The organism is Stenotrophomonas maltophilia (genome assembly GCF_039555535.1).
In the GTDB taxonomy this organism is placed as follows: domain Bacteria; phylum Pseudomonadota; class Gammaproteobacteria; order Xanthomonadales; family Xanthomonadaceae; genus Stenotrophomonas; species Stenotrophomonas maltophilia_Q.
On sequence record NZ_CP154630.1, the window covers coordinates 2,926,230 to 2,983,737 of the forward strand.

At 66.8% G+C, this 57,508-nt stretch carries 46 protein-coding genes (2 of these 46 only partly in view); 22 read left to right on the forward strand and 24 right to left on the reverse strand.

Going from position 1 to position 57,508, the window contains the following annotated elements:
• On the reverse strand, positions 1-1,121 hold the 5' portion of the coding sequence (rpsA, locus tag AASM09_RS13475; protein WP_005409285.1) for a 30S ribosomal protein S1. It extends 565 nt beyond the left edge of the window; only the first 1,121 of its 1,686 coding nucleotides appear in the window; the start codon lies at positions 1,119-1,121; its stop codon lies off the left edge, out of view.
• 198 nt (positions 1,122-1,319) lie between these two features.
• Positions 1,320-1,997 (reverse strand): (d)CMP kinase, encoded by a 678-nt coding sequence (cmk, locus tag AASM09_RS13480; RefSeq protein WP_005409284.1) that lies wholly within the window; start codon positions 1,995-1,997, stop codon positions 1,320-1,322.
• Between the two features lie 197 nt (positions 1,998-2,194).
• Here cmk and ykgO point away from each other — a divergent pair, with 197 nt between their 5' ends.
• The 6 genes from ykgO (at position 2,195) to AASM09_RS13510 (ending at position 6,753) form a co-directional block, all read left to right on the forward strand.
• Entirely contained in the window at positions 2,195-2,320 is a 126-nt protein-coding gene (gene ykgO / locus AASM09_RS13485; RefSeq protein ID WP_005409283.1) for a type B 50S ribosomal protein L36, read from the forward strand.
• Positions 2,321-2,496: 176 nt separating this feature from the next.
• A complete protein-coding gene (locus tag AASM09_RS13490; RefSeq protein WP_226053522.1) occupies positions 2,497-2,796 on the forward strand; it encodes a hypothetical protein in 300 nt (99 codons plus the stop codon).
• Positions 2,797-2,835: 39 nt separating this feature from the next.
• Positions 2,836-3,873, forward strand: a complete 1,038-nt coding sequence (locus AASM09_RS13495) for an agmatine deiminase family protein (protein WP_049429012.1) — start codon at positions 2,836-2,838, stop codon at positions 3,871-3,873.
• Positions 3,874-4,096: 223 nt separating this feature from the next.
• On the forward strand, positions 4,097-4,984 hold the full coding sequence (locus tag AASM09_RS13500) for a carbon-nitrogen hydrolase (RefSeq protein WP_049429013.1): 888 nt from the start codon (positions 4,097-4,099) through the stop codon (positions 4,982-4,984).
• A 13-nt stretch (positions 4,985-4,997) separates the two neighbouring features.
• A complete protein-coding gene (locus tag AASM09_RS13505; protein ID WP_049429014.1) occupies positions 4,998-5,528 on the forward strand; it encodes a GNAT family N-acetyltransferase in 531 nt (176 codons plus the stop codon).
• Between the two features lie 4 nt (positions 5,529-5,532).
• Positions 5,533-6,753 (forward strand): TraB/GumN family protein, encoded by a 1,221-nt coding sequence (locus AASM09_RS13510; protein WP_005409278.1) that lies wholly within the window; start codon positions 5,533-5,535, stop codon positions 6,751-6,753.
• An 886-nt stretch (positions 6,754-7,639) separates the two neighbouring features.
• Here AASM09_RS13510 and AASM09_RS13515 read toward each other — a convergent pair.
• The 3 genes from AASM09_RS13515 to AASM09_RS13525 are packed head-to-tail and all read right to left on the reverse strand — an operon-like array spanning position 7,640 to position 15,398.
• Positions 7,640-10,720 carry an efflux RND transporter permease subunit gene (locus tag AASM09_RS13515; RefSeq protein ID WP_049429541.1) on the reverse strand — a complete coding sequence of 1,027 codons (3,081 nt, stop codon included), beginning with the start codon at positions 10,718-10,720 and terminating at the stop codon, positions 7,640-7,642.
• The gene (locus AASM09_RS13520) at positions 10,717-14,250 is read right to left on the reverse strand and encodes an efflux RND transporter permease subunit (protein ID WP_049429542.1); all 3,534 of its coding nucleotides are present in this window, start codon (positions 14,248-14,250) and stop codon (positions 10,717-10,719) included. The genes AASM09_RS13515 and AASM09_RS13520 overlap by 4 nt, the downstream gene beginning before the upstream one ends.
• Positions 14,247-15,398 (reverse strand): efflux RND transporter periplasmic adaptor subunit, encoded by a 1,152-nt coding sequence (locus AASM09_RS13525; protein WP_049429543.1) that lies wholly within the window; start codon positions 15,396-15,398, stop codon positions 14,247-14,249. The genes AASM09_RS13520 and AASM09_RS13525 overlap by 4 nt, the downstream gene beginning before the upstream one ends.
• 205 nt (positions 15,399-15,603) lie before the next feature.
• Between AASM09_RS13525 and AASM09_RS13530 the strand changes: the two genes are divergently transcribed.
• A complete protein-coding gene (locus AASM09_RS13530; protein WP_005413034.1) occupies positions 15,604-15,993 on the forward strand; it encodes a c-type cytochrome in 390 nt (129 codons plus the stop codon).
• Between the two features lie 9 nt (positions 15,994-16,002).
• The gene (locus AASM09_RS13535; protein WP_049427707.1) at positions 16,003-16,464 is read left to right on the forward strand and encodes a c-type cytochrome; all 462 of its coding nucleotides are present in this window, start codon (positions 16,003-16,005) and stop codon (positions 16,462-16,464) included.
• Between the two features lie 227 nt (positions 16,465-16,691).
• Here the strand turns inward: AASM09_RS13535 and AASM09_RS13540 are convergent, their stop codons facing one another.
• The gene (locus tag AASM09_RS13540) at positions 16,692-18,575 is read right to left on the reverse strand and encodes an ATP-binding cassette domain-containing protein (protein WP_049427705.1); all 1,884 of its coding nucleotides are present in this window, start codon (positions 18,573-18,575) and stop codon (positions 16,692-16,694) included.
• Between the two features lie 389 nt (positions 18,576-18,964).
• Positions 18,965-19,840, reverse strand: coding sequence for a LysR family transcriptional regulator (locus AASM09_RS13545; protein ID WP_049431524.1), 876 nt, complete (start codon positions 19,838-19,840; stop codon positions 18,965-18,967).
• 101 nt (positions 19,841-19,941) lie between these two features.
• Between AASM09_RS13545 and AASM09_RS13550 the strand changes: the two genes are divergently transcribed.
• Both AASM09_RS13550 and dbpA read left to right on the forward strand, forming a co-directional pair.
• Positions 19,942-21,021 (forward strand): YeiH family protein, encoded by a 1,080-nt coding sequence (locus AASM09_RS13550; protein ID WP_049431521.1) that lies wholly within the window; start codon positions 19,942-19,944, stop codon positions 21,019-21,021.
• A 113-nt stretch (positions 21,022-21,134) separates the two neighbouring features.
• Positions 21,135-22,511 carry an ATP-dependent RNA helicase DbpA gene (gene dbpA, locus AASM09_RS13555; RefSeq protein WP_049431518.1) on the forward strand — a complete coding sequence of 459 codons (1,377 nt, stop codon included), beginning with the start codon at positions 21,135-21,137 and terminating at the stop codon, positions 22,509-22,511.
• A gap of 92 nt (positions 22,512-22,603) precedes the next feature.
• Here dbpA and AASM09_RS13560 read toward each other — a convergent pair whose 3' ends face one another.
• The 4 genes from AASM09_RS13560 to AASM09_RS13575 form a co-directional block, all read right to left on the reverse strand.
• Positions 22,604-23,140 (reverse strand): adenine phosphoribosyltransferase, encoded by a 537-nt coding sequence (locus AASM09_RS13560; protein ID WP_049431515.1) that lies wholly within the window; start codon positions 23,138-23,140, stop codon positions 22,604-22,606.
• 495 nt (positions 23,141-23,635) lie between these two features.
• The gene (locus AASM09_RS13565) at positions 23,636-25,201 is read right to left on the reverse strand and encodes a protein adenylyltransferase SelO (RefSeq protein WP_100443608.1); all 1,566 of its coding nucleotides are present in this window, start codon (positions 25,199-25,201) and stop codon (positions 23,636-23,638) included.
• Positions 25,202-25,233: 32 nt separating this feature from the next.
• Complete coding sequence (locus AASM09_RS13570; RefSeq protein WP_049428208.1) at positions 25,234-25,923, reverse strand: glutathione S-transferase family protein; 690 nt, start codon at positions 25,921-25,923, stop codon at positions 25,234-25,236.
• A 184-nt stretch (positions 25,924-26,107) separates the two neighbouring features.
• Positions 26,108-26,317: a cold-shock protein gene (locus tag AASM09_RS13575; protein WP_004153307.1), complete on the reverse strand. Its 210-nt coding sequence runs from the start codon at positions 26,315-26,317 to the stop codon at positions 26,108-26,110.
• A 302-nt stretch (positions 26,318-26,619) separates the two neighbouring features.
• Here AASM09_RS13575 and AASM09_RS13580 point away from each other — a divergent pair, with 302 nt between their 5' ends.
• Entirely contained in the window at positions 26,620-27,108 is a 489-nt protein-coding gene (locus AASM09_RS13580) for a YaiI/YqxD family protein (protein ID WP_049428204.1), read from the forward strand.
• Between the two features lie 6 nt (positions 27,109-27,114).
• Here AASM09_RS13580 and AASM09_RS13585 read toward each other — a convergent pair whose 3' ends face one another.
• Positions 27,115-27,993, reverse strand: a complete 879-nt coding sequence (locus tag AASM09_RS13585; protein WP_049428202.1) for a pseudouridine synthase — start codon at positions 27,991-27,993, stop codon at positions 27,115-27,117.
• 123 nt (positions 27,994-28,116) lie between these two features.
• On the opposite strand from AASM09_RS13585, the gene AASM09_RS13590 reads away from it, so the two are divergent.
• From AASM09_RS13590 to AASM09_RS13600, 3 genes are all read left to right on the forward strand, one after another.
• Positions 28,117-28,665, forward strand: coding sequence for a YaeQ family protein (locus AASM09_RS13590; RefSeq protein WP_049428197.1), 549 nt, complete (start codon positions 28,117-28,119; stop codon positions 28,663-28,665).
• Positions 28,662-29,846 (forward strand): NAD(P)/FAD-dependent oxidoreductase, encoded by a 1,185-nt coding sequence (locus AASM09_RS13595; protein WP_049428195.1) that lies wholly within the window; start codon positions 28,662-28,664, stop codon positions 29,844-29,846. Before AASM09_RS13590 ends, AASM09_RS13595 begins: the two co-directional genes overlap by 4 nt.
• A gap of 91 nt (positions 29,847-29,937) precedes the next feature.
• Positions 29,938-32,007, forward strand: a complete 2,070-nt coding sequence (locus tag AASM09_RS13600) for an EAL domain-containing response regulator (RefSeq protein WP_100443690.1) — start codon at positions 29,938-29,940, stop codon at positions 32,005-32,007.
• A 114-nt stretch (positions 32,008-32,121) separates the two neighbouring features.
• Here AASM09_RS13600 and fabV read toward each other — a convergent pair whose 3' ends face one another.
• The 6 genes from fabV to queA all read right to left on the reverse strand — a co-directional run bounded on the left by fabV (position 32,122) and on the right by queA (position 39,852).
• On the reverse strand, positions 32,122-33,381 hold the full coding sequence (gene fabV, locus AASM09_RS13605) for an enoyl-ACP reductase FabV (protein ID WP_049429920.1): 1,260 nt from the start codon (positions 33,379-33,381) through the stop codon (positions 32,122-32,124).
• 702 nt (positions 33,382-34,083) lie between these two features.
• A complete protein-coding gene (gene secF, locus AASM09_RS13610; protein ID WP_049428521.1) occupies positions 34,084-35,064 on the reverse strand; it encodes a protein translocase subunit SecF in 981 nt (326 codons plus the stop codon).
• A 16-nt stretch (positions 35,065-35,080) separates the two neighbouring features.
• A complete protein-coding gene (gene secD, locus AASM09_RS13615; RefSeq protein ID WP_049428520.1) occupies positions 35,081-36,937 on the reverse strand; it encodes a protein translocase subunit SecD in 1,857 nt (618 codons plus the stop codon).
• Positions 36,938-36,998: 61 nt separating this feature from the next.
• Positions 36,999-37,343 (reverse strand): preprotein translocase subunit YajC, encoded by a 345-nt coding sequence (yajC, locus tag AASM09_RS13620; protein WP_006434333.1) that lies wholly within the window; start codon positions 37,341-37,343, stop codon positions 36,999-37,001.
• A gap of 134 nt (positions 37,344-37,477) precedes the next feature.
• On the reverse strand, positions 37,478-38,608 hold the full coding sequence (gene tgt / locus AASM09_RS13625) for a tRNA guanosine(34) transglycosylase Tgt (protein WP_100443611.1): 1,131 nt from the start codon (positions 38,606-38,608) through the stop codon (positions 37,478-37,480).
• Positions 38,609-38,784: 176 nt separating this feature from the next.
• Positions 38,785-39,852 (reverse strand): tRNA preQ1(34) S-adenosylmethionine ribosyltransferase-isomerase QueA, encoded by a 1,068-nt coding sequence (gene queA / locus AASM09_RS13630; protein WP_049428518.1) that lies wholly within the window; start codon positions 39,850-39,852, stop codon positions 38,785-38,787.
• Between the two features lie 210 nt (positions 39,853-40,062).
• Between queA and AASM09_RS13635 the strand changes: the two genes are divergently transcribed.
• Positions 40,063-41,559, forward strand: coding sequence for an aminotransferase class III-fold pyridoxal phosphate-dependent enzyme (locus tag AASM09_RS13635; RefSeq protein WP_049428517.1), 1,497 nt, complete (start codon positions 40,063-40,065; stop codon positions 41,557-41,559).
• 197 nt (positions 41,560-41,756) lie between these two features.
• On the forward strand, positions 41,757-42,350 hold the full coding sequence (locus AASM09_RS13640; RefSeq protein WP_049428514.1) for a TIGR00730 family Rossman fold protein: 594 nt from the start codon (positions 41,757-41,759) through the stop codon (positions 42,348-42,350).
• Between the two features lie 19 nt (positions 42,351-42,369).
• Here the strand turns inward: AASM09_RS13640 and AASM09_RS13645 are convergent, their stop codons facing one another.
• Complete coding sequence (locus AASM09_RS13645; RefSeq protein WP_049428513.1) at positions 42,370-45,213, reverse strand: bifunctional diguanylate cyclase/phosphodiesterase; 2,844 nt, start codon at positions 45,211-45,213, stop codon at positions 42,370-42,372.
• A 247-nt stretch (positions 45,214-45,460) separates the two neighbouring features.
• On the opposite strand from AASM09_RS13645, the gene AASM09_RS13650 reads away from it, so the two are divergent.
• The 5 genes from AASM09_RS13650 (at position 45,461) to AASM09_RS13670 (ending at position 49,662) form a co-directional block, all read left to right on the forward strand.
• A complete protein-coding gene (locus AASM09_RS13650) occupies positions 45,461-45,979 on the forward strand; it encodes an RNA polymerase sigma factor (protein WP_238378638.1) in 519 nt (172 codons plus the stop codon).
• A complete protein-coding gene (locus AASM09_RS13655; RefSeq protein WP_343368473.1) occupies positions 45,976-46,995 on the forward strand; it encodes a hypothetical protein in 1,020 nt (339 codons plus the stop codon). The genes AASM09_RS13650 and AASM09_RS13655 overlap by 4 nt, the downstream gene beginning before the upstream one ends.
• A gap of 40 nt (positions 46,996-47,035) precedes the next feature.
• A complete protein-coding gene (locus AASM09_RS13660; protein WP_049428511.1) occupies positions 47,036-47,632 on the forward strand; it encodes an IMPACT family protein in 597 nt (198 codons plus the stop codon).
• On the forward strand, positions 47,625-49,397 hold the full coding sequence (locus AASM09_RS13665) for an ABC transporter transmembrane domain-containing protein (protein ID WP_049428509.1): 1,773 nt from the start codon (positions 47,625-47,627) through the stop codon (positions 49,395-49,397). Before AASM09_RS13660 ends, AASM09_RS13665 begins: the two co-directional genes overlap by 8 nt.
• Positions 49,398-49,467: 70 nt before the next feature.
• Entirely contained in the window at positions 49,468-49,662 is a 195-nt protein-coding gene (locus tag AASM09_RS13670; protein WP_049428506.1) for a hypothetical protein, read from the forward strand.
• Between the two features lie 222 nt (positions 49,663-49,884).
• Here AASM09_RS13670 and AASM09_RS13675 read toward each other — a convergent pair whose 3' ends face one another.
• The 3 genes from AASM09_RS13675 to AASM09_RS13685 all read right to left on the reverse strand — a co-directional run bounded on the left by AASM09_RS13675 (position 49,885) and on the right by AASM09_RS13685 (position 53,676).
• A complete protein-coding gene (locus AASM09_RS13675; RefSeq protein WP_049428504.1) occupies positions 49,885-51,009 on the reverse strand; it encodes a prephenate dehydrogenase in 1,125 nt (374 codons plus the stop codon).
• Positions 51,006-51,914, reverse strand: coding sequence for a pyridoxal kinase (gene pdxY, locus AASM09_RS13680; protein ID WP_049428502.1), 909 nt, complete (start codon positions 51,912-51,914; stop codon positions 51,006-51,008). Before pdxY ends, AASM09_RS13675 begins: the two co-directional genes overlap by 4 nt.
• A 562-nt stretch (positions 51,915-52,476) precedes the next feature.
• Positions 52,477-53,676 carry an MFS transporter gene (locus AASM09_RS13685; protein WP_049429551.1) on the reverse strand — a complete coding sequence of 400 codons (1,200 nt, stop codon included), beginning with the start codon at positions 53,674-53,676 and terminating at the stop codon, positions 52,477-52,479.
• A 72-nt stretch (positions 53,677-53,748) separates the two neighbouring features.
• On the opposite strand from AASM09_RS13685, the gene AASM09_RS13690 reads away from it, so the two are divergent.
• Positions 53,749-54,546 carry an AraC family transcriptional regulator gene (locus AASM09_RS13690; RefSeq protein WP_049429552.1) on the forward strand — a complete coding sequence of 266 codons (798 nt, stop codon included), beginning with the start codon at positions 53,749-53,751 and terminating at the stop codon, positions 54,544-54,546.
• A 121-nt stretch (positions 54,547-54,667) separates the two neighbouring features.
• Here AASM09_RS13690 and dnaJ read toward each other — a convergent pair whose 3' ends face one another.
• Both dnaJ and dnaK read right to left on the reverse strand, forming a co-directional pair.
• Positions 54,668-55,792, reverse strand: a complete 1,125-nt coding sequence (dnaJ, locus tag AASM09_RS13695; RefSeq protein WP_014036853.1) for a molecular chaperone DnaJ — start codon at positions 55,790-55,792, stop codon at positions 54,668-54,670.
• A gap of 154 nt (positions 55,793-55,946) precedes the next feature.
• On the reverse strand, positions 55,947-57,508 hold the 3' portion of the coding sequence (gene dnaK, locus AASM09_RS13700) for a molecular chaperone DnaK (RefSeq protein ID WP_343368474.1). 361 nt of this gene lie beyond the right edge of the window; only the last 1,562 of its 1,923 coding nucleotides appear in the window; its start codon lies beyond the right edge, outside the window; its stop codon occupies positions 55,947-55,949.

The following is a 57,508-nucleotide window of genomic DNA, read 5'->3' on the forward strand; positions in this document are numbered from 1 at the left end:
GACTTGATCTGGCCCGACACCTTGTCACCCTTCTTGTGGGTGGCAGCGAAGGTTTCCCACGGATTGGCGGCAACCTGCTTCATGCCCAGCGAGATACGGCGACGCTCTTCATCGACGTCCAGCACCATCACTTCGACTTCATCACCAACCTGGACAACCTTGGACGGGTTGACGTTCTTGTTGGTCCAATCCATCTCGGAGACGTGCACCAGGCCTTCGACGCCCGGCTCGATCTCAACGAATGCACCGTAATCGGTGACGTTGGAGACCTTGCCGAAGACGCGGCTGTTGGCCGGGTAACGACGGCCGATGTTGTCCCACGGATCCTCGCCCAGCTGCTTCAGGCCCAGCGAAACGCGGTTGCGCTCGCGGTCGAACTTCAGCACGCGGACGTCCAGCTCGTCGCCGACGTTCACGACTTCCGACGGGTGACGCACGCGCTTCCACGCCATGTCGGTGATGTGCAGCAGGCCGTCGATACCGCCCAGGTCCACGAACGCGCCGTAATCGGTCAGGTTCTTGACGACACCCTTCAGGATCGCGCCTTCCTGCAGCTTGTCCATCAGCTGCTCGCGCTCTTCTGAGTGCTCGCTTTCGACGACAGCGCGGCGCGAGACCACGACGTTGTTACGCTTGCGGTCCAGCTTGATGAGCTTGAACTCGAGTTCCTTGCCTTCCAGGTAGGCCGGATCGCGCACCGGGCGCACATCGACCAGGGAACCCGGCAGGAAGGCGCGGACATCCTTGATGTCCACGGTGAAACCACCCTTGACCTTGCCGCTGATGCGGCCGGTGATGGTTTCGTTCTTTTCCAACGCTTCTTCCAGCTCGTCCCACACCATCGCGCGCTTGGCCTTCTCGCGCGACAGGACGGTTTCGCCGAAGCCGTTCTCGATCGAGTCGAGGGCGACCTTGACGATGTCGCCTTCGGCGACGTCGATTTCGCCAGCGTCGTTACGGAACTGTTCGATCGGCACGATGCCTTCGGACTTCAGGCCAGCGTTGATCACCACGACGTCGCCGCGGACTTCAACAACGGTACCGCTGACGATGGCGCCCGGCTTCAGCTTGGCCAGGTTGGCCTGGCTGGCTTCAAACAGTTCGGCAAATGATTCGGTCATTAGATTTACTCTGTTGGACACATGGGTCGGTGGCGTCCCCTTCAGGGGAATGGCGACCGCCCGCCTGTTGGTCGACCCCGGAAACGCAGGTCGTGTGTAGTAGGAAAACCGCCACGCATCATTGCGCGACGGAGCTGGTACAGCACTGCTTTGCGCGACCACCACCGATGCTGCTGGCAGTGCTCCTGCGCGAACGGATCAGGCAGCCGGAACCGGAAGCAGATCCATCACTCGGGCAACGACATCATCGATGCCGATGCCTGTGGTGTCGATGAGGACAGCATCGTCTGCCGGCTTCAGGGGCGCCACGGTACGCTGAGCATCACGGGCGTCGCGGGCCATGATCTCGCGCAGGAGGTCATCAAAGTTAACAGAAACCCCCTTGTCTTTCAACTGCTTATGCCGGCGCTCGGCGCGCTCCTCGGCACTGGCGGTCAGGAAGACCTTGTAGGGGGCGTCCTTGAAGATCACTGTGCCCATGTCACGGCCGTCGGCGACCAGGCCCGGCAGCTCCCTGAATGCGCGCTGGCGCTCCTTCAGGGCAGCCCGGACCTCGGGAATGGCGGCAATGGCGGAGGCCAGGGCGCCGGTGGTCTCCAGGCGCAGCTCGTCGGTGGCATCGGTGCCGTTGACCATGACCCGCATCGACTCGCCCTGTTCAACAAACTGAACATGGGTGTCGAAGGTGCACCGCACCAGCGCCGAGGCGTCAGAAGTGTCGATGTCGGCCCAGCTCGCGGCCACGCCCACCGCGCGGTACAGCGCGCCCGAATCCAGGTAGTGCCAGCCCATCCGGCGCGCGATGATGCGGCTGATGGTACCCTTGCCGGCCCCGGAAGGGCCGTCGATGGTCAGGACGGGAGCGAGTGGATTCATGGGGTTCCCAGAGCGTGTGAAGGGGTCATTCTAGCCCCTGCCCGGGGCCCCGCGCGGCGACTTTCGTGCAACCACTTGAAACATCGACAAAAAGCCCGGTAGAATGGCGGGCTTGAACGAGCGTCAACTGCCGATTGTCTTTCGCATATCGCGGCCACGCTCCACCCGAACAACTACTGTTTACGCCGAGGTATGCCATGAAAGTCCTGTCCTCCCTGAAGTCGGCGAAGGCCCGTCACCGCGACTGCAAGGTCGTCCGTCGTCGCGGCAAGATCTTCGTCATCTGCAAGTCGAACCCGCGTTTCAAGGCGCGTCAGCGCTAAGCCCAACAGCCCTCGCGGCTGCGGCTGGCCCTACGCGGGGCCGACCCGATGCAAGAAACCGCCTTCGGGCGGTTTTTTGTTTATGCGGCTTTTTCCTGCCGTTTTTGCTGTAATCGCCTTTCTTGACCACTGGGGAGTAGATCGAGATGAAGCGTTACCTGTCCGCCCTGGCCGTGATGGCCACCCTGGCTGCCGCCACGCCGGCGATGGCCGATACGCTGCTTGTCGACCGCGCCCGCGAGAAGCCGGCCGGCGCCCTGCCCGTTCGCGGCCAGAGCATGCAGCAGGTGCAGGCGCAGTTCGGCGCGCCGAGCGAACAACTGCAGCCGCGTGGCGGGCAGAAGCGGCAATGGCCAACCATCAACCGCTGGGTGTACCCGCAGTTCACCGTCTACTTCGAGAAGCAGAAGGTGATCGACGTGGTGGCCAACCAGGCGGACCCGAACGAAATCGGCCCGAAACCGCCGATCCGTTGATCCCTTTACCCGCCGTGGGCGGGCCTGTGTAGCGAGACCATGAACCAGACCCTTCGTTTTCCTGCCGAGTGGGAAGCCCAGAGCGGCGTCCTGATTGCCTGGCCCACCGCCGACACCGACTGGGCCGACCGCCTGGGCCAGGTGGAAGAGACCTACATCGCCCTGGTCGCGGCCATCACCCGCTTCCAGCCGGTGCTGATCTGCGTGGCCGACGACGATGTGGAGACCTATGCCGAAATGCGGCTGCGCTCCAACCGCATCGACATGGACAAGGTCCACTTCACCACGGCCGCCTACGACGATACCTGGCTGCGTGATTCGGGCCCGATCACCCTGCGCCGCGCCGATGGCAGCTTTCAGCTGCTGGACTTCCGCTTCACCGGCTGGGGCGGCAAGTTCGATGCCACCCTCGATGACCAGCTGGTGGGCGTGCTCGACCAGGCCGGGGTGTTCAACAACGCGGCGGTGCGCAGCATTCCGTTCGCGCTGGAAGGCGGCGGCATCGAGACCGATGGCGAAGGCACCCTGCTGACCACCTGGAAGTGCCTGCACGAGCGCCACCCGGACCGCGACCGGGCAAGCCTGAGCGCCGACCTGACCGACTGGCTGCAGCAGGACCGCGTGCTGTGGCTGGACCACGGCTACCTGGAAGGCGACGACACCGACGCGCACATCGACACCCTCGCCCGCTTCGCCTCGCCGGACAGCATCGTCTACCAGGCCTGCGACGATGAGAGCGACTCGCACTACGCCGAACTGCAGGCGATGGGCAATGAGCTGGCCGCGCTGCGCACCAAGGATGGCAAGCCGTACCGCCTGTTCCCGCTGCCGTGGGCACAGCCGGTGATCGACGAAGGCCGCCGCCTGGCTGCGTCGTACGCCAACTACCTGATCATCAATGGCGCGGTGCTGATGCCGGCCTATGGCGACCCGGCCGATGACCTGGCCCGCGACGTGCTGGCACAGGCGCACCCGGGCCGCGAGATCGTGCAGGTGCCCTGCCGCTCGCTGATCTGGCAGAACGGCAGCCTGCACTGCATCACCATGCAGCTGCCGGCAGGGCTGTTGAAGGCGTAACGGTAGTGCCGGGCCTCGCCCGGCACCGCTTTTGTAGAGTCGAGCCATGCTCGACTGGCTTCTTGTAGAGCCGAGCCCACGCTCGGCTGGCCGCTCGCGCGATCGAAGCGGAACGCAGCCGAGCATGGGCTCGGCTCTACAACACCGGCCCATTCAGCGCACGACACGCCGTCGCCGCCCATCCGCGCTAACATGCAGGTTTTCCCCCGCAGGAACGCCCCGCATGAACTCGCGCAGCCCCCTTACCGTCGCCCTGATCCAGGAGCGCAACCACGGTGATGCCGCCGCCAACCTGGCGGTGATCGAAGCACGCGTGGCCGAGGCGGCTGCGCAGGGTGCCAAGCTGGTGCTGCTGCAGGAACTGCACAACGGCCCGTATTTCTGCCAGCACGAATCGGTGGACGAATTCGACCTGGCCGAGCCGATTCCGGGCCCGAGCACCGAGCGCCTGGGCGCACTGGCGAAGAAGCATGGCGTGGTGCTGGTCGGCTCGCTGTTCGAGCGCCGCGCTGCCGGCCTGTACCACAACACCGCCGTGGTGTTCGAGAAGGACGGTACCGTGCTCGGCAAGTACCGCAAGATGCATATCCCGGATGATCCGGGCTTCTACGAGAAGTTCTACTTCACCCCGGGCGACATCGGCTTCAAGCCGATCGATACCTCGGTGGGCCGCCTTGGCGTGCTGGTGTGCTGGGACCAGTGGTACCCGGAAGCGGCGCGCCTGATGGCGCTGGCCGGCGCCGAACTTCTGCTGTACCCGACCGCGATCGGCTGGGACCCGGACGATGTGCAGGACGAGAAAACCCGCCAGCGCGACGCCTGGGTGCTGAGCCACCGTGGCCACGCCGTGGCCAACGGCCTGCCGGTGCTGAGCTGCAACCGCGTCGGCCACGAGGCGTCGCCGCTGGGCGCGTCGGGCATCCAGTTCTGGGGCAACAGCCACGTGCTCGGCCCGCAGGGCGAGTTCCTGGCCGAAGCCGGCACCGATGCCACGGTTCTGCTGTGCGATGTCGACCTGCAGCGCAGCGAGCACGTGCGCCGCATCTGGCCGTTCCTGCGCGACCGTCGCATCGACGCGTACGGTGACCTGCTCAAGCGCTACATCGACTGAGCCGGAGCCGCGCATGGCCGTCCTCATCCGTGATGCCGGCCCGGCCGACATCGACGCGATCACCGCGATCTATGCGGTGGAAGTGACCGACTTCGTCAACACCTACGAGTACGACATCCCGGACGCGACCGAGATGCTGCGCCGCATGCGCGACATCATCGATCGTGGTTTCCCCTACCTGGTCGCCGAGATCGACGGCCAGGTGGCCGGCTATGCCTACGCCAACACTTACCGCACCCGCGTCGCCTACCAGTGGACCGTGGAAAACTCGGTCTACGTCGATGCCCGCTTCCAGGGCAAGGGCGTCGGCACCGGCCTGCTGCAGGCCCTGATCGACGCCTGCGTGGCGCGTGGCTACCGGCAGATGGTGGCGGTGATCGGCGAACCGACCAATACCGCTTCCATCAAGCTGCACGAACGCTTCGGCTTCGAACTGGTGGGCGTGTTCCGTGGCCTCGGCCGCAAGCACGGCCGCTGGCTGGATACCGTGCAGATGCAGCGCGCGCTGGGCGATGGCGCCGACACCGCACCTTCCAATGAATGAACCCATGACCGAAACCCTTCCCGAGACCGGCGACGATCTGTTCGCCGGCCAGCCGGTGCGCGTCGTCGAACGCGACGGCGTGCGCTACACCCTGCTGGGCACTGCCCACGTTTCGCGCGCCAGCGTTGAAGCCGTGGAGAAAGCCATCGACAGTGGCCGCTTCGATGCGGTGGCGGTCGAGCTGGACCCGCAGCGCCTGCAGGCGCTGAGCGACCCGGACACGCTGGCCAAGCTCGACCTGGTCGAGGTAATCCGCAAGGGTCGCGTCGCCCTGTTCGCCGCCAACCTGGCCCTGTCCGCCTACCAGCGCCGCCTGGCCGAACAGCTCGACATCGAACCGGGCGCCGAACTGAAGCGCGCAGTGGAACTGGCCCGCGAACGCGACCTGCCGGTGCACCTGATCGACCGCGAGGTCGGCCTGACCTTCCGCCGCGCCTCGCAGCGGCTGGGCTTCTTCGGCAAGCTGAAGCTGGTCGCCGGCCTCGGCGCCGGCCTGTTCTCGTCCGAGGAAGTGGGCGAGAACGAGATCGAGAAGCTCAAGCAGGGCGACATGCTGGAATCGAGCTTCGGCGAGTTCGCCAGCGAGAGCCCGGCGCTGTACGAGACCATCATCGGCGAACGCGACCGCTACATGGCCACGCGCCTGCGCGAGGAACACAACCCGCAACAGCGTGAAGTACTGGCGGTTGTCGGTGCGGGCCATCTTGCAGGCCTGGCGCGCTACCTGGAAACCGACACCGAAGCACCGGCACCGCTGCGTGCCGAGCTGGAAGCAGTACCGAAGAAGCGCAACATCCCGTGGTTCACGCTGGGCATCCTGGCGATCGTGGCGACCGGCATCGGCGTTGGCTTCTACCGCGGCGGCCTCGGCGTGGGTACCGAACTGCTGGCGACCTGGGCGATGTATACCGGCGGCCTGGCGGGCCTGGGCTGCCTGCTGGCCGGCGGGCATCCGCTGAGCATCCTCACCGCGATCGCGGTGGCCCCGTTCAAGCCGTTCCGCCTGAGCATTCCCACCGGCGCGTTCTCGGCGCTGGTGGAAGCGCGACTGCGCAAGCCGGCGTACGAGGACTTCCTCAAGCTGCGCGACGATGCGCAGAGCCTGAAGGGCTGGTACCGCAACCGCGTCACCCGCGTGGTGCTGACTTTCATGCTGACCAACATCGGCAGCATGCTCGGTCTGTGGCTCACCACGTTCAAGGTATGGGGCAAGGTCGCGGGGTAGGCCTCAACCGGCCACAGAATCTGTAGCGCCCGAGCCCATGCCCGGGCGACGCCGCGACGCGGCGAACAGCAGCCGAGCATCGGCTCGGCTCTACATGGGCACGGAATCTGTAGCGCCCGAGCCCATGCTCGGGCGACGCCGCAACACGGCGAACAGCAGCCGAACACCGGCTCGGCTCTACATGGGCACGGAATCTGTAGCGCCCTTAGCCCACGCTCGGGCGACGCCGCGACGCGGCGAACAGCAGCCGAGCATCGGCTCGGCTCTACATGGGCACGGAATCTGTAGCGCCCGAGCCCATGCTCGGGCGACGCCGCGACGCGGCGAACAGCAGCCGAGCATCGGCTCGGCTCTACATGGGCACGGAATCTGTAGCGCCCGAGCCCATGCCCGGGCGGCGCCCGCGAAGCGGCGAAGTGCAGCCGAGCATGGCTCGGCTCTACATGGGCACGGAATCTGTAGCGCCCAAGCCCATGCTCGGGCGGCGCCCGCGAAGCGGCGAAGTGCAGCCGAGCATGGCTCGGCTCTACATGGGCACGGAATCTGTAGCGCCCGAGCCCATGCTCGGGCGGCGCCCGCGACGCGGCGAAGTGCAGCCGAGCATGGCTCGGCTCTACATGGGCACGGAATCTGTAGCGCCCGAGCCCATGCTCGGGCGACGGCGCGACGCGGCGAACAGCAGCCGAGCATGGCTATGCCGGCCGTCCTGGCCGACACCCTCCGGGCCGTCGCAAGCGACGTTGGCAGCGGCTCCTGCCGCTGCCTTCGGCTCTACAGAGGCAAACAGACGCGGCGAGCAAAAAAAAGGGGGAGGCCGCCCCACTACGACCGGCCTCCCCCACACCACAACACGTTGATGTGCATTACGGTCGAGCAAGCTCGACCACTACACCGGGGTACCCGCCACGACCTCCAGGCCACGCGCGCGGCGGATCAGCCGCGTCACGGCATTGCGCAGGTCATCGAGCACCGCATAGATCGTCGGCAGGAACAGCAGGCTGACCACGGTCGAGAACGCCAGGCCGCCGGCAATCGCGCGCGCCATCGGTGCGTACTCCGGGCCGTTGCCGAACATCTGCGTGTTGGTCAGCGAGATCGGCACCATCGCCAGGATTGCCGTGCCCATGGTCATCATGATCGGGCGCAGGCGCTCGCGGGAGCCTTCCACCAGTGCCTGCGTCCGGCCCATGCCGCCGCGCCGCAGGTTGTTGATGTGCTCGATCATCACGATGCCGTTGTTCACCACCACGCCCATCAGCACCAGGATGCCGATGAAGGACATGATTCCGAACGAGGTGCCAGTGATCCAGAACAGCCAGAACACGCCGAAGATCGAGAACAGCACGCCGCTCATGATCGCCGCCGGGAACAGCAGCGACTCGAACACTGCCGCCATCACCACGTAGATCATCACCAGCGCGATCAGCAGGTTGAACACCATCTGCTGCATGGCCTCGTCATCGTTGCCGTAGTCGCCACCATCGAAGGTGAAGCCATAGCCTGCCGGGAAGTTCATCGGCTTGAGCACCGACTCCATCGCCTTGCGGCCATCCGGCGCGGTGACTTTCTCGGCCAGGTTGGCCTTGATGGTCAGCGTAGTCTGGCGGTTGGTGCGGCCGATCTGGGTGGCTGACGAACCGACGTCGACGGTGACCAGGCTCAGCAGCGGCACGCTGCGGCCGTCGCCGGTACGCACGCTGAAACCGGCCAGGTCTTCCGGGCTGCTCTGCTCGGCACCCGCGAAACGCACCCACACCGGCACTTCGTTGTCGCCACGGCGGAACTCGCGCATCGGTGCACCGCGCAGCGCCAGGCCGACGAAGCTGGCGACCTGTTCGGCGTTGAAGCCGAACGCCGCCGCACGCTCGCGGTCGACACGCACCTTCAGTTCGCCGCCCTTCTCGCCATTGTCGATGCGCACGTCGCGCAGCTCGGCACGCTGGGCCAGCAGCGGCACCACTTCCTGGCCGATCTCCTGCAGCATCGAACTGGAATCGCCGACCAGCTGCACCTGCACGCCCTGGTTGCCGCCACCGCCGCCATCACCGCCCTGGTTGCCGACGAAGTAGTCGGTACGCGCCGACTTCGGCAGCCCCTTGCGCAGTTCTTCCTGCAGCGCCTTGATGTCCTTGGCGTAATTCTCGTCCAGGGTGACCACGGTCGAGCTGCCTTCCTGCTCGCTGTACCAGGAGTACACCTGCTTGACGTGCAGGCGCTCGCGGTTGGCGTCGATCCAGTTCTCCACCCGCGCCACTTCCTCTGACATCTGCCGGTAGGTGTAGGCGCCCTTCCACATGTAGCCGATGAAGATGTCCTTGCCGCCGTCACCACCGAACATGTCGATCTTGGTCAGCTTCATCGGCACCAGGCTGACCAGCACCACCAGCAGAATGCCAAGCAGGCTCCAGCCGCGGTGGCGCAGCGACCAGTCCAGCAGCCTGGCGTAGCGGCGTTGCAGGCGCGCGATCAGGCCGGTCTGCGAGTGCACCAGCTTGGGCGTGGCCATGCGTGCGGACAACATCGGGATCAGGCTGACCGCGACCAGCCACGAGGCCAGCAGCGAGACCGAGATGGTGATCGCGATCTGCGCCATGAAGATGCTGATGTTGTTGGTCTCGCCGAACAGGTTCGGCACGAACACGATGCAGTGGCACAGCGTGCCGGCGCTGAGCGCGATGGCCACGTTGCGGGTGCCGATGATCGAGGCCAGCCGCGGCTGCCCCGGCAGGCGCTCGCGCTCCTGGTAGATGCTCTCCACCACCACCACGGCGTTGTCGACCAGCATGCCCACCGCCAGCAGCAGGCCCATCATGGTCAGGATGTTCAGCGTCACCCCGACGAAGTACATGAAGCCCAGGGTGATGGTGAAGCAGATTGGAATGGCCAGGGTCACCATCAGCGTCGATGGCCAGTGCCGCAGGAAGAAGAACAGCACCGTCACCGACAGGATCAGGCCGACCGCACCGGCCTCGGCCAACTCCAGCAGCGAGGAGGTCACCGCCTTGCCCTGGTTGTCGATCACCTTGATCTGGACGTCGCGCATCGAAGCTTCGGCACGGATCGCTTCAACCTCCGCCAGCGCCGCGCGCGACACCTCCACCAGGTTGGCGCTACGCTCCTTGAAGATGTCCAGGCCAACCGCCGGGTTGCCGTCCAGGCGGCGCCCGTAGTTCATCCGCGCCGGCTTCAGGCGCACGTCGGCGATGTCGCCCAGGCGCAGGCCCTTGGCGTTGATCACCAGGTCGCGCATTTCCTGCAGGTCGGTGATCTCGCCCACCGGCTGCACGCGCACGCGCTGCCCGTTGTCATCGATCTGCCCGGCCGAGATCGAGAAGTTCAGCGTGCGCAGGCGCTCGCTGAGCTCATTGATGCTCAGGCCATGCGCGTTGAGCCGGTTCGGGTCGATGGCAATCTCGACTTCGTTCGGCGGCGCACCGGTGATGTCGACGCGGGCCACGCCGGGAATGCGCTCGATGCGCCGCTTGAATTCGCGGTCAAGCATGTCGTACGCGGTGGTCAGGTCGGTGGTGCTGGCCAGGCGCACCTTCAGCACCGGCTGGTCGCTGCTGGACCACTTGAACACGTTGTAGCGCTGCAGGTCATCGGGCAGGTCGCTGCGGATCGCATCGATGCGCTCGCGGGCATCGGACGCGGCGATGGCGATGTCGCGGTCCCAGTCGCTGAACTCGATGAAGATCAGCGCCGCTTCGGAGGTAGCCGACGAACGCATGCGCTTGATGCCGGTCATCGTCGCCAGCGATTCCTCCACCGGGCGGATGATGGTCCGCTCCACTTCTTCCGGGGTTGAACCGGTATACGGAATCTGTACGAACAGGAACGGCGCGGAGATGTCCGGCAGCGCTTCCAGCGGCAGCCGGAACGAGGCGATCAGGCCGATCACCACCAGTGACACGAAACACATGATGGTGGTGACCGGGCGGCGGATGGAGAACTCGGCAACACTCATGCCGGTTCCTCCGCGCCCGCCTCACTGCCCGCCTCACTGCCCGCCGCACCCGGCTCGATCTCACCGGCGTGCTTGCGGCCACGCTCGCGGTAATAGGCATCACCGCGGCGATCCATCAGGTCGTACACCACCGGGATCACCAGCAGGGTCAGCAGGGTCGACACCAGCAGGCCACCGATCACGGTGATCGCCATCGGCGCGCGCACTTCGGCGCCCTCGCCCATCGCCACCGCCAGCGGCAGGAAGCCGAACAGCGTGCACAGCGTGGTCATGATGATCGGCCGCAAGCGCGAGCGCGCACCTTCCACCAGCGCTTCATGCTTGGCCACGCCGGCCTCGCGCAGCTGGTTGACCTTGTCGATCAGGATGATCGCGTTCTTGGTGACCAGGCCGACCAGCAGGATCAGGCCGATGAACACCACCACCGAGATGGGCTTGCCGGTCAGCATCAGCGCCAGGATCGCGCCGACCAGCGCCAGCGGGATGGTGAACAGGATCACGAACGGATGCAGCAGCGACTCGAACTGCGAGGCCATCACCAGATAGACCAGGAAAATCGCCAGGCCGAAGGCGAAGATCAGCGATTTCGCCGCCTGCGCCAGCTCCTCGCCCTGGCCGCCGATGTGCAGGCCAACGCCCGCACCCAGTGGCTGTTCGGCCACCATCTGCTGCACTTCGCGCATGGCAGCGCCCAGATCGATGTCACGCAGGTTGGCCGAGACCACGGCGACGCGGGTCTGGTCGGCGCGATGGATCTCGCTGGGGCCGGTGGTGGCGACCACGTCGGCTACTGCGTCCAATGTGACCGGACGGGTGCTGCCCGGATTGACGATCAGCCGGCGGATGCTCTCCACGCTGGCACGGTCGCCCTCCTGCGCACGCACCAGCACGTCGATCTTGCGATCGCGGAAGCTGTAGCGGGTGGCCACGTCGCCGCGCACCTTCTTCACCACCACATCGGCGATCTGTCGGGTGGTCAGGCCCAGTGCACCGGCACGCTCCTGGTCGAAGCGGATCTGGATTTCCGGGAAGCCCTCTTCCACCGTCGACTTCACGTCGGCGTAGTGTGCATTGCCACGCAGCATCGCCGCCAGACGCTGGCCAGCCACTTCCAGCGTCGCCATGTCCTGCCCGCGCAGCTCGATTTCCAGCGGCGTGGAGAAGCTGAACAGCGCCGGCCGCGCGAAGTCGACCTGTGCACCTGGATGCTGGCCCATGGTGTCACGCAGGCGCTCGGTGATCTCCGCTTCGGTTCGCGCGTTGCCACCGCCTTCCATCACCACGGTCAGCTTGCCGATGTTCTCGCCGCTCTCGGTCGGGCTGGCATCCAGGCGGGTGCCACTGCCACTGACGCCGTACAGCGACGCCACGCCCTCGCCGTTGCCGTGGGCCAGCTGCAGCTCGCGCACCAGCGCATCAGTCTGCTTCAGCGGCGTGCCGGCCGGCAGCTTCACCGTCATTTCGAAACGGTCCTGTGCCAGCTGCGGGATCAGGTCGGCACCGAGCATCGGCACCAGCGCCATGGTCGCCACGAAGATGATCGTGGCCACGCCCAGCACCTTGCCCGGATGGGCCAGCGCGCTCGGCAGCAGCCGCAGGTAGCCGCGCTCGGCACCGGCATAGGGCTTCATTGCCAGGTCGCTGGCCTTGCGCATCACCGGGCCGACCACCGCCACCACGCCACGCCATGCACGCACCACCAGCCAGGCCAGCGCGTAGAAGCTCCAGCGCGCGGTTGCGACGGCGCCACGACGGCCCAGTGCGACCGGCTTCTGCCAGCGGTTCTGCGGCTGCCACGGCTCGTTCGGTGCTTCTTCCGGGAACGCCAGCGGTGGCCGTCCCTTCAGCGAGCTCAGCATCGGAATCAGGGTCATCGACACCAGCAGCGAGATCGCAATGGCGATCGCCACGGTCAGTGCCTGGTCGCGGAACAGCTGGCCGGCGATGCCGTCGACGAACACCAGCGGCAGGAATACCGCGATGGTGGTCAGGGTCGAGGCGACCACCGCCATGCTCACTTCGCGGGTACCGACGATGGCCGCCTGCAGGATGCCCAGGCCACGCTCGCGGGCCTTGGCGATGCTCTCCAGCACCACGATCGAGTCGTCCACCACCAGGCCGGTGGCCAGCGCGAGGCCGCCCAGCGACATCACGTTCAGGCTCAGGCCCATCTGGCCCATGAAGAAGAACGTGGCGATGATCGAGACCGGCAGCGACAGGCTGATCACGAACGTGCTCCAGCCATCACGCAGGAACAGGAAGATGATCAGGATCGCCAGCAGGCCGCCGATCACTGCATCCTTCTTGACGTCGGCGATGGCGTGCTCGATGAAGCGCGACTGGTCCTCGATGGTGGTCATCTCGACATCGGAGGGGAACGTGCCCTTGATCTGCTCCAGGCGCTTGCGCAGCGCTTCGGCGGTGGACACGGTGTTGGCATCGCCTTCCTTGTAGATGGCCAGTTCAACCGATTCCTTGCCGCCCAGGCGGATCACCGCTTCGCGTTCCTTGTAGCCCTGGCGCACGGTGGCCACATCCTTCAGCCGCACCGGCACACCATTGGCGACCACGCTGGAGCCACCGCCGGACGATGCGCTCTGCGCCGCCGAGGCCGCCGCGATGGCGGCCGCCGAACCGGTCGACGCGGCGATGTTGAACATCTGCTGCAGCGCCGAGTCGGCCGCGCTGCCGTTCGACGCCTGGGTGGTGACCAGCAGGTTGCGGATCTCCTCCAGGTCGGCGAACTGGTTGACGGTACGCACCAGGAAGCGCTGCGAGCCCTCCTCCAGGCGGCCACCGGAGATGTTGATGTTCTCGTCCTTCAGGCGCTTGATGACGGTGTCGATCGGCAGGTTCAGCTGCGCCAGCTTCTGCTGGTCGATGTCGACCTGGATCTCGTCTTCCAGGCCACCGCCCACCTTCACTGCTGCCACGCCGGTGACCGGCTCCAGCTTCTTCTTCAGGTCTTCATCGGCATAGCGGCGCAGGCCGGTCAGCTCGCGGATCGCATCGGCATCGGTGGCCGGCGCGGTCTTGCTGGACAGCACCAGGCGCATGATCGGCTCGGTGGACGGATTGAAGCGCAGCAGCACCGGAGCCTTGGCCTCCAGTGGCAGGTTCAGCGCTTCCATCTTGTCGCGCACCTCCAGGCTGGCCTGGTCCATGTTGGTGCCCCAGGCGAACTCCAGCACCACATCGCTCTGGCCGGTGCGCGAGACCGACTTCAGCTTGCGCAGGTTCTTGACCACGCCGACCGCTTCTTCGACCGGCTGGGTGATCAGGGTTTCGATTTCGGTCGGCGCCGCACCGGTGTACTCGGTGCGCACGGTCAGCGTCGGGTAGCTCAGGTCAGGCAGCAGGTTGACCTTGAGGTTGCCCAGCGCGATCAGCCCGAACAGCAGCAGGGTGACCGTGCACATGGCGATGGTCACGCGGCGGCGGGTGGCGAATTCCACCAGGCCGCCGCGCATGCCGGCGGCGGCGCCGTCGCTCGCCGGCGAGGCACCGTGGTCGTGGCCCGGGGCGGTCATTGCTTGCTCCCGGCCTTGTCTGCCGGCTTGGCGGCCGCTGCGACCGTCTTCGCCTTTGCCTTCGGATCGGCGATCACCTGCACCGCGGTACCGTCGCGCAGCGCGACCTTGCCGGCGGTGACCACCTGATCACCGGCCGCCAGGCCATCACGGATCTCCACCCACGGGCCCTCGGCGTAACCCAGCTTGACCGGAACGCGTGCGACCTTGCCTTCGCGCACCCGGAACACCGCCGGCTCACCGTCGTCGAGCAGCGCCAGGCGCGGCACCACAAGCGCATCGGCACGCTGGTCGTAATCGATGCGGATGCGCCCGAACATGCCGGGCTGCAGCGCATGGGCGGCGCCGTCGAAGGCACTGACCACGCGAAACGTCCCGCTGCCCGAATCCACCACCGGCGCGATGCGATCGACGGTGCCGGTGAAGCTCTGGCCCGGCAGCGCATCGGCGGCCAACGTTACCGGCTGGCCGGCACGCAGCGTGGCCAGTTCGCGCTCGGGCACGTTGAGGGTGGCTTCCAGGCGCGAGTTGTCGACGATGCGGAAGATCGGCGTGTTGATCTGAACGAAGTTGCCGGTCTTGATCGAGCGCGAGGCGATCACGCCGGAGATCGGTGCCACCACCGTGGTGTAGGACAGCTCCAGCGTGGCCAGGCGGTACTGTGCGCGGACGTTCTCGAGGTCGAAGCGCAGCTGGTCGACACTGGCCGCACTGACCAGCTGCTGGACGACCAGCTTCTGTGCACGCTGATAGTCGTTTTCCAGCTTGCGCATCTGCGCTTCGCTCTGGGCAACGGCCAGGCGTGCGCGGTCCGGGTCCAGGCGCACCAGCGGCTGGCCAGCGGTCACCCGCTGGCCTTCCTCGACCAGCACCGCCAGCGCCACGCCGGAGGTCTTGGCGACCACCTGCGATTCGGCGCGCGGCTCCAGCGCAGCGGTTCCGGTGTAGCTGGCCGCGACCGCACGGTGGCTGGCCACTGCCACCTCGACCGGCACCGCGTCGACCTTCTTCTCCTCCTTGGTCTCGGCGGCCTTGGCTTCGGAATTGGGCCCTGCGGCGCAACCGCCCAGCAGCAGGGAGGTGGAGATCAGCAGTGCGGCGGCACAGATTCCGCTGCGACGGCCGGACAGGAAGGTTGGGTGCGACATCGTCAGGTCCCTGGAGGATGCGTGGACAGGTGTGGTAGCAAAGTAATGCACCACTTCACGGCCACACCATATCCCAAAGGTCATGGTGCCTTCACGCCACCGGTCGGACCGACCCCATTTCAGCTAGATGAAACCTGAGGCTATACTCGGGTCGTTCCGTACCCCACGCCGGAACGACCAGACCCGAATCCCCGGAAACGACACCATGCGCCCGCAGCCGCTCGCCGCTTGTCTCGCTCTGGCCGTCCTCCTGCCCCTTGGGGCCGCCGCACAGCCCGCTCCTGCTCCTGCCACACCCGCTCCGGCCCCGGCTCCTGCCGCCGCGCCGGCGCCTGCCGCGCCCACCGGCAACTTCGACAATGGCCGCGTGCTGGCCTACACCTGCCAGGGATGCCACGGCATCACCGGCTACAAGAACGCCTATCCCAGCTACCGGGTGCCGAAGATCGGCGGCCAGACCCAGCAGTACCTGGCCCAGGCCCTGACCGAGTACCGCCAGGGCAAGCGCCGGCATCCAACGATGCAGGCGCAGTCGATGAGCTTCAGCGAACAGGAGATCGCCGATCTCTCTGTTTACCTGTCCACCGTCAAGTAAGGCCCGCCCATGTCGAAAGCCGCGCATCCGATGCGTCATGCCATCGCCCTGTCCGTTGCCCTGCTGCTGGCCGCCTGTTCGCAGTCGCAGGTGGAAAACAGCGAGAAATCCGCCGCCGACCCGGGCCATGCCAGCGGCGAACACGGCTCTTCTTCTTCGGCCGGCCTGCCCGCAGGCCGCGAGGCCGCCGGTGAAGCCCGCGCCAGGGTGAAGGGCAAGGCCACCAACCAGAGCTGCATCGACTGCCACGGGGCTGACGGTAACGCGCCGATCGACCCGACCTATCCGAAGCTCGGTGGGCAGTACGGCGACTACCTGGCGCATGCCCTGCAGGCCTACCGCGCCGGTGACCGCCAGCACATGCTGATGACGCCGCAGGCGAAGGACCTGAGCGATCAGGACATCGCCGATCTGGCCGCGTATTTCGGCAGCCGGCCGAGCCAGCTGCGGGATCTGCACGGGGTCAAATGACCGCCCCCGGCGGGTGCGGAATCCGCTTTGGTGGGTGCGGACCTTGGTCCGCACTGATGCAGGCATCCACGGACCTACCAGCCGAGCATGGGCTCGGCTCTACAGCGCCTGCTGGCATGCCTCGGTAGAGCCGAGCCTACGCTCGGCTGCACTGGGGCCAGATCGCGATGAGCCGAGCATGGGCTCGGCTCTACATCAATAGCCTCGCCGCTGGCGCCGACCGGCGCTCAGCCTTCCAGTTCTTCCCAGCGCGCGTACGCGGCATCCAGCTCGGCCTGCACCCTGGCCAGCTGCTGGGTATGCGCGGTCACTTCGGCACTGCTGCGGGTGTAGAACGACGGGTCGTTCATCGCCGAGGTCAGCCCTTCGACATCGCCTTCCAGCTTTTCGATGGTCTTCGGCAGCTGCTCCAGTTCGCGTGCTTCCTTGTAGGCCAGCTTGCGCTTGGGCGCGGCCGGAGCCGCGGCAGCCGGGGTAGCCGGTGCGGCGGCCGCCGGCTTGGCGGCGGGGGCTGCGGCAGGCGCCGCGATGCTGGCCGCATAACGCTGCCAGTCGCTGTAACCGCCCACGTACTCGCCGATCACGCCGTCGCCTTCCATCACCAGCGTGGAGGTCACCACGTTGTCGATGAAGTCACGGTCGTGGCTGACCAGCAGCAGCGTACCGGTGTACTCGCCCAGCAGCTCTTCCAGCAGCTCCAGGGTTTCCACGTCCAGGTCGTTGGTCGGTTCGTCCATCACCAGCAGGTTGGACGGCTGCGCGAACAGCTTGGCCAGCAGCAGGCGGTTGCGCTCGCCACCGGACAGGCGGGTGATCGGCGCACGCGCACGTTCCGGGGTGAACATGAAGTCCTGCAGGTAGGCATGCACGTGCTTGCGCTTGCCGTTGAACTCGAGGAAATCGCGGCCTTCGGCCACGTTCTCGATCGCGCTCCAGTCCTCGCGCAGCACCGCACGGTACTGGTCGAAGTAGGCGATCTGCAGATTGGTACCGGCGTTGACCTCGCCCTTGGCCGGCTGCAGCTCGCCCAGCAGCAGCTTCAGCAGCGTGGTCTTGCCGCTGCCGTTGGGGCCGATCAGGCCGATGCGGTCGCCACGCAGGATGGTGGTGGTGAAGTCGCGGACCATGGTGCGCTCGCCGAAGGCGAACGAAATGTCCTTGACGTCGATGACCTTCTTGCCGGAGCTGACGCCCTGCGCGGCTTCCATCTTGACGTTGCCACTGACATCGCGGCGCTGCGAACGCTCGGTACGCATCGCCTTCAGGCGGCGCACGCGGCCTTCGTCGCGGGTGCGGCGGGCCTTGATGCCCTGGCGGATCCACACTTCTTCCTGCGCCAGCAGCTTGTCGAAGCGCGCGTTTTCCTGCGCCTGCGCGTTGAGGCGTTCCTCGCGGCGGCGCTCGTAGTTGGCCCAGTCGCCCGGCCAGCTGGTGACCTGGCCGCGGTCGATCTCGACGATGCGGGTGGCCAGTGCGCGCAGGAAGCGGCGGTCATGGGTGACGAACACCACGCTGCCGCTCCAGCCCTTCAGGAATGCTTCGAGCCAATCGATGGCTTCGATGTCCAGATGGTTGGTCGGTTCGTCCAGCAGCAGCACATCCGGGCTGGAGACCAGTGCACGGGCGAGCAGCACGCGGCGCTTCATGCCGCCGGACAGGCGGCCGAACTCGGCCTCGCCGTCCAGGTCGAGCTTGGTCAGGGTTTCGCTGACGCGCTGGTCCAGGCCCCAGCCGTTGGCGGCATCGATCTTGGCCTGCACGTTGCCGAGGGCTTCGCCATCGAACACCTCGGCATGGCTGAGGTGGTGGAATTCGGCCAGCCACTGGCCCAGCTCGCCAAGGCCGTCGGCGACGACGTCAAACACCGAGCCGGCCGCGCCGTGCGGCACTTCCTGCTCCAGGCGGGTGACGCGCACGCCCTGCTGCACGCGGACTTCGCCGTCATCGGGCTTGTGGTCGCCGGACAGCAGCTTGAGCAGGGTGGATTTGCCGGCGCCGTTGCGGCCGATCAGGGCGATGCGTTCGCCCGGCTCGATCGACAGTTCGGCCTTTTCCAGCAACAACGGGCCGCCGACGCTGAAGTCGACGTTCTGCAGAGTAATCAGAGGCATCCGGATATTGTACGGGTTGGGGGCGTCGGCCGGGTTGCACCCGGCACCCGCAGAGGCAACGTCAACCGCCGAAGCAACAGCTGAAGCGGGTTTCCTGTGGGATGGCGGGGCGGTGTGGGTATGCAGGACACGCCGTAAACCCATCCATGGGGGCTCGATGGCGCCATCCATGGCGCCAACGGTCCTGCATACCCACACCGCCCCGCCTTCGACAGATTTCCGCAATCTGTCGGAACTGCATTCTGCTCCGGTGGGTGTCGACCTTGTCTGTCGGAACGGCATTCCGCTCAGGTGGGTGTCGACCTTGGTCGACACGGTAGATCCACGCCATGCGTGGATGAACGCTGCAGGGACTGTCGACGGATGGAATCGACTTGGAATCTGATGGCTTACCCCACCTCCCCCAACAACGCCTGCAACCCCGGCAGCCATTGTTTGCCCGGGTGGCGCACCAGCCACAGGGTGCGCTGCAGGGCGGGCAGCGGGGTCTCGAGTACGCGCAGGCGGCCGAGGGCCAAGGGTTCTTCCAGCGCGTGGCGCGAGAGGCAGGCCAGGCCGAGGCCGGCGATGGCGGCCTGCTTGATCGCTTCGGTATTGCCCAGCTGCAGGGTCTGGGCGAAGCCACGCAGGTGCGGGAGCAGCGCCTGTTCGACGGCTTCGCGGGTGCCGGAGCCGGGCTCGCGCAGCAGCCAGCGGGCAGCGCGCAGTTCGTCCAGTGACCAGCTGGCGGGGGCATCGGCGGCAGCCACGATCACCAGCGGGTCCTGCTGCCAGGCGGTCACCTGCAGGCCGCGCTCGTGGCACGGGCCTTCGATCAGGCCGGCGTCCACGTCCAGGCGCTGCACGGCAGCGACCACGCCGGCACTGTTGTCGATGCGCAGGTCGACCTCGGCCTGCGGCGCCTGGCGCAGCAGGTCGGCGATGCGCGGCGGCAACAGGTAGTTGCCGATGGTGGTACTGGCGGCCAGCACCAGCCGCAGCGGTGCGCCCTGCCCCGGGTCGCCGCCGGCGGCCAGCTGCCGCTCCAGATCGGCGGCGTTGACCAGCAGCGTGCGGGCAGGCTCCAGCAGTGCGCGGCCGTGCCCGTTCAGCGCCAGGCGGCGGCCGATGCGGTCGAACAGCGGGGTGCCGAAGTGTGCCTCCAGCTCCTGCAGGGCGGCGCTGCTGGCCGACTGAGAGAGCGCGATGGCCTGGCCAGCGGCGGTGGTGCTGCCGTGATCGGCGATGGCGACGAAGACCTGCAGCTGGCGCAGGGTCAGGCGCATGGAAATTACCCGCTGGATAGGTAGGTTTCACCCATATTATTCGTTTTACAGGTCATCGTCTCAGGCGCACGCTTGCCCCATCTCTCCAGCGCTGCCGTGCCATGAACGTCCCTGCCCTCTCCCCCTGGACCCTGCCCGCCCTGCGCCAACGCTGGCAGCCGCGCCTGCCCGGCCTGCTGCTGGTCGGCCTGATCGCAGCGGCGTCGCTGTACCTGGCCGAGCTGCCGTGGCTGCAGGCACACGGCCTGAGTGCGCTGACCGTGGCCATCGTCGCCGGCATCGTGATCGGCAACACCTTCTATCCGCGGCTGGCACCGAGCAGCGCGGCCGGTGTTGGTTTCTCCAAACACTGGCTGCTGCGCGCCGGCATCGTGCTGTACGGGCTGCGCCTGACCTTCCAGGACATCGGCCATGTCGGTGTCAGCGGCGTGCTGATGGACGTACTGGTGGTTGCCAGCACCTTCGGCCTGGCCTGCTGGCTGGGCGTGCGCGTGTTCAAGATGGAACGCGAGGCGGCCATGCTGATCGGCGCCGGCAGCGCGATCTGCGGCGCCGCGGCGGTGATGGCTGCAGAACCGGTGGTGCGCGGGCGCGCAGCACAGGTCACGGTGGCTGTGTCGACGGTGGTGGTGTTCGGCACGCTGGCGATGTTCCTGTACCCGGCGCTGTATGCACTGGTGCAGTCGCACGGCTGGCTGGCGATGGACGCACGGCAGTACGGCCTGTTCACCGGTGCGACGGTGCATGAAGTAGCACAGGTGGTGGCGGCCGGCCGTGCGGTCAACGAAGCGGCGGCTGATACCGCGGTGATCACCAAGATGGTGCGGGTGATGCTGCTGGCGCCGTTCCTGATCGCGCTGTCGCTATGGCTGGCACGTGGGGGCAAGGCCAGCGCCGACGGCAGCAAGGCGCGCATCGTGGTGCCGTGGTTCGCGTTCGGTTTCGTGGCGGTGGCCGGTTTCAACTCGCTGCACCTGCTACCGGCTGGCCTGCAGGCGGGGCTGGTGCAGCTGGATACCGTGCTGCTGGCGATGGCGATGGCTGCGCTGGGTCTGACCACCCACGTCTCGGCGCTGCGCCAGGCGGGCCTGAAGCCGCTGCTGCTGGCGCTGATCCTGTTCGCCTGGCTGCTGTTCGGTGGCCTGGTGATTCATCAGGGCGTGCTGGCGGTGCTGGGCTGAGTCTACCCCCGATGTAGAGCCGAGCCGACGCTCGGCTTCAGAGGTGAAGCAGCCGAGCATCGGCTCGGCTCTACAAAGGGCAGCCGCGCGCGACCAGACGGGTACAATGCGCCATGACTGACTTCTCGACCCTGCCGCTGAGCCCGGCCCTGCAGCCCGGCCTGGATGCCCTCGGCTACACCACCCTCACCCCCGTGCAGGCGCAGAGCCTGCCGGCCATCCTGGATGGCCGCGATGTGATCGCACAGGCGCCGACCGGCAGCGGCAAGACCGCCGCCTTCGGCCTGGGCCTGCTGCAGTCCATCGACCCCAGCCTGATCCGCGTGCAGGCGCTGGTGCTGTGCCCGACCCGCGAACTGGCCGACCAGGTCGGCAAGCAGATCCGCAAGCTGGCCACCGGCATTCCCAACCTGAAGCTGTTGCTGCTGGTCGGTGGCGTGCCGCTGGGCCCGCAGCTGGCATCGCTGGAAGGCCATGACCCGCACGTGGTGGTCGGTACGCCCGGCCGCGTGCAGGAGCTGGCACGCAAGCGCGCGCTGAATCTTGGCGCGGTGCGCACGCTGGTGCTGGACGAGGCCGACCGCATGCTCGACATGGGCTTCGAGGAGCCGATCCGCGAGATCGCCGGCCGCACCCACAAGGACCGCCAGAGCCTGCTGTTCTCGGCCACCTTCCCCGACAGCATCCGCGCCATGGCGCGTGACCTGCTGCGCGAGGCGGTGGAAGTGACCGTGGAAGGCGCCGACCAGGCACCCGCGATCCGCCACATGTTCTGCGAGGTGGAACCGGCACACCGGCAGAAGGCATTGGCCGGCCTGCTGCTGAAGTACACGCCGGAATCGGCGGTGGTGTTCTGCAACACCCGCAAGGACGTGGACGAAGTAGCCAACTCGCTGCAGCAGTTCGGCTTCTCCGCGCTCGCCCTGCATGGCGACATGGAGCAGCGCGATCGCGAGGAGGTGCTGCTGTTGCTGGCCAACCGCAGCTGCAACGTGCTGGTCGCCAGCGACGTGGCCGCGCGCGGCCTGGACGTGGAAGAGCTGGCCGCGGTGATCAACTACGAGCTGCCGACCGACGTGGAGAGCTACCAGCACCGCGTGGGCCGTACCGGCCGTGCCGGTGCCAGCGGCCTTGCGATCAGCCTGGTGGCCGGCCGCGAAAAGACCCGCGCCGAAGCCATCGAAGCGCAGATGGCGCAACCGCTGGATTGGCAGAAGACGCCGCTGGCGACCGCGCGCCCGGCCGAGCTGCCGCAGGCCGCGATGCGCACGCTGCGCATCGACGGTGGCAAGACCGACAAGCTGCGCCCGGGCGACATTCTCGGTGCACTGACCGGCGACGCCGGCCTGTCGAGCAAGTTCATCGGCAAGATCGCGATCTTCCCGACCCGTTCCTACGTGGCGATCGCCCGTGAGCAGGTCAACAAGGCCGTGGCCAAGCTGGAAGCCGGCAAGATCAAGGGCCGTCGCTTCCGCGTGCGGATGATGTGATTGACGCAGCGTTGCCAACCACGGTTGGCAACGACCGGCTCCCGGCCATTCGCTCTGGCAGGTGCCAACCTTGGTTGGCACCCATCCTACGGTCAGAACACCAGTTCGGTGTGCAGCGGCAGATCCGCTTCCCAGCGCGCACGGCCGCCGAGGCCATCGAGCTCGACCAGTACGCCGGCACCCACCACCTCTACACCCAGGCGACGCACCAGCGACAGCGCGGCGACCAGCGTGCCGCCGGTGGCCAGCACGTCGTCGATGATCGCGACGCGGGCACCGGCCGGCAGCGCATCGACGTGCACCTCGATGCAGTCGCTGCGGTATTCCAGCGTGTACTCCTCGCGCAGCACCTGGCCCGGCAGCTTGCCCGGCTTGCGCACCGGCACGAAGCCTACGCCCAGTTCCAGCGCCATCGCGGCGCCGAGGATGAAGCCACGCGATTCGATGCCGACCACCGCGTCCAGCTTCTGGTCGCGCCAGCAGTCGGCCATCGCGGTGATGGCACCGCGGAAGTCCTCGCCGTGGGCGAGCAGCGGCATGATGTCCTTGAAGAGGATGCCGGGCTTGGGGAAGTCGGCGATGTCGCGCAGGCGGGAGGCCCACTGCGGAGCGACGAGGGCGTCGGTCATGTCACGTTGGCTATCTGATGGCGGCATAGGGTACCTGTTCCGGGCGCCGGCTGCCTGTTGGGGGTGTTCGGCCGGGCTGCGCCCGGCACCTGCAGAGGCCACGGCACAAGCAAAAGCGAAAGCAAAAGCCGTATTCCGAGGGATGGCGGGGTGGGCCCGCCTTCGATAGTTTCCTGCGATCTGTCGGAACGGCTCGTGGGGTCAGATCCGTTTTCCGCAGGAAAACGGATCTGACCCCATTCTCGTATAACGATATCTGACAGATGTGTCGACCAAGGTCGACACCTACCCACAGCAGCGGGAATCTGTCGGAGGTGGGGCGGTGTCGGAGTGCGGGGTGTCAGCCGCATGGATGCGGCTGCCAAGCCCCCAGGGATGGGTTTACGGCGTCCCCGCACTCCGACACTGCCCCGCCAAACCACGGAATCCAGCCTTTGCTCTGGCTGTTGACCTGGCCTCTGCGGGTGCAGGGCGCAGCCCTGCCGAAACCCACCCTCAGGAACTGCAGGACAGCATCGAGCAGCCGGCGCGGTTATCGGCCCATGCAGGGCGCTTGCCTGCGAAGTGCTCGAGCCCCGGGCGCTCGGTGTACGGGTCGCGCAGTACGTCCTGCAATGCATGAACACCGCCGAGATCCCCCTGCTCGGCGCGATCGATGGCCTCCTGCGCCAGCCAGTTGCGCAGCACGTACAGCGGATTGGCCGCGGCCATCTTCGCCGTGCGTTCACTGGCCGACAGCGTATCCATGCGCAGCCGCGCCGCGTAGTCCTGGAGCCACTGCTGCAACGATGCCTGCACCGACTGCTGGCGCGCCTCGTCGTAGTACACCGCGTCCAGCCGGCCCACATCGGGCGACGCTGGATCAACGCGCATCAGCGCGCGCCAGGCCAGCGTCATGTCCATGCTGCCGTCCTGCATCAACTGCTGCCAGCGCAGGTAGAGCTGCAGGTCCTCATCATCGGCCGCAGCCAGGCCGAGCTTGGCCGCTGCATCGCGACGGGTGCAGGCAACGAACGTGGACTGGTACGCCGCCAATCCTGCCTGCAGCGGTTCGACATCGGCAAACAATGACGACAACGCCTGCGCCAATCGGCTCAGGTTCCAGTACGCCACCTGCGGCTGGGTACCGAAACGATAGCGCCGGCCTTGGGCATCGGTGGTGTTCGGCGTCCAGTCCGGATCGAAGTCCTCGACCCATCCATAGGGACCGTAATCCAGCGTGAGGCCGAGCACGGACAGGTTGTCGGTGTTCATCACGCCATGGACGAAGCCCACGCGCATCCAGTGCGCGATCATCTCGGCGGTGCGCACCGCGATCTGCGCGAACCAATCGCCATACAGCGCTTCGCCCTGCCCTTCCAGCCCGGGGAAATCGCGGGCGATGCAGGCATCGACCAGCTGCTGCAGCAAGGCGGTTTCACCACGCGAGGCCGGCAGTTCGAAGGAACCGAAACGCAGGAACGAAGGCGATACCCGGCACACGATGGCGCCGGGCTCGGCACGCGGGTGGCCGTCGTAGAACATGTCGCGCACCACGTCTTCGCCGGTGCCGACCAGCGACAGCGCGCGCGTGGTCGGCACGCCCAGGTGATGCATCGCTTCACTGCACAGGAACTCGCGGATGGACGAGCGCAGCACCGCGCGACCATCGGCGCCCCGCGAATACGGGGTCGGGCCGGCACCCTTCAGCTGCAGCTCCCAATGACCGCCATCCGGTGCGACCACTTCGCCCAGCGAGATCGCGCGGCCATCACCCAGCTGCCCCGCCCAGTGACCGAACTGATGGCCGCCATAGTTGGCCGCCCACGGCTGCATGCCGGGGTATAGCGCATTGCCGCCGAATACGCGCGCGAAGCCTTCGCTCTCAACCTCAGCGGTATCGAAGCCGAGCATCGTGGCAACGTCCGGCGACCAGGCCAGCAGCGTGGGGACTGCCACGGGCGTCGGCATCACCGGCGACCAGGCGGCGCCCAGTACTTCGCGGCGACGCGGGCCGGATTCGGGGTCACCCGGCAGGGCATTCAGCAGGCGATTGTCGAAACGGGGGCTGTCGGTATCCATGGGGTTGAAGATGGGGGCGACCGCCGCCCGCCTCAATTGCCGCTGAGCGCCTGCAGATGCCCGCCATGTGCTTCGGCGCGCTGATAGGCCGGGCGCTCGCTGATGCGCTTGAGGAAATCGCGTAGCGCCGGCTTGTCATCCAGGCCACCACCACGGGCGGCGGCAGCCTGGATCGGGAAGCTCATCTGGATGTCGGCCGCGCTGAACCGCTCACCCGCGAACCAAGGGCTTTCGGCCAGGCGGCGCTCCATCCAGTCCAGGTGCAGGCGCCTTTGCGGGCCAATGAAGCCACGCTCGGCCTTGTCCGCGATGCTGCGCGCGATCGGGCGCGCAAAGAACGGCATCGGCGCGTTGCGGATGCGGCCCATCACCAGGGTCAGCAGTAGCGGCGGCATCGCCGAGCCTTCGGCGTAGTGCAGCCAATAGCGGTAGGCGATGCGCTCGGCGCCATCGGCCGGCGTCGGTGACGGCGACAGCTGGCGCTGGGTGTCGTAACGGTCGGCGAGGTAATCCAGGATTGCGCCGGACTCGGCCAGCACCAGTTCGCCATCCTGCAGCACCGGCGACTTGCCGAGCGGATGCACGTTGCGAAGCTCCGGCGGTGCCAGCAGCGTCTTCGGATCGCGCGGATAGCGGCGCAGCTCGTAGTCCAGCCCGAGCTCCTCCAGCATCCACAGCACGCGCAGGGAACGGGAGTTTTCCAGGTGGTGGACGATGCGCATGGGGACGATCCTTGGGGAGGCCCACATCGTACCGTGATGGCTGCATGCCCCATGTAGAGTCGAGCCATGCTCGACTGTCTTTGAGAGCAGTCGAGCATGGCTCGACTCTACAGAACAGCGGGCAACAAAAAACGCCGAAAGCTTTCGCTTCCGGCGTTCTGGCTACCAAACGGTAGCAGACGGATTAGACCGCCTGCACTTGGTCAGCCTGCATACCCTTCTGACCCTGGACGGCGATGAAGGTAACCTTCTGGCCTTCCTGCAGGGTCTTGAAGCCGGTGCCCTGGATGGCACGGAAGTGCACGAACAGGTCCGGGCCGCTTTCCGGGGTGATGAAGCCGAAGCCCTTGGCGTCGTTGAACCACTTGACGGTGCCGGTCTGACGATCAGACATTTGACTAACTCCTGAAACACATGTTGAAAAAAATCGCAGCCACCGGGTATCGGGGCCGAGACTGAGTTGCAGGCGTTGGTAAAGCGGATCGATGAGCGGATCGTGAGATCAACTGCACCAGGCCACGATTCACGGTGACCCTAGCAAACACAGTGGGTCGAACGATACGCGTGTTTTCTGCAAAAAGCGATAGCCCGGACGTTCATGGGCAAACCCTGCCCGCTAGGCGTGACAAGGCTTGGCAGCCGATCAAGCCTAACTCCGAGTCCCCATTCAGGTTTTTCCTACCCTACACTGGGTAAATGACTGAAGCTGAAACCCAAGCTGAACCCGCCCTCCCACGCATCTGGGTGGACGCGGACGCCTGCCCCACCGTCATTCGCGACATCCTGTTCCGGGCCGCTGAACGGGTCGGGATCGAGCTGACCCTGGTCGCCAACCAGTGGATCCGCACCCCGCCCTCGCGCTGGCTGCGCTCGATCCAGGTGCCGCAGGGCCTGGGCGTTGCCGACAGTGCCATCGTCGAACGGGTGGCCGCCGGTGACCTGGTGGTCACCCAGGACATCCCGCTGGCCGCACTGGTGCTGGAAAAGAAGGCCGTGGCGCTGAACCCGCGCGGCCAGCTGTACACGCCGAACAACATGGCCGAGCGGCTGTCGATGCGCAATTTCATGGAGGAGCTGCGCGGCGCCGGGGTACAGACCGGGGGACCGCCCCCGCTGGGGCCGCGCGACCGGCAGCTGTTCGCCGCCGAGCTGGACCGCTGGCTGGCGCGGTGCCCGGCTCGCTGAACAGAGCTAGTCGCCGTTGCCGGGCAGGCACAGGCGCCGCTGGCTGCTGAACCGCCGCGGCTCCCCGGTGAGTGGATCATCGAAGGCCAGCCCCTGTGCCAGCAACTGGAGCGGTGGCTCGGCACTGCTCTCAGGCCGCGACTGCAGCTGCGGGTAAAGGTCATCACCCTCGATCGGCGCGCCCAGCGCGGCCATGTGCACACGCAACTGGTGCTTGCGGCCGGTTTCCGGCTTCAGCCGGTAGCGCCAGATCGGTCCCTCCGCCTCGATCGGCTCGATCAGGCTGCGCGCATTGGGCTCACCTGGCACTTCGGCCATGCGGAAGAACGGCTCGTCCGGCGCCAGCCGGCTGTGCCGTCGCAGCGGGAACGCCAGCCGGGGCAGCGCCGGTGCCAGCGCCTCATAGGTCTTTTCAATGCGGCGCTCGCGGAACAACCGCTGGTAGGCATCGCGCGTGGCCGCCTGCGTCGAGAACAGCACCAGGCCAGCGGTCAGCCTGTCCAGCCGATGCAGCGGCGCCAGCCCGGTATTGCCCGTGCGTGCGATCAGGCGTGCCAGCAGGGTTTCGCGTACGTAGCTGCCGGCCGGCGTCACTGGCAGGAAGTGCGGCTTGTCGGCCACCAGCAGGTGCTCATCCAGATGCAGGATGGTCTCGGCGAAGGGAATCACCGGTTCGTCGGCCACCTCGCGGAAGTACTGGATCTCCAGTCCCACCTGCCAGGGCATGTCCGGCGACAGCGCCCTGCCCTGCATGTCCTGCACGCGGCCACGGGCGAAGCGATCCTGCCACTGCGCACGGTCGATGCGCGGGAAACGTGCGCACAGGCCATCAAGCAGGCTGGGCCAGAGGCCGGGCGGCAGCTGCAGGCGGCTGGGCAGGGTCATCGTATCCACTTCTGCGGCGGGAAAGCGTGCAAGGGTGCCACGTTGACGTCCCGCAGACAGTCTGGCAACGGACACCCCGGAAGCAAACCTCTATCATTGTCGTCTTTAGTCCACGGATCCCCCATGGCTCTTACCGCCACCATCCGCAAGGCCGAACTGCAGATCAGCGACATGGATCGCGGCTACTACGCGACCCACAACCTGACCCTGGCCCAGCACCCGTCCGAGACCGACGAACGCCTGATGGTGCGCCTGCTCGCCTTCGCCCTCAATGCCGGTGACCGCCTGGAGTTCGGCCGTGGCCTGAGCACCGACGATGAGCCGGACCTGTGGGAACACGACTACACCGGCGACATCCTGCAGTGGATCGACCTGGGCCATCCGGACGAATCGCGCATCCGCAAGGCCAGCAACCGCAGCCGCCAGGTGCAGGTGATCAATTACGGCGGCAACGCCTCGGACATCTGGTGGGGCAAGCAGGGCAAGGGCCTGGCGCGCTTCGACAACCTGTCGGTGGTCGACCTCGATGGTGCCTTCGTAGAACTGTGGGGCCAGCAGATCCAGCGCGCGATGCGCTGGAGCGTGCTGATCCAGGACGGTGAAGTGCAGCTGCTCAACGATCAGATGCAGCTCGACGTGATCCCGAACTGGCGCAAGCGCGCCAAGGCATGAGCACGATCCGCTGCGACGTGGTGGTCATCGGCGCCGGCGCGGCCGGACTGATGACCGCGATCACGGCTGGCCAACGCGGCCGCCAGGTGCAGGTGATCGACCATGCCAACAAGGTCGGCAAGAAGATCCTGATGTCCGGCGGTGGCCGCTGCAACTTCACCAACACCGGCACCACCCCAGCCAATTTCCTGTCAGCCAACCCGCACTTCTGCAAGTCGGCGCTGGCGCGCTACACGCCCTGGCACTTCATCGAGCTGGTCAGCAAGCACGGCATCGCCTATCACGAAAAGGAGCTGGGCCAGCTGTTCTGCGACATCTCCTCCAAGCAGATCGTGAAGATGCTGGTGGACGAATGCCAGGCGGCCGGCGCGCAGATCCGCACCGAGTGCAGCGTGCAGCGCATCGAGCACGGCAGCGACGGTTTCCGCGTGCACACCACGCACGGCCTGTTCCACTGCGCTTCGCTGGTGGTGGCCACCGGCGGCCTGTCGATTCCGAGCATGGGCGCCACCGGCTTCGGCTACGAGATTGCCCGCCAGTTCGGCCACCAGGTGCTGCCGACCCGCGCAGGCCTGGTACCGCTGACGCTCAGCGGCAAGCACCAGGAGCGGCTGGCCGATCTGAGTGGTGTCGCCCTGCCGATCGAGGCGCGCTGCAACGGCAAGCGCTTCCAGAACTTCATGCTGCTGACCCATCGCGGCGTCAGCGGCCCGGCGATCCTGCAGATCTCCTCGTTCTGGCAACCCGGCGATGCACTGGAGCTGGACCTGCTGCCCGGCCAGGATGCCGGCGAGTGGCTGCGCCAGATGAAACGCGAGCGCCCGGCCGCCGAGCTGCGCACCGTGCTGGGCGAGGTACTGCCGAAGCGGCTGGCGCAGCGCCTGTGCGAGCACTGGCTGCCCGACCGGCCCGTGCGCCAGCTGGACGAGCCGGTGCTGCGCCAGGCCGCGCAGCTGCTGGGCGCGTTCCCGCTGGTGGCCAGTGGCACCGAGGGCTACCGCACCGCCGAGGTCACCCTGGGCGGCGTGGATACGGCCGAGGTGTCGTCCTCTACGATGGAATCCAAGCGGGTGCCCGGCCTGCATTTCGTTGGCGAGGTGCTGGACGTGACCGGCTGGCTGGGCGGCTACAACTTCCAGTGGGCCTGGGCCAGCGGCCACGCCGCCGGTGGCGTGGTGTGAAGCAGATCGCCGTTCGATGCGTGCAAGGGGTGCACCCATGGACGGTTCGCCGCGCATCGTGTATCTAGATTCGCAGATTGGGGAGCAGTGCATGCAGAACGCGAACGACATCACCATCCGCCTGCTGATCGTTGATGACAGCGGCGAAAACGCCGAAGCCATTGTCAGCACCCTGCGCAACAGCGGCATCGCGGTGCGCCCCTGGCGGCCGCAGGATGCGGCCGAGCTGTCCCAGGTGCTGTCCGGCCAGGCCATCGACCTGGTGCTGGCATCGCCCTCGCAGGGCATCCCGCTGCCACTGGTGGCCCAGCACATCGCCGCCAGTGGCAAGGACATCCCGCTGGTGCTGCTGGCCGAGCGCATCGACGAGGACGAGCTGGTGCAGGCCAGCAGCCACGGCATCCGTGCCCTCGCCCTGCGCCAGCGCCCAGAGCACCTGCTCGCCGTGGTCCGCGACCAGTGGGTGGACCTGCAGGCGCGGCGTGGCCTGCGCCGCATCGAGGCGCAGATGCGCGAGACCGAGCGCCGCTGCGATGCGCTGATCGCCTCCTCACGCGACCCCATCGCCTACGTGCATGAAGGCATGCACATCCGTGCCAACGACGCCTACCTGGAAATGTTCGGTTACGAGCATTTCGACGATATCGAAGGCATCTCGCTGCTGGACATGGTCGCCGCCCAGCATGTGGAGGGCTTCAAGCAGCTGCTGAAGGGCCTGAGCCGTGGTGAAGCGCCACCGCCGCAGTACCAGCTCGATGCCCGTCACGAAGATGGCAGCGCGTTCCCGGCAACGATGGAATTCACTGCCGCCACCTACGAGGGCGAATCCTGCCTGCAGGTGGTGCTCCGCCGCCGCATGGAGTTCGACCCGGAACTGGCGCGCGAGGTCGAGGACCTGCGCCAGCGCGACCAGGTCACCGGCCTGCTCAACCGCCCGACCTTCATGCTGCAGCTGGAAAGCGCGGTGGCCCAGGCCGGGCGCAGCGAGGGCCAGTTCGGCCTGCTGCTGATCGAGCCGGACCACTACGCGCGCCTGCTGCCGGACATCGGCCTGGCGTCGGCCGACACCCTGATCGGCGCCCTGGCCGGCCTGCTGGCCGAGGTGGTCGGCGAGGACGCGCAGCTGGCCCGCTTCGGCGAACACAATTTCGCCGTGCTGCAGGCCGGGCCCTACGCGCAGACCGTGGCGCTGGCCGAGCGCATCCGCGAAGCCTACGCCGCACACGTCTTCAGCATCGGCGCGCGTTCGGCCACGGTGACGGTCAGCATCGGCGGCGTACAGGTGGGCGAGAAGATCGCCAGCATCGGCCAGGTGCTCGCACGCGCCAGCGAGTGCACGCATGCCGCCGCCGAACTGGGCAATACCTGCCGCATCTTCGACCCGGCTGCGGCCGACCGCGTCGAGGAAGAGCGCGTGCTGCGCTGGGTCACCCGTATCCGTGAAGCACTGGCCGGCGACGGCTTCCAGCTGCACTACCAGCCGGTGCTGAACCTGCAGGGCGAGCCGCTGGAGCTGTACGAAGCCTACCTGCGCCTGGAGCACAACGGCGAGCTGTTGAGCCCCACCGCGTTCCTGGGCATCGCCGAGGAGCACGGCCTGCTGGCCGACATCAACCGCTGGGTGGTTTCGCAGGCCATCGCCGTACTGGGCCAGCGTGCGCGCCAGGGCCATGCCACCCAGGTACTGGTGAAGGTGACGCCGGAATCGTTCGACGACCCGCAGATGATCGCCACCCTGCGCCGCGAACTGCACGCGCAGGGCGTACCCGGTGAGCGACTGTGGCTGCATGCACCGGAAGCGAAGGTGTTCACCCACCTGCGCAGTGCGCAGCAGTTCCTTGCCGAAGTGGCGCCGCTGGGCTGCCGCATCGGCCTGGAGCAGTTTGGTTCGGGATTGGACTCGTTCCAGCTGCTGGCCCACTTCCAGCCGCAGTTCCTCAAGCTGGACCGCGGTTTCACCAGCGATCTGGCGGCCACCCGCGAGAACATCGACCGCATCAGCCAGATCACCGCACGCGCGCAGGAAGCCGGTATCCATACCATCGCCGAGTTCGTCAGCGATGCCAATTCGATGACCCTGTTGTTCAGTGCCGGGGTGGACTACGTGCAGGGCGACTTCGTCGGCCCGGCGCTGCCGGAGATGGGGTTCGAGTTCGGGTGACGCGTCTCTGTAGAGCCGAGCCATGCTCGGCTGCAGGACTCAAGCGAAGAGCAGCCGAGCATGGCTCGGCTCTACACAAACGAGAAGGCCGGCTTTCGCCGGCCTTTTCATTGATCAGGTCATGTCGACCAGGTTGTCGATCTTCACGTCCGGGTTGACGTCGGCCTCGTAGTCGACACCCTCCACGCCAAAGCCGAACAGGCGCAGGAAGTCGGCCTTGTAGCCGGCCAGGTCGCTGATCTCGTACAGGTTCTCGTTGGTCACCTGCGGCCACAGCGCGACCACCTTGCCCTGCACGTCCGCCGCCATTTCCTTGTAGTCGGCACGCAGGCGGCCTTCCTTATCGACCAGCGCGACGGTGTGGCCCTCGCCATCGACCAGGTCGTGGCGCAGGCGATCGATCGCCACGCCGTCGGCCTTGCCGCCGTAGAGGATGTCGTACAGCACGTCGAGCTGCTCGATGCAGCCTTCGTGGGTGCCCTTTTCCTTCATCACCTTGAACAGCAGCGACAGGTACAGCGGCATGGTCGGAATGGCCGAGCTGGCCTGGGTGACCACGGCCTTCAGCACCGACACGCGCGCGTCGCCGCCGATTTTCGCCAGCTTTTCGCGCAGGCCAAGCACCTTGGTGTCCAGGTCCTTCTTGGCGGCACCGATGGAACCGTTCCAGTAGATCGCCTGGGTGATTTCTTCGCCCACGTAAGTGAAGGCCGTGGTGGTGCAGCCGTTGGCCAGCACGCCGGCGTCGGCCAGCGCATCGATCCACATCTGCCAGTCCTCACCGCCCATCACCGCAACGGTGCCGGCGATTTCTTCCGGCGTGGCCGGCTGCAGGTGGGTCTCGGTCAGTACTTCCTTGTCGGTATCCAGGCCACGCAGGGTGATCGGCTCACCGATCGGCTTCAGCGTGGAGCTGATGATCTCGCCGGTCTTCGGATGCTTGCGGCGCGGCGCCGCCAGGCTGTAGACAACCTGGTCGACCTGGCCGAGATCGGCCTTGATCATTTCGATGGTCTTCGCCTTCACTTCATCGGAGAAGGCATCGCCGTTGATGCTCTTGGCGTACAGGCCGGCTTCGTCAGCGTACTTGTGGAACGCGGCCGAGTTGTACCAGCCCGCGGTGCCCGGCTTGGATTCGGTACCCGGGCGCTCGAAGAAGATGCCCAGGGTCGCGGCGCCGCTGCCGAAGGCAGCGGTGATGCGCGCAGCCAGACCGTAGCCGGTGGAGGCGCCGATCACCAGCACGCGCTTGGGGCCGTTCTGGATCGGCGGACGCGCGCGGATGTAGTCGATCTGCTGCTTGACCGCGGCCTCGCAGCCGGTCGGGTGGGTGGTGACGCAGATGAAGCCGCGGACGCGCGGTTTGATGACCATGGATACCTCGGGTTGGCAGATGCGGCGCACGGGGCGCTCAGCAGGAATGCGGGCGCGCGCCTGCGCGCGCGAACCGCAGGATCGTAGTGCGCGGGGGCCGAATGCACAACCGACGCTGGCGTAGGGTGGTGTTTCTTTTGCAGGGTTGCACCCTGCACCCGCAGCGGCCGGAGCAACGGCCACAGCCGGAGCAACGTCAAAAGCTGGGCTCCTGTGAGATGGCGCGGTGGGTCCGGTTGAGCGGGACGCTGCAAGTACATCCATGTAAGCTCGGTCGCCGCATCCATGCGGCTCACGCCCCCTCAACCGGACCCACCCCGCTTTCGACAGTTCTCCGCGATCTGCCAGGAAGGCGTGCGGCCCTGGTAGGTGTCGACCTTGGTCGACACGGTTGAATTCACTCGATATCTGACAGATGTGTCGACCAAGGTCGACACCTACCAACAGCTACCGGAATCTGTCGGAGGTGGGGCCATGTGGGTTGGCAGGACCGTTGGCGCCATGGATGGCGCCATCGAGCCCCCAAGGATGGGTTTACGGCGTGTCCTGCCAACCCACATGGCCCCGCCCAACCAGCAGAAAGCCAGCTCCGGCTTTTGACGTTGCCGTTGCCGTTGCATTGAGCGGGTGCAGGGCTGCAAGCCCTGCCAACAAAAAACCCCGCTTGCGCGGGGTTCTCTGTGTGCTGCGGGCAGCAGGTGATTACGGGCGACGCTCCAGGGCTTCGATGTCCTTTGCCTTGGGCAACAGGTCCTGCTTGCTGACGCGCAGGAAGCCGATCGTCAGCATCGGCACCGCCACCAGGATCGAGGACAGCACCACGATCACTGCACCGATCATGTGCGTCTCGGCCAGGCCTTCCATCGAACTGCCACCGTACAGGTACAGGGCAAGCGCCGACAGGAAGAACATCACCGCGGTGATCACCGTACGCGACAGCGTCTGGTTGATCGAACGGTTCAACACTTCCATCGAGTCCACGCGCAGGCTGCGGAAGTTCTCGCGGACGCGGTCGAAGACCACGATGATGTCGTTGATAGCAAAGCCCATCACCGACAGCAGGCCGGCCAGCACGGTCAGGTCGAACTCACGGCCCAGCAGGGACACGTAAGCCACCGTCACGATCAGGTCGAACATCGCCACGATGCTGGCGGTGACCGCGAACTTCCATTCGAAGCGCACCGCGATGTAGATCAGGAAGCCGGCCAGCATGAAGATGGTGGCGTACAGGCCATTCATCGCCAGGTCCTTGCCGATCTGCGGACCCACGAACTCGTTGCGCAGCACGGTGGCCTGGTTGTCGGCCGACGACAGCGCCTTCACCACAGCGGCAGCAGTGGCCTTGTCCTCGGCGGCGGCGTCACCGGTACCCGGCGCATGCTCACCGTGCGGGGCCAGGCGGATCAGCAGGTCGGTGTTGCCACCGACGCTCTGCACCTGGGCGCCTTCGAAGCCATTCTGCTCGAGCTTGGTGCGGACCTGCTCGACGTCCACCGGCTTGTCGAAGCGGGCTTCGATCAGGGTGCCGCCGGTGAAGTCCAGCGCGTAGTTGAAGCCCTTGATGCCGATGATGGCGATCGAGGCCAGGAACACCACGATGGTGACTGCCATGGCGACATGGCGCCAACGCATGAAGTCGATCTTGGTGTCGTTCGGGAGGATGTGCAGCGGAAACAGTTTCATTGTGCGTGTCGTCCCGTCAGATGGCCACGTTCTGGAGCTTCTTGCGACGGCCGTAGATCAGCGTCGCCAGCGCACGCGACACGGTGATCGCGGTGAACATGGAGGCGAAAATACCGATGATCATGGTCAGCGCGAAGCCCTTCAGCGGACCGGTACCGAATGCGAACAGCGCCACACCGACGATCAGGCCGGTCAGGTTGGCGTCGAGGATGGTGCCCGAGGCACGCTCGTAGCCGGTCACGATCGCGGTCTTGCCCGGCACGCCGGCACGCAGCTCTTCACGGATACGCTCGTTGATCAGCACGTTGGCGTCCACCGACAGGCCGACCGACAACGCCAGGCCGGCGAAGCCCGGCAGGGTCATGGTGGCACCAAACAGCGACATCACCGCCACTACGATCAGCAGGTTGAACAGCATCGCCGCCGAGGTGATCACACCGAACATGCGGTAGTACACGCTGAAGAACACCAGGGTGAACAGGAACGCGAACACCACCGCGCGCATGCCGTTCTTGACGTTCTCGGCGCCCAGGCTCGGGCCGACCACGCGCTCTTCGACGAAGTCCATCGGTGCGGCCAGCGAGCCGGACTTCAGCAGCTTGGCCAGGTCGTCGGCTTCCTTCTTCTGCAGGCCGGTGGTCTGGAAGTTCTTGCCGAACACGCCGTTGATGTTGGCCACCGAGATCACTTCCTCGTTGACCTTGAAGCCACGCACTTCCTGGCCGTCAACCATGGTCACGGTCGGCACGCGCTCGGTGTACACCACCGCCATCGGCTTGTTCACATTGGCGCTGGTGAAATCGAACATGCGCTGGCCGCCGACGTTGTTCAGCGTCACGCTGACCGCCGGTGCACCGCTGTTGGAGTCGGTCACCGCCTGCGCGCCGACCATCTGGTCGCCGGTGACGATCACGCGCTTGTTCAGCAGGATCGGACCGCCGCCGTCACGGCGCTGGTAGACCTTCGCTTCCGGCGGGATGCGACCGGAGTTGATCGCGTCCTGCGCGTTGCCCTCGACCACCGCACGGTATTCCAGGGTGGCGGTGGCGCCGATCATGCGCTTGGCTTCGGCGGTGTCCTGCACGCCGGGCAGCTGCACGACCACGCGGTCGGCACCCTGGCGCTGGATGATCGGCTCGGCCACGCCGAGCTGGTTCACGCGGTTGCGCAGGGTGTTGATGTTCTGCTCGATGGCGCCATTGGCGATCTGCGCGATCTCGGTCTCCGGCACGGTGACCGTGATGCGGTTGCCGCTGACGTCGTAGCCGAGCGTCGGCTGCGCCTTGACCAGGGCCGTACGGGCGCGCTGCGCGGCGTCATCACCGGCGGACGGGCTCAGGTTGGCCACGATGCTGTTGTCCGCGCGGCGCTCCACCGACTGGTACGCGATGCGCGCGTCACGCAGGGTGCTGCGCACGTCTTCGGTGTAGGCGTCCAGGCGCTTGTCCAGGGCGGCCTTCTGGTCGACCTGCAGCACGAAGTGCACACCGCCCTGCAGGTCAAGGCCCAGCACCATCGGACGACCGCCGAGGTTGGCCAGCCAGTCCGGCACGGTCGAGGCCAGGTTCAGGGCCACGGTGTACTTCTCGCCGACGGTGTCACGCAGGGCGTCGCTGGCGGCGGACTGCGCCTTCAGGTCCGGCAGGCGGACGATCAGGCTTTCCCCTTCCTTCTCGGCACCGAGGGTGTCCACTCCGGCCTTCTTCAGGTCGGCCAGCACACGGTCGCGCAGCGCGTCGTCGACCTGCCCGCCACGGTTGGCGGTGATCTGGACGGCCGGGTCCTTCTGGTAGATGTTGGGCAGCGCGTACAGCGAGCTGAGCGCCAGTACGATCAGGATGACGACGTACTTCCAGCGTGGAAATTCGAGCATTGCTTGGGTCCCGCGCGGCGCCATCCCCGGCGCCGCGGTTGTGCATCGGAAAGGGAGTGACTTACTGGGCCGACTTCAGGGTACCGGCCGGCAGCACGTTGCCGACAGCGCCCTTCTGCACGCGGATGCGCACGTTGTCAGCCACTTCGATGGTGATGAAGTTGTCGCCGATGTCGGTGACGATGCCGGCGATGCCGCCGTTGGTCAGCACTTCGTCGCCGCGCTTGATCTTCTCCAGCATGGCCTTGTGCTCCTTCTGCCGCTTCATCTGCGGGCGGATCATCAGGAAGTACATGATGGCGATCAGGATGATCGGGAACAGCAGGGTGGTCAGGCCCATGCCCTGCGGTTGGCCGCCGGCGGCCTGGGCGTGGGCGGCGGGAATCAGGAAGGCAAGCAGGTTCATCGTTGGTCCTTTGGTTGGGCGGCGCTCCGGCCCTTTCACGGGCACGGGGTGTCGACCGCGGATCTGGGTCAGCCTTGAAGTATGCCACGGCCCCGGGCGTTCGTCCTTGGGCCGTTTGGCAGGGGGCGTCCGGGTTACAGGGCCGGCGCGACCGCCCCGCGTGCCGCGTAGAAAGACTCACGGAAGGCCAGGAAGGTTCCCGCCTCGATCGCCGCGCGGATGTCGGCCATCAGCTTTTCGTAATAGAACAGGTTGTGCAGCGTGCCCAGCATCGGCGCCAGCATCTCGTTGCAGCGGTCCAGGTGGCGCAGGTAGGACCGGGTGTAGCCGCCGGTGCAGGCCACGCAGCCGCAGCCCGGCTCGATCGGATCCATGTCCCGCGCGTACTGGGAGTTGCGGATGCGGACGGTGCCGAACGAGGTGAAGTAGTGACCGTTGCGCGCATTGCGGGTCGGCATCACGCAATCGAACATGTCCACGCCACGTGCGACACCCTCGACCAGGTCCTCCGGCCGGCCGACACCCATCAGGTAGCGCGGACGGTCGCCCGGCAACTCCGGGTCCAGGTGGTCAAGCATGGCATTGCGCTCGTGCTCGGGCTCGCCCACGGCCAGGCCGCCGATGGCATAGCCGTCGAAGCCGATCGCCTGCAGGGCCTCGGCCGAGCGGCTGCGCAGGTCGGTGTGAACGCCGCCCTGGACGATGCCGAACAGCGCCGCGTCATTGCCCAGCTCGTCATGCGCATTGCGGCTGCGCTGGGCCCAGCGCAGGCTCAGTTCCATCGAGCGGCGGGCAACATCCTCTGTAGCCGGGTACGGGGTGCACTCGTCGAAGATCATCACCACGTCCGAGTCGAGCACCTTCTGGATCTTCATGCTCTCTTCCGGGCCCAGGAACACGCGGGCGCCGTCGGTTGGCGAGGCGAAGGTCACGCCCTGTTCGGTGATCTTTCGGCGGTGGGCCAGCGAGAACACCTGGAAGCCGCCGGAGTCGGTCAGGATCGGGCCATCCCAGCGGCAGAAGCCGTGCAGGCCGCCGTGGTCGGCGATGATGTCCAGGCCCGGGCGAAGGTACAGGTGGAAGGTGTTGCCGAGGATGATCTCGGCGCCCAGCGCACGCACCTGGTCCGGCAGGATGCCCTTGACCGAGCCATAGGTTCCCACCGGCATGAAGGCCGGCGTTTCCACCGTGCCACGCGGGAAGGTCAGGCGGCCACGGCGGGCACGGCCGTCGCGGGTCTGGAGCTGGAACTGCAGTCGGGACATGGAGCGGTCATTCGGGCAAATAGTTGGCTATTGTCTCCCAAAACCAGCTCGACCGCCCATTCAGGCCTGAACGGCACGGCAGTAGAGCCACGCCATGCGTGGCTTTCCTGGTCTCCAGGCACCTGCAAGTGCGCACCAACGGTGCGCACCCACCACAATCAGGCAGAGGTCAGCCCCTACCCCGCCTGCGGGAACAGCAGCATCGCGTCGCCGTAGCTGAAGAAGCGGTAGCGCTGCTCGATCGCGTGCTGGTAGGCCTCGAATACGCGCTCCTTGCCGGCGAACGCGGAGATCATCATCAGCAGCGTGCTTTCCGGCAGATGGAAGTTGGTCACCATCGCGTCGACGCTGCGGATGCGGTAACCGGGGGTGATGAAGATCTGGGTCTCGCCGGCAAACGGCAGCAGCTCACCGTCACGCATCGCGCTCTCCAGCGCGCGCACCACGGTGGTGCCCACGCCAATCACCCGGCCGCCGGCCGCGCGCGTGCGCCGTACCTGCTGCACCAGCTCAGCGCCGACGTTCAGCCACTCGCGGTGCATCACGTGGTCCTTCAGGTCATCGGCGCGCACCGGCTGGAAGGTGCCCGCGCCAACGTGCAGGGTGACGTGGCCGAACTCCACGCCCTTCTCCTTCAATGCGGCCAGCAGCGGTTCGTCGAAATGCAGGCCGGCGGTCGGCGCGGCCACCGCGCCCACTTCGCGCGCGAACACGGTCTGGTAGCGCTCGCGGTCGTCCACGCCCGGCTCGCGCTGGATGTAGGGCGGCAGCGGCAGGCGGCCGGCATGCAGCAACCACTGCTCCAGCGACTCCGGCACATGGAACTGCAGCACGTAGAACTCGCCGTCACGGCCCAGCACCTCGGCTTCGCCACCTGCGTCCAGGGCGATGCGACTGCCGGCCTTCGGCGACTTGCTGGCGCCGACCTGCGCGCGGGCCTGCTGGCCACCGAGCAGGCGCTCGATCAGGATTTCAACGCGGCCACCACTGGCCTTCTGCCCGAACAGGCGCGCCGGGATCACCCGGGTGTCGTTGAACACCAGCAGATCGCCCGGCTGCAGCAGCGACGGCAGGTCGCGCACCTGCAGATCGGTGAAGGCGGCCGGTGCCGGCGGCACCAGCATCAGTCGGCTGGCGGAGCGCTCGGCCAGGGGAGCCTGCGCGATCAGTTCAGCCGGCAGGTCGTAGTGGAAATCGGACTTCTTCAAGGCGGTGGGCGGCAACAGGTCGACAATGGCGCGCATTGTACGTCCAGCGTCTGCGAGCCGGCGCGCTTCGCGGCGAACGTCGCGCAAAATGCTGCTATGCAGCAGGTTTCTGCGGGGTTATCGCGCAAAAAAACAAGTGCTAGCATCGAGTCGGAAGTCCGCTGCACGAGCCTGCCCCAAGCGCGCGTGATGACGCGCGTTTTGCTTTTGAAGACCCGTGCGACCCATTGTTTCAGGAGATCTGCAATGAGCTTCATCGAACGCCTCGCCCCCCTGCGCAGCCAGCCCGGCACCCGCCTCACCACCGGCCTGGACGACGCCACCCTGACCGCCCTGTCCGCCCACCACCCGCAGCTGATCGCCGCGGTGGACGCCGCCGCCGAGGAATTCGCGCGTGTGCAGGCCGACCTGGGGCCGCTGCTGGCGCAGGACGAACAGGCGCAGATCGACGCGATGCAGGACGGTTTCGTCAATTTCTACGCCGATGACGCAGTGACGCCGTACGTGGCGCTGGCCGCGCGCGGCCCGTGGGTGGTCACCCTGAAGGGCGCCGTGCTGTACGACGCCGGCGGCTACGGCATGCTCGGTTTCGGGCATACCCCGGACGCGGTACTGGAAGCGATGGCCCGTCCGCAGGTGATGGCCAACATCATGACCCCCAGCCTGTCGCAGCAGCGCTTCATCACTGCCCTGCGCGCCGAGATCGGCCACCGCCGTGGCGGCTGCCCGTTCACCCGTTTCATGTGCCTGAATTCCGGCTCCGAAGCGGTCGGTCTGGCCGCCCGCATTGCCGACGTCAATGCCAAGCTGCAGACCGACCCGGGCGCGCGCCACGCCGGCGCCGCGATCAAGCGCGTGGTGGTCAAGGGCAGCTTCCATGGCCGCACCGACCGCCCGGCGCTGTACTCCGATTCCAGCCGCAAGAGCTACATGCAGCACCTGGCCAGCTACCGTGGCGAGGATTCGGTGATCACCGTGGCGCCTTACGACGAGGCCGGCCTGCGCAAAGTGTTCGAGGATGCCGCGCGCAACCAGTGGTTCATCGAGGCGGTATTCCTGGAGCCGGTGATGGGCGAAGGCGACCCGGGCCGTTCGGTGCCGCCGTCGTTCTATGCCGTTGCCCGTGAACTGACCCGTGCCCATGGCAGCCTGTTGCTGCTGGACTCGATCCAGGCCGGCCTGCGCGCGCATGGCGTGCTGTCGGTGGTCGATTACCCCGGCTTCGAAGGCCTGGACCCGCCGGACATGGAGACCTACTCCAAGGCACTGAACGCGGCGCAGTACCCGCTGTCGGTGCTGGCGGTGACCGAACATGCCGCGCAGCTGTACCGCAAGGGCATCTACGGCAACACCATGACCAGCAACCCGCGTGCGCTGGACGTGGCCTGCGCCACCCTGGCGCAGCTGACCCCGCAGGTGCGCGCCAACATCGCCGAGCGCGGTGCCGAGGCCGTGCGCAAGCTGGAGCAGCTCAAGGGTGAGCTGGGTGGCCTGATCACCAAGGTGCAGGGCACCGGCCTGCTGTTCTCCTGCGAGCTGGCCCCGCAGTTCAAGTGCTACGGCGCCAACTCCACCGAGGAATGGCTGCGCCAGCACGGCATCAACGTGATCCACGGTGGCGAGAACTCGCTGCGCTTCACCCCGCACTTCGGCATGGACAGCGAGGAGCTGGACCTGCTGGTGGGCATGGTCGGCCGCGCCCTCCGCGAAGGCCCGCGCCGCGAGCAGGCTGCGGCGGCGTAAGCCCCTGCTTCTTGTAGAGCCGAGCCATGCTCGGCTGGGACCTTGCCGCGATCTGAACGAAGAGCAGCCGAGCATGGCTCGGCTCTACAAGGGCATGTGGCGATTCAAGGCCTCATACTCTACGCACACCCCGTCCCTGACCGCCTTCCGGTCGGCGGCGGGGCGTTTTCGTTTCCGGCCAAGAGACAGGAAGATCCATGAAATCGATCTGTGTGTACTGTGGTTCCAACGCTGGCAGCAAGCCGGCCTATACCGAACGTGCCATTGCCCTGGGTGACCGCATTGCCCGCGACGGCCTGCGCCTGGTGTATGGCGGCGGCAACGTCGGCCTGATGGGAACCGTGGCCAATGCGGTACTCGCCGCCGGTGGCGAGGTGACCGGCGTGATCCCGCGCCAGCTGGCCGATTGGGAAGTGGCCCACCGTGGCCTGACCGAACTGGAGATCGTCGGTTCGATGCATGAGCGCAAGTCGCGCATGTTCGATCTTGCCGACGGCTTCGTCACCCTGCCGGGCGGCTTCGGCACCATGGAAGAGATCTTCGAGATGCTGACCTGGCGCCAGCTGGGCATCGGCAACAAGCCATGCGCATTCCTCGACGTGGAAGGTTTCTACGCCCCGTTGATCGGCATGATCGACCGCATGGTGGAAGAGCGCTTCCTGCACCCGGACCAGCGCCAGGACCTGTGGTACGGCTCGGACATCGAAGAGATGCTGGAGTGGATGAAGAACTACCAGCCGGCGCAGGCCTCGAAGTGGATCGATGAGAAGCGCCGCGCCGCCCTGCGATGATGCAGCGGCACGCGGCGGCTCAGGCCGCCGCGTGCGCCCATGGGGCGGGCCGCCCCAGCAGGTAGCCCTGGCCGTAGTCGCAGCCCAGTTCGCGCAGGGTATTTCGCTGCGCCTCGGTCTCGATGCCTTCGCCGATGGTTTCGATGCCCAGCGTGCGCGCCAGCGACAGCACGCCCTCAACCAGCGCGCGCGTACTCTGCACTTCCGGACCATGCAGGCCGGCGATGAAGCTCTGGTCGATCTTCAGCGTGCTGATCGGGAAGCGATGCAGGTAGGACAACGCGGAGAAGCCGGTGCCGAAATCATCCAGCTGTACCTGGATGCCGCGCTCGCGCAGGCCCTGCAGGATGCGCAGCGTGTGCGGGCCATCGTCCAGCAGTGCGACCTCGGTGATCTCCAGCCGCAGTCGCTGCGGATCGGCGCCGTATGCATCCAGCAGGCCGAACAGGCGGCCGCTGAACTCCGCCGAGCGGAAATGACGCGGTGACACGTTCACCGATACGTAGCTGTGCCCCCCTTTGGCCAGCCCCGCGATGACCTGCTCGTAGATCAGCCAATCCACCTGTTCGATCAGGCCACTCTCTTCGCCCAGTTCCAGGAACGCACCGGGCAGCAGCAGGCCACGGCGCTCGTGCTGCCAGCGAAGCAGCGCCTCGTGACCGACCACTTCGCCGTCGGACAAGCGCACGATCGGCTGGTAGAACGGCAGGAAGTCGCGGTTGTTGATCGCACGTCGCAGATCGGCTTCCAGGTCCAGGCTGCGCATCGCTTCTTCGCGCATGTCTTCGTCGAAGATCGCGCAGCGGTCATGGCCCTGCGCCTTGGCCCGGTACATCGCTGCGTCCGCATCGCGCAGCAGCTCTTCACCGGTGCGGTAGCGCGGATTCCACAGGGCAATGCCCAGGCTGCCGGACGGAAACAGTTCGCGCCCGGCGATCCACATCGACTCCTGCAACGCCAGCAGCAGCCGCTGGCCGAAATCCAGTGCCTGCGCCAGCCCCTGCGGGCACTGCAGCAGCACGGCAAACTCATCACCGCCGAGCCGTGCCACCACATCTTCGGTACCGGCCATCGACACGATGCGCTTGGCCACTTCCACCAGCATGCGGTCACCGGCGGCATGGCCGATGCTGTCATTGACCAGCTTGAAGCGATCAAGGTCGAGGAACAGAACTGCAAACACCGGCCCGCCCTCACGCTTGGACAGTGCCAGGGCATCCTGCAGGCGATCCAGCAGGTGCAGACGATTGGGCAGGCCGGTCAGGGCATCGTGCATGGCCTGGTGGGTCAGGCGCTGTTCCGCACGCAGGCGCTCGCCGATCTGGCCGAGCAGTTTCTCGTTCACTTCGGCCAGTTCACGGGTGCGTTCTTCCACGCGCTTTTCCAGCTCGGCATGCGCCGAACGCAGCCGCTGCTGGTCGCGCTGGCGGGCCAACCCGGTACCGATGTTCTGCGCAACGAAGGTCAGCAGGCGCTGGTCGTGCACGCTGAAGGTACTGTTCTGGCTGTAGCTCTGCACCACGATCGCGCCGACCACTTCGTCGTCGCGCAGCAGCGGCACGCCCAGCCAGCAGTGCGAACGCGCGCCGTGTTCGCGCACTTCGCCGGCCGCCAGCAGGGCATCGATCTGCGCGCGCGATGCCAGCAGCGGGCGCCGGTTGCGCACCACGTATTCGGTCAGGCCACGGCTGAACGGCCGCGGCGCGCGGCTGGCGTTGTGCTCGTCCACCGAATAGACGAAGTCCAGGCCATTACCGGCGGCGTTGACCAGGGCGATGTAGAAATTGCGCGCATCGAGCAGGCGCCCGACCACGCCGTGCACCTGGCCGTAGAACTGGGCCAGGCTGTCGGCCGACATCGCCATCTCGGCGATGTTGTAGAGCGCGGTCTGCAGCTGCTCGGCACGGCGCCGTTCGGCTACTTCGTCCTGCAGGCTGCGGTTGGCGCGCTGCAGTTCCTGGGTGCGCCGCTCCACCTGCTGCTCCAGCCGTACCTGCGCCTGGCGCCGGTCCATCGCGGTCTGTACGTGCTGGGCGACGAACCCCAACAGGGCGCGCTCGGCCTCACCATAGCGGGCGGCACGCTCATAGCTCTGCACCACGATGGCGCCACAGACGCGGCCATCGCGCAGCATCGGCACGCCCAGCCAGTCCAGGCTTTCGGGGCCACGCTGCGGGTCATGCTCCTGTTCCACCACCCGCGCCAGCAGTTCGCGCGACGGGCCACTGAGCGGCTTGCCATGGCGCAGCAGCGCCACGGTCAGGCTGCGCGGCATCTCGCTGGCGTCATGGCTCTGCGACGGATCGGCAACGAAGTCATCCACCTGGTCGGCGAAGTACAGGAAGCGGATCTGTTCACGCACATCGTCGTACTCGACGATGTAGCAGTTCTCCGCGTACATCAGCGTGCCCAGCACACCGTGCACGTGGCGCAGCATCTCGCCCATCTCCAGGTCTGCGCCGGCCAGGTCGGCGATCTGGAACAACGCCTGCTGCAGCCGCTCGGCCTCTTCCAGGGCCTTGATCTGCCCTGCCTGTCGCCCACGCTGCAGGGCCAGTTCCATCGCCTGCCGGGCCAGTCCCCACCACGCGGGCGAAGGCGCCGCACCGACCACCGACAACAGCAGCCGCGCGCCGTCGTACTCCCAACCGTGCTGGCCATCGCCAACGCCGGGGTCCACGAACGGGGCGCCGTCGATCACGACCGGGGGCCAGCCGCCCTGGCCACGCCCCAGCTGCGGGTCGTCCCAACCGACCCGGACCACCGCCGATTCAGGCAGCAGCGCATGCAACGCGCGCACCAGCGCCGTGCTCAGCACGACCTCGTGTGGTGGCTCTTCCGCCGGTTCAGCATGCGTGGACAAATGACAATCTCTTGGCGCCGTCTAAGCGTCGCCTCCCCTGAGCCGCCGAGCATAGCGCGCCACCCGGGGGGCAATGGAAGCCCGTAAACCCCGAATCGTGCGCCCGTACGTTTTTCGTGCTGTCCGTAGCCGCTTCCATGCCATGAACCTCGCCCTGCCCGCCCCTGCCACCGGCTATGCGCCACCGCCTGCAGGCCTTACCCTGTACGCCGTGGAAGCCAGCGCACTGCCAACCGATGAAGCCTTGATGCTGGCCTGGGCCGGTGGTGACCTGCGCGCGTTCGAAAGCCTGTATGCGCGCCACCGCAAACGCCTGTTCGGCTTCCTGCTGCGGCAACTGCGCGACACGGCACTGGCCGAGGAGATCTTCCAGGACGTGTGGCAGCGGGTGATCAGCGCGCGCGCCGGCTGGCAACCCGAGGCGGCGTTCAGCACATGGCTGTTCCGCATCGCCCACAACCGACTGAACGACCATTGGCGTGCGGCACGTCATCGCCCGGCCGCACCTGCCGATGCCGATCTGCGCCTTGCGGCGATCGAGGATGGGCAGACCCCGGAAGCGGAACTCTCTGAATTCGAACAACGTCGCCGCATCCAGCTGGCGATGGAGCAACTGCCGCCGGAGCAGCGCGAAGTGCTGCAGCTGCGGCTGGATCAGGAACTGAGCCTGGAGGAGATCGGCCAGATCACCGGCGTGGGCCGGGAGACCGTGAAATCGCGGCTGCGCTATGCGATGGACAAGCTGCGTGCGGGACTGAACGCATGAACCGAGACGAACCCCTGACGCCGGAAGAACGCGAGCTGGCCCGGCTGCTCGGCCGTCGCGCCGAGCAGGCACCGCCGCCCGCGCTGGATGCTGCCATCCTGGCCGCGGCGCGTGCCGCCGTGGATGCTCCGGCCGCTGGCGCCGTTGCCTCTGCGGACGCACCGCGCGCACGACAGGCACGCCCTCGCTGGCCGGCAGTGTTCGGCATTGCCGCCTCGATGGTGTTCGCCATCGGCATCGCCTGGCAGCTGCGCCCGGAGCCGCCGCCGGTTCCGGCCGGTGAGGCCGCTGTTGCTGCGGCACCGGCACCGGCAGAAGACGTTGCGGCTGCCCGTCAGGCCGCTGACCGCAGTGCAGCCGACAGCGCTGTGGCGGCTGCCGAACCAAGCGCTGCGCCCGCAGCACCCGAGGCCGCCCCTGTTGCCGCTGCCCCGGCACCGGCCATCGCTCGCGCGCCCGAGCCGGCGCCGGCCGAGACCGCTGAAGCGCCGGCCCAAGCTGCACGATCGATGGCTGCGGATGCGGCCGCCGATACCGCCTTTGCGCCCCCCCCACCGGCGCCGACGGCAGCGCCGGCAGCAGCGCCGCCTGCGCCACCGGCACCCGCAGCCTACTCTGCACCGGCAACGGAATTCGCGCCGGCAGAGTCCGGGGCACTGAAAGCACGCACGGCCGCGGCACCTGCACCGGCACCGGCACCAGCAGCCAATGCCGCCGAGGTCGAGCGGGCGGAGGCGCTGGATCGGGTGGAGATCACCTCGATGAAGCGTGAGGCTCCCAGCCGTTCGGCTCCGGGCATCATGCGCCGCGGCAGCGATGCGGGCCTGAGCGCGGACACGGTGCAGGCCGAAGTAGACGCCGACGCGCGCCTGCCACGCCGGCAGTGGCTGCAGAAGATCCGCGAGCGCCGTGACCAGGACCAGCGCGACCTCGCCCGCGCCAGCCTGGAACGCTACATACAGCAGTATCCGGAAGCGCGCCTGCCGCGCGACCTGCGCCCGCTGCTGGACGACTGAAACGGACGGGGGGACCCGACAACGCCGTAGAATGATGGGAATGCTCGATACCCTCGCCCAGCCCGTCAGCCACACGCTGGAAGTCAAACACAGCCGCTTCATCGCCCATGCCGCGCCGATCGATGGCGCCCCCGCAGCATTGGCGTTCCTGCAACAGGTTGCCGTGGCCGACGCCACGCACAACTGCTGGGCCTACCGGCATGGCCAGGACTACCGCTCCAGCGATGACGGCGAGCCGGCAGGCACCGCCGGGCGGCCGATCCTGGCCGCGATCGACGGCCAGGGCTTCGACCGGGTGATGGTGGTGGTGACGCGCTGGTTTGGTGGCATCAAGCTCGGAGCAGGCGGCCTGGTCCGTGCCTACGGCGGGGCCGCCGCCGAATGCCTGCGCACCGCGCCGCGGCTGGCGCTGGTCGCCATGGCACGGCTGCAGCTGCAGGCCGGCTTCGAGGACCTGGGCACCCTGCACGCCGCCCTGCCTGCGTTCGGTGTGGAGAAGCGCGATGAGCAGTTCGACGCGAACGGGGTATGCCTGCGGGTCGAATTGCCGGCCGATCAGGTCGACGCATTGAAAATCCGCCTGCGCGACGCCACTCGTGACCGTATCCGCATAGAAGACGACCACCAGGATGACTGACAAGGACGGCGCCCCCGCCTCGCCCCCGCCGCTGCGCCGCCTCGGCAGCCTGCGCACGCTATGGCCGTTCGTGCGCCGCCATAGTGGCCTGTTCACCGCCTGGCTGCTGGCGCTGGCGGTGTCTTCGGCGGCCACGCTGAGTCTGCCGCCGGCGGTCAAGCAGATGATCGACCATGGTTTCAGCAGCGGCGGCCAGATCAACCGTGCCTTCGCCCTGCTGATGCTGGTGGCCGTGGTGCTGGCCCTGGCCACCGCCGCGCGCTTCTACTTCGTGTCGCTGCTGGGCGAAAAGGTCGTAGCTGACCTGCGCAGCCGCCTGTACGCACACCTGATCCAGCTCGGTGCCGGGTTCCATGACCGCAGCCGCAGCGGTGAGCTGGTCTCGCGCCTGACCGCCGACAGTGAGCTGCTGCGCAGCGTGGTCGGCTCGACCATGTCGGTGGCACTGCGCAGCAGCGTCACGGTGGTCGGCAGCCTGGCGATGCTGTTCGTCACCAGCCCACGGCTGGCGGCGTGGTCGCTGCTGGGCATTCCGCTTGCGGTACTGCCGATCATCATCGGTGCGCGCAAGCTGCGTACCGTCGCGCGCAGTAGCCAGGACCGCATCGCCGATGCCAACAGCCTGGCCAGCGAGACCCTCGGTGCGGTACGGACGGTGCAGGCGCACGCACGCGAACCCTACGAGCGCGGCCGCTTCGACCACGCACTGGGCGATGCCATCAAGGCCGCCCGCCGCCGCATCGGTGCGCAGTCGCTGGTCACCGCCAGCGCCATCCTGCTGGTGTTCGGCGCCATCGTCGGCGTGCTGTGGCTGGGTGCGCACGATGTCATCGACGGTCGCCTCAGCGCAGGCACCCTGGGCCAGTTCGTGCTGTACGCACTGATCGGCGGTGGCTCGGTCGGTGCGCTGGCCGAAGTCTGGAACGAACTGCAGCGCGCGGCCGGCGGCATGGGCCGCATCGGCGAACTGCTGGAGGAAGACATCGAGATCCGCGCGCCGGCGCAGCCGCACGTGCTGCCGCAGCCGCTGCGTGGCGAGATCCAGTTCGACGACGTGGTGTTCCACTACCCGCAGCGACCTGACCAGGCGGCGCTGGACCATTTCAACCTGCACGTGCGCCCGGGCGAGACCGTGGCCCTGGTCGGCCCGTCAGGCGCGGGCAAGAGCACGGTGCTGTCCATGCTGCTGCGCTTCCACGATCCGGCGGGTGGCCGCATCTGCGTGGATGGCATCGACGTTCGCCAGGTCGACCCGGCCGAGCTGCGTGGACAGCTGGCGCTGGTGCCGCAGCAGCCGACGCTGTTTGCCGCCAGTGCACGTGACAACATCCGCTATGGCCGCCTGCAGGCCAGCGACAGCGAGGTCGAGGCTGCCGCACGCGCCGCCGAGGCAGACGGCTTCCTGCGCGCGTTGCCGCAAGGCTACGACAGTGAGCTGGGCGAGCGCGGCGCGCGCCTGTCCGGTGGCCAGCAGCAGCGTGTGGCGATTGCCCGCGCACTGCTGAAGGACGCACCGATCCTGTTGCTGGATGAAGCCACCAGCGCGCTGGACGCACAGAGCGAACATGGCGTGCAGCAGGCCCTGGAGCGCTTGATGGCTGGCCGCACCACGCTGGTGATTGCGCACCGCCTGGCCACCGTACTCAAGGCCGACCGCATCGTAGTGATGGACCAGGGCCGCATCGTGGCGGAAGGTACGCACGCACAGCTGCTTGCCGAAGGCGGCCTGTACGCTGAACTGGCACGACTGCAGTTCATCGATTGATGACGGCCGGCTAACATCGGCGGAGTGAAGCTGGCACCGCATCAACAGCATCCGCTGAAGGAGGTGCACGATGTCGTTCCGTCAGTTTCCCGCCGTCGACAGCCATGGTGAAAGCCACATCATTATCGAGTTCAAGCCCGAGGCGAACGGCAGCGGGCACCACTCCGAAGCCACGCCCCGCTACGAGCTCGACGATGGTCGCTTGCTGGTGCGAAATGGCCGCGAATTCACTACCAGCGGTGGTGAGCTGAGGCTGACGATCTGAGGTACGCCGGGCATGGCCCGGCACTCCCGGATCCGCTCTGGTGGGTGTCGACCTTGGTCGACACGCGCCGTGGCCGAAAGCAGCCGAGCATGGCTCGGCTCTACGGTAATGGCATGGTCAATTTTTGATCAACCATCTTGACAGCCTTGGCTGCCAAGGGCTGCACGCGGTTATCCACATGTTTGCTCAGGAATCATCCACACCGCCTATGGATGAATGCGCTCAGCCGAGCACGCGTCCGATGCCGCTGGCGTCCACGTCGGCCGCCGCCAGGGTGATTGCAGCAGGATCACTGCCCGCAACGAAACCGATGCGGAAATGGACTTCGCCGCCGGGCGTACGCGAGGAGTGGATCGAGGCCAGGCTGATGCGGTGCTGCTCGAACACGTTCAGCAGTTCGCGCAGCGAACCCGGCCGGTCTTCGGGCAGGTGGACCGACAGCGCGTTGCGCTCGGTCAGGTCTGCCAGCAGATAGCCCACGCGTTCGAAGGTGTAGTTGCCCTCGGCCAGCGCCTGCTCACCGAACGCACTGCGATTGGCCGACAGCAGCTGCTCGCGGAATGCACTGCGTGCAGTGTCGTCGCCCTGCCCGACCTGGCCCTGCAGGGCCTGCAGTTGGGCGACCAAGCGCTCCAGCATCGGCGCCACATACGGGTTGCCGAACTGGATGTCCTCGTAGATCGCCGGGTTCAACGACAGGATGCGCGAGATGATCGCCGTATCCAGTTCGAACGACGCCGAACGGTACGGCATCATCGCGGCCAGGTCGCCCAGCTGCGGCTGGTACTGGCGCAGCACGCCGGCCTGGGCCAGATGGGTGGCGTGCACCATCGCCTGCACCAGCGCCATCATCTGGTCATGGTGCTGCGGCATGGCGCGCACGCATTCGGCCTGCAACGCCGCGCACAGCGTATCGACCCACGGCTGCCAGTGTTGCAGCCGCGCTTCGCAGATCACCATCACCCGGCCCTTCAGGGTGGGTGCCTTGGGCGGCGCGGTCATCGGATGCAGCCCGACCACCTCTGCCAGCGAGGCCAACATCGCCTGCACCGGCGCCTCCTTCACCGAGGTCACGTCCAGCCACAGTCGGTCGCGTTCACGGCCTGCGGACTGCCGCACGTACTCGGCGATCAACGCGGGCGTGTGCCGGATCGGCGCCGAGAACACCAGCACGTCGGCCTGCGCCAGCAACTGCTCCGGCGTATGCGATTGCGGATCAGCCGGATCATGGCCAATCACCTGCAACTGCATGTGCTGCTGGAAGAAGCGGGTCAACCAGCGCCCGTAGGCGCCAGCACTTCCGACGATGCCGACCGTGCGCGGCGTGCGTTCAAGCAGGCCGCTCATGCCACGCGTTCGGCGCGGAAGCGCGTGCCTTCGGCCAGGGCAGCGGGTGCTGCGACTATTACGTCGAACTCTTCGAAACCGTTGTCCAGGGTCGCTTCCAACGCCGCATGGGTACCGGCGATCGCACGCGAGATCGCCTGCTGCATCGATTCACCGCGCAGCAGGAACGACACCACCAGCGACATCAGCACATCGCCGGTGCCGGCCACATCCACCGGCAGCAGCGGCGAGGTCCAGCGCCAGGTTTCCTCGCGGCCAACGGCCAGGGTCACCAGTTCCCCCGGGTTGCCGCCGACGCTATGCGCGATCACCCAATGGGGGCCACGGTCCAGCAGCGTGCGCGCGGCGGCGATGGCATCGGCTTCGGCCAACGCCGGCATGCCAGTAAGGCGATTGAGTTCGAAAGCATTCGGCGTGACCAGCCAGGCATGCGGCAGCAGGCGCTCGGCGAAGATCGCTTCCAGGCCTGGCTCCACATAGGGGCCGGTGTGGGTGTCGCCGATGACGGGGTCGAGGCAATAGCGCAGCTGCGGGCAGGCCGGCAGGATTTCGTCCAGCCAGTCGGCAAACGCGGCACCGTTGGCGGTGCTGCCGAAGTAACCGGAGACGAGCATCTTCGCCCGCTGCGGCAGGCCGCGCTCATGGGTACCGAGCAGCAGGTCGGCGAACCAGTCGGCCGGCAGCACGCGGCCACGGGTGGTGTCGTAGAACGGCGCATTGCTGAGCAGCACGGTCGGGATTTCCGCGACGCGCACGCCAAGTGCGCGCATGGGCGGCACGGCGGCGCTGTTGCCGGCGTGGCCGTAGACGAGTTGCGACTGGACCGAGATGACATCGATCGGCGACGGACCGTCGGGCCGCTGGCGGCGGCCGTGGACCAGGTGGTTATCAAGGGATTCGCTCATGCCCGCATTCTACGCCCGGTAAGGGGTTCGGCAGGGCTTGCAGCCCTGCACCTGCTCAATGCAACAGCAACGGCAACGGCAACGGCAAAAGCGAGCTATCCGTGGGGTGGCGGGGCGGTGTCGGAGTGCGGGGACGCCGCAAGTACGTCCCTGTAGGCTTGGCAGCGACATCCATGCCGCTGACACCCCGCAATCCGACACCGCCCCGCCTTCGACAGGTTCACGCGGCTGTTGGTAGGTGTCGACCTTGGTCGACACATCTGTCAGATATCGATACACAAAAATGGGGTCAGATCCGTTTTCCTTCGGAAAACGGATCTGACCCCACGAGATGTTCCGACAGATTGCGGCCAACTGTCGAAGGCGGGGTGGGTCCGGTTGAGGGGGCGTGAGCCGCATGGATGCGGCGACCGAGCTTACATGGACGTACTTGCAGCGTCCCCCGCAACCGGACCCACCCCGCCAACCCACGGATAGCCAACTTCTGCTGTTGCTTCTGCTGTTGCTTCGGCCCTGGCTTGCAGCAGGTGCAGGGCTGCAAGCCCTGCAAACCCACCCTCCCTCAGTGAACAGCAGGCCGCGACGGCGGCAGCCACGCCGCCACGATGCCGAGCAGCGGCAGGAACGCGGTCAGGTGGTACACGTACTCGATGCTGGTCTTGTCCGCCAGCAGGCCGAGCACGGCTGCACCCAACCCGCCCATGCCGAACGCGAAGCCGAAGAACAGGCCGGACACCATGCCGATGCGGTGCGGCATCATTTCCTGCGCATAGACCACGATCGCCGAGAATGCCGATGACAGCACGAAACCGATCAGCACGGCCAGCACCGTGGTCCAGAACAGATCCGCATGCGGCAGCATCAGCGCGAACGGCGCCACGCCCAGGATCGAGGTCCAGATGATCGGCTTGCGGCCAATGCGATCACCCAGCGGACCACCCAGGAAGCCGCCGGCGGCCGACGCCACCAGGAACGCGAACAGGTGCAGCTGCGCCTGTGCCACCGGAATCCCGAAGTGATGGATCAGGTAGAAGGTGAAGTAGCTGCCGATGCTGGCCATGTAGAAGTACTTGCTGAAGATCAGCACCAGCAGGATCGCCAGCACCTTGGCCACGGTGCGCGGCGGATGGCGCGGGGCCATCGACGCGGTGCTGACCGGGCGCGGGGTGCCCAGGTGCAGCGCGTACCAGCGGCCGACATAGGTCAGCAGCGCGATGCCGATCAGTGCAGCGCCAGCAAACCACGACGCGGCATGCTGGCCATACGGCACGATCACCGCCGCAGCGATCAGCGGGCCGAGCGCGGTACCGAAGTTGCCGCCGACCTGGAACACCGATTGCGCGAAGCCATGGCGACCGCCCGAGGCCAGCCGCGCGATGCGCGAGGCTTCCGGATGGAAGATGGCCGAACCAATGCCGACCATCGCCGCCGCCATCAGCACCATCGCGTAGTTCGGTGCGAAGCCGAGCAGCAGCATGCCGCACAGGGTCGAGGCCATGCCGATCGGCAGCGAGTACGGCGCCGGGCGGCGGTCGGTAGCCATGCCGATCAGCGGCTGGAAGATCGAGGCGGTCAGCTGGTAGGTCAGCGTGATCAGGCCGATCTGGGTAAAGCTCAGGTTGAAGCCGCCCTTGATCACTGGATAGATGGCCAGGATCAGCGACTGCATCATGTCGTTGACGACGTGCGAGGTGGAAATGGCGGCCAGCACGCCGGGAGCCACCGGGCGTGAGGGTGTTGCGGGGGAAGCCAAGGCGGACATGGACGCAGTCAGGTTGGGGGCGAGCCACGCATGCTACGGTTGCCCTCTCTTCCCTTCTGCCGCGTTCGGGTCATGCCCTATCGCAAAAAGGACATTGCCAGCGATGTCGATCCGGCCGCACCGTGGCGGGAGGTGCCGCTGCATCGCCCTGTCACCTACCGGGTTACCCAATACCCGGCCGGCACCCATATCGCCGGGCACAAGCACCAGCGCCACCAGCTGGTCTACGCCATCTCCGGACTGATGGTGGTGCGATCGGAAGTGGGGCGCTGGGTGGTGCCCTCGACGCGCGCGATCTGGATGCCGGCGGGCATGGTGCACGCGGTGGACTGCATCGCCGCCGTGCACATGCGCAGCCTGTACATCGATCCGTCATTCGCCCCGCACCTGCCATCCGAACCATTTGCGGTACAGGTGGCACCGCTGCTGCGCGAACTGCTGCAGGCCGCCACGCTGATCAAGGGGGAGCACATCGAAGACAGCCGCGATGGCCGCGTGGTGCGCCTGCTACTGGACGAACTGCACCGCATGGACGTGCTGCCGCTGCACCTGCCCGCCCCGACCGACCCGCGCCTGCGGCGGATCTGCCAGCACCTGCAGAAGCATCCGGGTGACGACGCCACGTTGCAGGACTGGGCGCAGGCGCTGGAGGTGGACGTGAAAACCATCCAGCGCCACTTCGCCCACGAGCTGGGCATGACCTTCGGGCAATGGCGGCAGCAGGCACGGCTGCTGGCCGCGATGGAACGACTGGCGACCGGCGACAAGGTCATCGATGTCGCGCTGGCGACGGGCTACGACAGCCCCAGCGCGTTCACCAGCATGTTCAAGCGGCAGTTGGGGCAGACGCCGGCGGCATTTTTCCGGTAACCGCATTCACGCATGGCGTGGATCTGCCACAGCGGCGTATGCCCGGCGGAAACCACCGCCGCCCGCAAACGAAAACGCCGGGCATGGCCCGGCGCTACCGTTCACCGTCTGCGTTGAGAACTCAGGACGTCATCCGGTCCCAGAAGCCCTTCACGCCATCCATGAAGGTGGCCGACTTCGGCGAATGCTTACGCGCTTCCTCGCCGACGAAGGTGGCTTCGAACTGCTCCAGCAGCTTGCGCTGTTCGTTGGTGAGGTTCACCGGCGTCTCCACCACCACGCGGCAGTACAGGTCGCCTTCGCTGCGGCTGCGAACCGAACGCACGCCCTTGCCGCGCAGGCGGAACAGCTTGCCGGTCTGGGTCTCGGCCGGAATGCGGATCTCCGCTTCGCCGCCCAGGGTGGCCACGCGCACGGTGTCACCCAATGCGGCCTGCGAGATGCGGATCGGCACTTCGCAGTGCAGGTCGTCGCCATCGCGCTGGAAGATGGCGTGCTCGCGCACGCGCACTTCCACGTACAGGTCACCCGGCGGCGTACCGGCCGGGCCGGCCTCGCCCTCGCCCTGCAGGCGGATTCGGTCACCGGTGTCGACGCCGGCCGGCACCTTCACCGACAGCACCTTGTCTTCCTCGACACGGCCGTTGCCGTGGCAGGTCTTGCAGGGCTTGGCGATGATCTGGCCACGGCCGCCGCAGTTGTGGCAGGCCTGCTGCATGGCGAAGATGCCGCGCTGGATGCGCACCTGGCCACGGCCATGGCACACATTGCAGGTTTCGACCTTGCCGTCTTCGGAGCCACTGCCATCGCAGTCGCCGCACTCGGCCAGAGTCGGAATCTCGATGCGGCGCTCGACGCCGCGCACGGCTTCTTCCAGGTCCAGCTCCATCACGTAGCCGATATCGGCGCCGCGACGGGCCTGGCGCGGACCACCGCCCCCGCCGCCAAAGATGTTGCCGAAGATATCGCCGAAGATATCGTTCATGTCCGGGCCGCCCGGACCACCGCCGCCCATGCCGTGCTCGAACGCAGCGTGGCCGTGGCTGTCATACATGCGGCGCTTGTTGCCGTCGGACAGCACTTCGTAGGCTTCCTTGCACTCCTTGAAGGAGGCTTCGGCCGCCGCATCACCCGGGTTGCGGTCCGGGTGGAACTTCATCGCACAGCGACGGTAGGCCTTCTTCAGCTCGTCGTCGGTGGCGGTGCGGGCAACGCCCAGCACTTCGTAGTAATCGCGCTTGCTCATATCGTGAATCGGGTTCCGAAACGTCGGGATTCGTCAAAGCGGAAGAGCGGAACCAGGTCCGCTCTTGCGTCGGGCGCCCCGACACGCCGGTGGGCGGTCAGGACCCTGATGCGACAACGGGACGCTGGTGGCCAGCGTCCCGCGTCGGTCCGGATCAGGACTTCTTGTCGTCCTTGACTTCGGTGAACTCAGCGTCGACCACGTCATCCTGCGCCTTGCCGGCATTGCCGGCGTCGGCGCCCGGGGCACCGCCCTGGTCGGCCGAAGCAGCGGCGAACAGCGACTGGCCAGCCTCTTCCAGCGCCTTCGACTTGGCTTCGATCTGTGCCTTGTCGTCACCCTTCATCGCGGTTTCCAGGTCGGCCAGCGCGGCCTCGACCTTGCCGATGACATCGCCGCCGACCTTGCTGCCGTGCTCGGTGATGGCGCTGCGGGTGCCGTGGATCAGGGCGTCGGCCTGGTTGCGGGCCTGCACCAGCTCCTGGAACTTCTTGTCTTCTTCGCGGTTGGCTTCCGCGTCGGCGACCATGCGTGCGATCTCCTCCTCGGACAGGCCCGAACCGGCCTTGATCTCGACCTTCTGTTCCTTGATGGTCTTCTTGTCCTTGGCCGACACGTGCAGGATGCCGTTGGCGTCGATGTCGAAGGACACTTCCACCTGCGGCAGGCCACGCGGGGCCGGCTCGATGCCGGACAGGTCGAACTTGGCCAGCGACTTGTTGAAGCGGGCCTGTTCGCGCTCACCCTGCAGCACGTGCACGGTCACGGCCGACTGGTTGTCCTCGGCGGTGGAGAACACCTGCGAGGCCTTGGTCGGGATGGTGGTGTTCTTCTCGATGATCTTGGTGAACACGCCGCCCATGGTCTCGATGCCCAGCGACAGCGGGGTCACGTCCAGCAGCAGCACGTCCTTGACGTCGCCGCCCAGCACGCCGCCCTGGATGGCCGCGCCCAGTGCCACGGCTTCGTCCGGGTTGACGTCCTTGCGCGGTTCCTTGCCGAAGAACTCGGTCACCGCCTGCTGCACCTTCGGCATGCGGGTCTGGCCACCGACCAGGATCACTTCGCTGATGTCGCTCGAACGCAGGCCGGCATCGTTCAGGGCGACGCGGCACGGCTCGATCGACTTCTTGATCAGGTCGTCCACCAGCGCTTCCAGCTTGGCGCGGGTCAGCTTGATGTTCAGGTGCTTCGGACCCGACGCGTCAGCGGTGACGTACGGCAGGTTCACTTCGGTCTGCTGGGCGCTGGACAGCTCGATCTTGGCGCGCTCGGCAGCATCCTTCAAGCGCTGCAGGGCCAGCGGATCCTTGCGCAGGTCGATGCCCTGGTCCTTGTTGAATTCTTCAACCAGGTACTCGATGACGCGGTTGTCGAAGTCTTCGCCGCCCAGGAAGGTGTCGCCGTTGGTGGCCAGCACTTCGAACTGCTTCTCGCCGTCGACGTTGGCGATCTCGATCACCGACACGTCGAAGGTGCCGCCGCCCAGGTCGTACACCACGATCTTGCGATCCTTGTTGTCGCCCTTGTCCAGGCCATAGGCCAGTGCGGCCGCGGTCGGCTCGTTGATGATGCGCTTGACGTCCAGGCCGGCGATGCGGCCGGCGTCCTTGGTCGCCTGGCGCTGGCTGTCGTTGAAGTAGGCCGGCACGGTGATGACCGCTTCGGTGACCTTCTCACCGAGGAAGTCCTCGGCGGTCTTCTTCATCTTTTCCA

Excerpts from the sequence above, each read along its gene's own strand:
- cmk (WP_005409284.1), bottom strand. The coding sequence starts at position 1,997 with ATGAATCCACTCGCTCCCGTCCTGACCATCGACGGCCCTTCCGGGGCC.
- ykgO (WP_005409283.1), top strand. The coding sequence starts at position 2,195 with ATGAAAGTCCTGTCCTCCCTGAAGTCGGCGAAGGCCCGTCACCGCGAC.
- AASM09_RS13490 (WP_226053522.1), top strand. The coding sequence starts at position 2,497 with ATGGCCACCCTGGCTGCCGCCACGCCGGCGATGGCCGATACGCTGCTT.
- AASM09_RS13495 (WP_049429012.1), top strand. The coding sequence starts at position 2,836 with ATGAACCAGACCCTTCGTTTTCCTGCCGAGTGGGAAGCCCAGAGCGGC.
- AASM09_RS13500 (WP_049429013.1), top strand. The coding sequence starts at position 4,097 with ATGAACTCGCGCAGCCCCCTTACCGTCGCCCTGATCCAGGAGCGCAAC.
- AASM09_RS13505 (WP_049429014.1), top strand. The coding sequence starts at position 4,998 with ATGGCCGTCCTCATCCGTGATGCCGGCCCGGCCGACATCGACGCGATC.
- AASM09_RS13510 (WP_005409278.1), top strand. The coding sequence starts at position 5,533 with ATGACCGAAACCCTTCCCGAGACCGGCGACGATCTGTTCGCCGGCCAG.
- AASM09_RS13515 (WP_049429541.1), bottom strand. The coding sequence starts at position 10,720 with ATGAGTGTTGCCGAGTTCTCCATCCGCCGCCCGGTCACCACCATCATG.
- AASM09_RS13520 (WP_049429542.1), bottom strand. The coding sequence starts at position 14,250 with ATGACCGCCCCGGGCCACGACCACGGTGCCTCGCCGGCGAGCGACGGC.
- AASM09_RS13525 (WP_049429543.1), bottom strand. The coding sequence starts at position 15,398 with ATGTCGCACCCAACCTTCCTGTCCGGCCGTCGCAGCGGAATCTGTGCC.
- AASM09_RS13530 (WP_005413034.1), top strand. The coding sequence starts at position 15,604 with ATGCGCCCGCAGCCGCTCGCCGCTTGTCTCGCTCTGGCCGTCCTCCTG.
- AASM09_RS13535 (WP_049427707.1), top strand. The coding sequence starts at position 16,003 with ATGTCGAAAGCCGCGCATCCGATGCGTCATGCCATCGCCCTGTCCGTT.
- AASM09_RS13540 (WP_049427705.1), bottom strand. The coding sequence starts at position 18,575 with ATGCCTCTGATTACTCTGCAGAACGTCGACTTCAGCGTCGGCGGCCCG.
- AASM09_RS13545 (WP_049431524.1), bottom strand. The coding sequence starts at position 19,840 with ATGCGCCTGACCCTGCGCCAGCTGCAGGTCTTCGTCGCCATCGCCGAT.
- AASM09_RS13550 (WP_049431521.1), top strand. The coding sequence starts at position 19,942 with ATGAACGTCCCTGCCCTCTCCCCCTGGACCCTGCCCGCCCTGCGCCAA.
- dbpA (WP_049431518.1), top strand. The coding sequence starts at position 21,135 with ATGACTGACTTCTCGACCCTGCCGCTGAGCCCGGCCCTGCAGCCCGGC.
- AASM09_RS13560 (WP_049431515.1), bottom strand. The coding sequence starts at position 23,140 with ATGACCGACGCCCTCGTCGCTCCGCAGTGGGCCTCCCGCCTGCGCGAC.
- AASM09_RS13565 (WP_100443608.1), bottom strand. The coding sequence starts at position 25,201 with ATGGATACCGACAGCCCCCGTTTCGACAATCGCCTGCTGAATGCCCTG.
- AASM09_RS13570 (WP_049428208.1), bottom strand. The coding sequence starts at position 25,923 with ATGCGCATCGTCCACCACCTGGAAAACTCCCGTTCCCTGCGCGTGCTG.
- AASM09_RS13575 (WP_004153307.1), bottom strand. The coding sequence starts at position 26,317 with ATGTCTGATCGTCAGACCGGCACCGTCAAGTGGTTCAACGACGCCAAG.
- AASM09_RS13580 (WP_049428204.1), top strand. The coding sequence starts at position 26,620 with ATGACTGAAGCTGAAACCCAAGCTGAACCCGCCCTCCCACGCATCTGG.
- AASM09_RS13585 (WP_049428202.1), bottom strand. The coding sequence starts at position 27,993 with ATGACCCTGCCCAGCCGCCTGCAGCTGCCGCCCGGCCTCTGGCCCAGC.
- AASM09_RS13590 (WP_049428197.1), top strand. The coding sequence starts at position 28,117 with ATGGCTCTTACCGCCACCATCCGCAAGGCCGAACTGCAGATCAGCGAC.
- AASM09_RS13595 (WP_049428195.1), top strand. The coding sequence starts at position 28,662 with ATGAGCACGATCCGCTGCGACGTGGTGGTCATCGGCGCCGGCGCGGCC.
- AASM09_RS13600 (WP_100443690.1), top strand. The coding sequence starts at position 29,938 with ATGCAGAACGCGAACGACATCACCATCCGCCTGCTGATCGTTGATGAC.
- fabV (WP_049429920.1), bottom strand. The coding sequence starts at position 33,381 with ATGGTCATCAAACCGCGCGTCCGCGGCTTCATCTGCGTCACCACCCAC.
- secF (WP_049428521.1), bottom strand. The coding sequence starts at position 35,064 with ATGAAACTGTTTCCGCTGCACATCCTCCCGAACGACACCAAGATCGAC.
- secD (WP_049428520.1), bottom strand. The coding sequence starts at position 36,937 with ATGCTCGAATTTCCACGCTGGAAGTACGTCGTCATCCTGATCGTACTG.
- yajC (WP_006434333.1), bottom strand. The coding sequence starts at position 37,343 with ATGAACCTGCTTGCCTTCCTGATTCCCGCCGCCCACGCCCAGGCCGCC.
- tgt (WP_100443611.1), bottom strand. The coding sequence starts at position 38,608 with ATGTCCCGACTGCAGTTCCAGCTCCAGACCCGCGACGGCCGTGCCCGC.
- queA (WP_049428518.1), bottom strand. The coding sequence starts at position 39,852 with ATGCGCGCCATTGTCGACCTGTTGCCGCCCACCGCCTTGAAGAAGTCC.
- AASM09_RS13635 (WP_049428517.1), top strand. The coding sequence starts at position 40,063 with ATGAGCTTCATCGAACGCCTCGCCCCCCTGCGCAGCCAGCCCGGCACC.
- AASM09_RS13640 (WP_049428514.1), top strand. The coding sequence starts at position 41,757 with ATGAAATCGATCTGTGTGTACTGTGGTTCCAACGCTGGCAGCAAGCCG.
- AASM09_RS13650 (WP_238378638.1), top strand. The coding sequence starts at position 45,461 with ATGCTGGCCTGGGCCGGTGGTGACCTGCGCGCGTTCGAAAGCCTGTAT.
- AASM09_RS13655 (WP_343368473.1), top strand. The coding sequence starts at position 45,976 with ATGAACCGAGACGAACCCCTGACGCCGGAAGAACGCGAGCTGGCCCGG.
- AASM09_RS13660 (WP_049428511.1), top strand. The coding sequence starts at position 47,036 with ATGCTCGATACCCTCGCCCAGCCCGTCAGCCACACGCTGGAAGTCAAA.
- AASM09_RS13665 (WP_049428509.1), top strand. The coding sequence starts at position 47,625 with ATGACTGACAAGGACGGCGCCCCCGCCTCGCCCCCGCCGCTGCGCCGC.
- AASM09_RS13670 (WP_049428506.1), top strand. The coding sequence starts at position 49,468 with ATGTCGTTCCGTCAGTTTCCCGCCGTCGACAGCCATGGTGAAAGCCAC.
- AASM09_RS13675 (WP_049428504.1), bottom strand. The coding sequence starts at position 51,009 with ATGAGCGGCCTGCTTGAACGCACGCCGCGCACGGTCGGCATCGTCGGA.
- pdxY (WP_049428502.1), bottom strand. The coding sequence starts at position 51,914 with ATGAGCGAATCCCTTGATAACCACCTGGTCCACGGCCGCCGCCAGCGG.
- AASM09_RS13685 (WP_049429551.1), bottom strand. The coding sequence starts at position 53,676 with ATGTCCGCCTTGGCTTCCCCCGCAACACCCTCACGCCCGGTGGCTCCC.
- AASM09_RS13690 (WP_049429552.1), top strand. The coding sequence starts at position 53,749 with ATGCCCTATCGCAAAAAGGACATTGCCAGCGATGTCGATCCGGCCGCA.
- dnaJ (WP_014036853.1), bottom strand. The coding sequence starts at position 55,792 with ATGAGCAAGCGCGATTACTACGAAGTGCTGGGCGTTGCCCGCACCGCC.